Here is a 56,864-nt window from a genome sequence, read left to right as displayed (position 1 = left end):
TTGACCGTCAGGGGCTGCGAGGCGGGCCCCGCACCGCTGCTGGACTGTGCCGCCACGCTGCAGTTGTAGGCCACGCCGGGTGTCAGGCCGTTGACCGCCACCGTCGGAGTGCTGGACGTGCCCATCAGCACCGCGCCGCCACCTTGCGGGACACATTGCGCCACATAGCCCGTGACCGTCTGGCCGGGGATGGAGGCCACCGGATCGAAGGTCAGCTGCACGGCCGTGCCCTGCGCGAAAAAGCCCGTATCGGCAGGTGGCTGAAGTGCGCCCGGAACGCTGCCGGACCAGACGCTCATCGCATCCACGCCGAAGAACAGGCTTTGCCGGTTGTCCACCTCGGCAATGCGCAGGCGCACGGTCTGGCCCGCGTAGGCCGACAGGTCGAACTGCAGCGACTGGTAGCCGCTGCCGCTGTCCGAAGGACCGGGCGCCGTGGCCGGCGGCCACTGGAAGACATTGGCCAGCACACCGGCGCCCAGGCTGTCGGGCGCGGCGGCAGGGTTCATGACGTCGATGCGCACCTGCTGGTTGGGCGCAGCCACCGTGTAGTCAAGCGTGGCCGGCGCCGCAGCGACCTTGGCCGCATTCTGGACATGGACGCGGGCGCTCAGCGTGGCCGGGCTGCCCGCCGGAATGGCGACGTCCTGGTAGAGCACATGGCTGCCGGGGCCGGGCTGGTCGCTCATGAGGGCAAACGCCCCGTCGGGAGGTGCAGGCACGGCCACGGGCGTGATGGCGCCTTTGGTGCCTTGCTGGGCGGCGAAGCCGCCCTTGGAGCCGGCCTGGGACACGGATTGCCAGCCCGTGAAAACCAGGGAACCCGGACCGGAGTTCTGCTCGAAACTGCCGTTGGCCAGCAGTTCGGCGGCCTGCGCCGGGCCCAGGGCCGCAAACACCGCAAGCCCCAGACAGGACTTGCGGGCAACGCCTTTTACGCTGTGCATGATGCTGCCTTGCGCCGATCAGCGTTCGTAGACGGTGTCGGTGGGCGCGCTGTCCTGGGTGTTGCCCATGACCCGGTTGTTGTTGAACGAGGTGATCTTCCCGCCAGCCACAGCGTTGAACGCCTTGTCATTGCCGAACACCGTGGTGTTGGACAGGTAGACCTGGGCGGTCGTGCTCTGGACACTGATGGCGGCGCGTTCCGGCTCGCCCTGTGCTGGCACTGCATTGCCCAGCAATTGCGAGCGTTGCACCAGAACAGACACAGAAGTAGCGCTCGTCTCGACCTTGACCGCCGCCTGCGTGAAGCCCTGAATCCTGACGTTGTCCAGCACCACTTTGCCTGCCTGGAAGATTCTGACGCCGAACGTTCCTGTGCCGTTGCCGACGATGTCCAGATCCCGCAGCACCACGGTGTCAGAAACACCCGCGTTGATGGTGATGCCCGCGCTACCGGAGACCAGCACGCCGGCAAGCACGCCTGTGCCGTCCACCTGCATGGACTTGGTGATGGTGACTCCACCGACGCCCGCAGGATCCAGCACGTTGATCTCGCCGTTGGCGGCCGTCCTGGCGATGGCCCCCGCAAACGTCTTGCAGGGAGCCGTGCGGCTGCAGGGGTTGACGTCATCGCCCACGCCCGAGACCCAGGTGCGCGTGGCCTGTGCCCAGGCGCCGGACGATGCCAGCGTGGCCGATGCGCAAACGATGAGGGCAGCCCAGCCGCGGCTGGACAGGAAAGGGGCACGGGGCATGAACGACATCGAAGTCTCCGTAGGCGATGGGCTGCGGCCATGTTGCCGGAGCGGCATTTCATGCGCATTGTCAATAATTATCATGCAAACGAAAAACTTTTAGAAACACTATTTGCACAAAAAAAGCCCGCACGCATGGCTGCGGCGGGCTGCTTCGGTGGCGCACCACCGAGGGACCGATCCGGTCTTGGCTTCAGGCAAACAGCTTGGCCAGCGCCTCTCCCGGCTCCTTGGCGCGCATGAAGGCCTCGCCCACCAGGAAGCTGTGGATGCCGGCATCGCGCATGGCCTTGACGTCCTCGCGGCTGCCGATGCCCGACTCGGTGACCAGCAGGCGGTCGGCCGGCACGTTCTTTTGCAGGTCCAGCGTGGTCTGGATGCTGACCTCGAAGCTGCGCAGGTTGCGGTTGTTGATGCCCACCAGCGGCGTCTTGAGCCGCAGGGCGCGGTCCAACTCGGCGCCGTCGTGGACCTCGACCAGCACGGCCATGTCCAGGCTGTGGGCGATCTGTTCCATCTCGGCCATCTGCGCGTCGTCCAGGCAGGCGGCGATCAGCAGCACGCAGTCGGCACCCATGGCCCGCGATTCGTAGATCTGGTAGGGATCGACCATGAAGTCCTTGCGCAGCACGGGCAGGTGGCAGCTGGCGCGCGCCTGCTTGAGATAGTCCACGCTGCCCTGGAAGAACTGCTTGTCGGTCAGCACCGAGAGGCAGGCGGCGCTGACGCCCTTGCCGTCGCCATCGGCATAGCTTTGCGCGATGTCGGCGGGGATGAAGTCCTCGCGGATCACGCCCTTGCTGGGGCTGGCCTTCTTGATCTCGGCGATCACGCCGGCCTGGCCGGCGGCGATCTTGGCGCGCAGCGCGCCCACGAAGTCGCGCGTGAGCACGCGGCTTTCGGCGTCGCGGCGCATGTCCGCGAAGGGCATGCGCTTCTGGGCGGCGGCCACTTCCTGCACTTTCACGTCGCAGATTTGCTTGAGGATGTCGGACACGTTGCTTTCCTTGGTTTCTTGTATTCGGTGGTCGATGGGGGCTGCGCGGCTCAGGCCGTCAGCCGGGCCGTGTAGGCCACGAGTTCGTTGAGCTTGGCCAGGGCAGCGCCGCTGTCCAGCGCCGCCTGGGCGCGGGCCATGCCGTCCTCGATGCTGGAGGCCACGTTGGCCGCATACAGGGCGGCACCCGCGTTCAGGCAGACGATGTCGCGCGCGGCACTCTTTTCGCCATGGAGCACGCCCAGCAGCATGGCCTTGGATTCCTCGGGATTGTCCACCTTGAAGGCGCGCGTGCCCACCATGCGCAGGCCGAAGTCCTCGGGATGGATCTCGTACTCGCGCACCACGCCGTCCTTGAGCTCGCCCACCAGGGTGCCCGCGCCCAGGCTGATCTCGTCCAGGCCGTCGCGGCCATAGACCACGATGGCGTGCTCGGCGCCCAGGCGCTGCAGCGCGCGCACCTGGATGCCGACCAGGTCCTCGTGGAACACGCCCATGAGGATGTTGGGCGCGCTGGCCGGATTGGTCAGCGGGCCCAGGATGTTGAAGATGGTGCGCACGCCCAGCTCCTTGCGCACGGGCGCCACGTTCTTCATGGCCGGGTGGTGGTTGGGCGCGAACATGAAGCCGATGCCCACGTCGGCGATGCTGCGCGCGATCTGCTCGGGGCTGAGCTGGATGTTGACGCCCAGCGCCTCCATGGCGTCGGCGCTGCCGCTCTTGCTGCTGACGCTGCGCCCGCCGTGCTTACTGACCTTGCCGCCCGCCGCCGCGATCACGAAGATGGAGCAGGTGGAGATGTTGAAGGTGTTGGCGCCGTCGCCGCCCGTGCCCACGATGTCCACCAGGTGGCGCTTGTCCTCCACATGGACCTTGTTGGAGAACTCGCGCATGACCTCGGCCGCGGCCGTGATCTCGCCGATGGTCTCCTTCTTCACGCGCAGGCCGGTGACGATGGCGGCCGTCATCACGGGCGACAGCTCGCCGCGCATGATCAGGCGCATCAGGTGCAGCATCTCGTCGTGGAAGATTTCGCGGTGCTCGATGGTGCGCTGCAGCGCTTCCTGGGGGGTGATCTGGGTCATTGCGGTGTCTCGGTTGGGTGCCGGCCTGCTCAGGCCTTCTGTTCCAGGAAATTCTTGAGCATGGCGTGGCCATGCTCGGTGAGGATGCTCTCGGGGTGGAATTGCACGCCCTCGATGGCCAGGCTGGTGTGGCGCACGCCCTGGATCTCGCCGTCCTCGCTGGTGGCCGTGATCTCCAGGCATTCGGGCAGGCTGGAGCGCGCAATGGCCAGCGAGTGGTAGCGGTTGACCGTGAACTGCTCGGGCAGGTCGGCGAACACGCCCTTGCGGTCGGTGGTGATGACGCTGGTCTTGCCATGCATCTGCTGGCCCGCGCGCACGATGTCGCCGCCGAAGGCCGCGCCAATGCTCTGGTGGCCCAGGCACACGCCCAGGATGGGCAGGCGGCCTGCAAAGTGCTGGATGGCCGCCACGGAAATGCCGGCCTCGGCCGGCGAGCAGGGGCCGGGCGAGATCACCAGGCGGTCGATCTTCTCACGCTCGACCAGGGCGATCACCTCGTCCAGCGTGGCCTCGTCATTGCGCACCACGGTGACATCGGCACCCAGCTCGCCGAAGTACTGGACGATGTTGTAGGTGAAGCTGTCGTAGTTGTCGATCATCAGCAGTCTGGTCATACCGGCTCCTGGGTCTCAAAGGGAAAAACGGGTGGCGCGGGCATGCCGCAGCGAAGGCTGGCGCGGGAATGCGCGCGATGCTGCCTGGGTCTGGAAGGGGGAATCTGAGGGCATCTGGGCAATCTCCTGGGTTCTGGGAGCCGCCGTGCCGGGGAGCCATCTGCTGGGTGAGCCTTGCTGCCGTCACGGCGGCAAGGCGCGGTACGCAACCGCAACGACGTGCCGCTTCCTTATTGGAAGCGCCACCACTGTGCAACGATGATCGAAACGGGCGTACCGTTCATGGCTGTCTTGGATCGAGAGTTCAGGTGTCTGGAAGACGGGAATGCAGCAGGCTGCATGGCGGAGCATGCTAACACAGGGTCCGCGCAGCGTGGCGGGACGACCCTGCAGGCGCCTCACTTCAGGAAATCCGGCTGGTCGAACTTCTGCTTCAAAAAGCGCCCGTTGGCCAGCAGCGCCTGCGCATCGCTGGCCGCCACATGGGCCACCACCTGCTGCATCTGCCCGGCCAGCAGCGCCAGCTGCTCGGTCAGCAGTTGCCTGGCCGTCTTGCCGTCCTGCACGGGCTGGGTGACACGGAACAGCGGCGGCAGCGCCGCATAGTGCGACAGCGTGGCGGGCAGGTACTGCAGCACCGTCTCGCGCACGGTGAACAGGCCCTCGTTGAAGACCGGGCCGGCCTCGGCCAGCGAGGGCAGCACCTCGTGCACCGAGCCGCGCACGCTGTCCAGGTGCTTTTGCATCTCGGGCGTGAGCATCGGGCGGGCCCTTTGCACCAGCTCGTCGATGCGTTCGCGGATGTCCTCGGCGCTCCAGTGCTGCTGCAGCGCCCGCTCGAAGCTGGCGCCCGCGGGCTGCAGGGCCCAGCCCAGCAGCAGGCCCGCGACGTACAGCCCCAGCGTGATCCAGCCCCAGCCGCCGCCGATCACGCCCGCGAACAGCAGCACCGGCCCCAGCAGGGCCAGCGCCAGCCCGGCGAGGTTGCCGTTGCCGTAGAAGAAAAGCTGCAGGCGGCGCATCAGGCGGGTCCCATCGCTGGCGGCGCTGTCACTGGTAGCCCCGGATTTCCTTGAACACCAGCGGCAGCCCGCTCTTGCCGGTGTTGCGCGCATCGAAGGCGCGCCCGCCCGTCAGCGCGGCCAGGGCCTGCATTTCGCCGGACTGCGCCTCGCCAAAGATGATGGGAAAGACGCGCACCAGCGGCGCGCCGCCGTCGCGCGCCATGCGCTGCTCGCGCTCGAATGCGGCCCAGTCGCGGCCGGCCGTGTTGGCGCCATCGGTCAGCAGCACGATGCTGACGAAGCGCTCGGGATCGGCCCGCAGTTCCTGGCGTGCCTGCTGCTGGGCCAGCGTGAGCGCGTCGTAGATGGCCGTGCCGCCGTCGGCCACCAGGCTGTCGGCATAGGCCAGCACCTGGGCGCTTGCGGCCTGCAGGTCGCCCGCCGCGAACTGCACGCGCGCGGGCTGGCCGACCAGGCCCGAGAACGGAATCAGCAGCACGCGCTCGCGCGCCTGGAAGGCGGCATAGCGCTGGCTGGCGGCCGAGGCCTCGGCGCCGGACAGCAGCTTGAGCGCCTCCTTCATCTGCGCCAGCCGCGCACCCTTCATGGAGCCGCTCACGTCCAGCACGAAGATGCTGGTGGCCGGGCGGCGCAGATCGCTCTGGTAGGCCGAGAGCACGGCATCGATCACCTCCAGCCGGTTCGGAAAGCTCAACTCCACCACGGGCGCCATGGTCAGCACCGGGCTGGCCTGTGCCTCGGGGCTGGCGGGGCGCAGCTGGGCCTGGCGCAGCGGCTGGCCCTGGAAGGCGGGAGCCTTGAACTGGGCGACCAGCCGGTCATAGTCTGCGCGCCGCGCAGCGTTGAGCAGCATCAGCGGATAGTCGGCCGAGATCACGCCGTCGCGCGGGTAGACCAGGGTGAGCCGGTCGGCGGCGGGCAGCTTCTCGTTCAGGCGCAGGATCACGGCCTCGTAGTTGACCAGCGCATCGACGGCGCCAGGCTCGCGCTCAAAGGCCTCGGCCAGCCAGCCGGAGCTGCCGGCGGTGAGCTTGTGGCCCGACAGGAAGTCCTTGAGCACCTTGGCATTGACCTCCCTGGCGTCCAGGTCCTCGGTCTTGCCGGCCACGGCCGAGGCCACGGCGAACAGCGCGCTCATGCCGGTGTTGGAGCTGGCCGGATTGGTCATGCCGTAGCGCAGCCGGCCCTGGGCGGCAGCGCGTGCGATGTCGGCCCAGGTGGGCGGGGCCTTGTCCCAGCCCAGCTTTTGCAGCACGGGAGCCTTTACGCCCAGGGCCACGCGCGAGTAGAAAAGCTTTTCGCGCGCCAGCGGCTTGTTCGCCAGCGCCAGCGCGGGATAGGCGCCATTGGGCGGCAGGATGGCGTCGTACTGCTCGCCCGCATTGATGCGCTCGACCATCTCCAGCGTGCCCGCATAGCTGAGCTTGAGCGGCACGCCCGCCGCCGTGGCGGCCTGCTCCAGCGCGGGCGCCACGTCCTTGAGCTCGGAGCCGGCCAGCACGGTGAATGCACCCTGGGGACCGGCGGACGGATCGGACTTGGCGGCGGCCTGCGGCGCGGTTTCGGGCGACTTGCCGCAGCCGGCCAGGGCCAGCGCAAGGCCCAGCAGCCACCAGGCCGCCAGGCGCCGGAACATGCTCACAGCACCACCTCGCCGGCGGGCGCCTGCAGCGCCTCGCGCACGTCCTCGCGGCGGCTCTTTTCCAGATAGGCGCGGGACTTGTCCACCTCCTGCGACAGCGTGTCCACCGTGGTCTGCATGGAGGCCAGGGCCTTGACCTTGAAGTCGGCCATGGCGTCCATGGTCTGGTAGATGTTGCCGAAGGCCTGCTGCAGTTTGGCGATGTCGATGGTGCTTCTGGCCGCCTGCTCGTGGATCTTCCCGCTTTGCTCGCGCAGCAGCTCGCTGGTGCCGGCGATCAGGTTGCCCGTGGTGGTGTTCAGCGCCGTGATCTGGTCCAGCACCAGTTTCTGGTTGGCCAGCGCCTGCGCCACGATGACGGCCGTGCGCAGGGCAGAGACCGTGGTGGTGGTCGCGCGGTCCACGCCCTTGGCCAGTTCGAGGTTGTTCTTGCGCACCAGGTCCAGTGCCAGGTAGCCCTGCACGTTCACCGCCATCTGGGTGAGCAGGTCGGTGACCTTCTGGCGTGCGTAGAACAGCATGTCCTCGCGCACCACGCGCGCCTTTTCCGGGTCGCTGGCGTCCAGCTGCGCCGCCTTGGCCTCCAGCGCCGCGTCCAGCTTCTTGCCGATGTGGATGTATTTCTCCAGCCGCTCCATCAGGCCCCACAGGTTGGCCTTTTCCTGCTCGATGGCGGCGTTGTCGCGCAGCAGCTCGTCCTTGCCGCGCTTGAGGCTGTCGATGATGGCGTTCAGGTGGCTCTGGCTGGACTGGAATTTGTCGAAGTAGTCCACCAGCCTGTTGCCCATGGGGATCAAGCCCAGCAGCTTGCGCGGCTTGAACAGGTCGTCCTGGCGCGAGGGGTCCAGCGCCTCCACCTGGCGGCGCAGGTCGATCAGGCCCTGGCCGATCTGGCTGCCCTGGTCGAACAGGCCGTTGTTCAGCGTCTTGACGGGACGCTCCAGCATGCGGTTGGAGACGGCGGCAGCGGCCTGCACCTCCTTGTTGCCCATGCCGTGGATGCGCTCGACCGCGCCCTTGAAGGCGGGCGACTGGCTGTCGTTGGCGGTGATGTCGTCGATGAACTGCGCCACCTGCGCGTCCAGCTGCTGCACTTCCTCGGCCTTGAGGCGGACCTTGCCGCTGGCCGACTCGATGGGCACGGGCAGGGCGGGCGCAGGCGGCTCCAGCACGAAATCCTGCTCCTGTGCAGGCACGGCCACGGCGGCGCTGGCAGCGGTGGTCTGGGGGGTGTTGCTCATCGGTTGCTCCTGGAACGTTCGGTCATTTGAAGCGCTGCTCCATGTCCACGATCATTCGCTCCAGCCACTCCTGGCTGGGCGGATCGATCACCTCCACCAGCTGCGCGGGCGCCTGCACGCCCTGCCCGGCCCAGCGCTCGGGCCCGTGCGTGTCGCCGCCGGTGCGAAAGCCGTATTCCTGCGCCAATGCGCGCAGCTGCGGATCGGATTCGAGCAGCTGGCCCACGCGATCGCCCGCAGGCGTGTAGGGCACGAGCACATGCTTGGAATACAGCGTGGGCTGCGGGTAGAGCATCACCATCTCGCCGCTTCTGCGCTGCGGGTGGCGCAGCAGGAACTCCACCAGCTGCGATTCATAGGCCACCAGCAGCGGCGCCTTGCCCATGCCCAGGGCCAGGTAGTCCTCGAAGGGGCCGGCCGACGAGCTTTCCTGGAAGCCCTGGCGCAGAAACAGCGGCGCCACCTGGGGCATCACGCGCTCCAGGTCGGCCGGGCTTTGCACCACCTGCTGGCCGTTGAGCACATAGCTGGCCAGCGCCAGGTACATGGCCGCGCTGTTGGAGCTGCGCACATCGGTGCTGGCGGGCAGCACGGCCTTGCCGGTGGCAAAGGCGCCGGAGGCCTTCAGGTCACGCCAGCGCGTGCCCTTGCCGGCCATGGCCAGCAGGGCGGGAAGATCGGTCACGTAAAAGAAGTCGCCCTGCTTTTGCGCAACGCCGTTGGCGATCAGGATCTCGGCAATGGGCCGCCAGCTGGCGAACACGATGGGCGTGTAGAACGGCGTGTAGACCGTGCCGGCCCTGGCCGCCGCCTTGAGCTGGGCCGCAGCCGGCGCCCCCGAGGGAAAGCCGAAGTCGTACTGCTTGGGGTCGTAGCTGTTGGCAATGCTGCGCGAGCCGGCCTTTTGCACGGTCACCGTCACGCCGTGGCGCGCCAGCACGTCGCGCACACGCTCGTCCTGGAAGAAGGCTTCCTTCTCGGAGCCGATCAGGCCGCGCGCCGTAACGGACTGCTGCTGCGTCAGCTGCGCCTGGCGGTCCTGCACCAGGGCCGTGCGCGAGTACCAGACGCCGCCGCCCACGGCTGCCAGCAGCAGCGCCGCCAGCCCCGCCGCCAAAGCACGGCGGGCGTTCATTGAGAGGCTCCGCCCTGGATGACGGCAAGATGAAATTCGGTCATGAACGCGCGGGCCGTTGTCATGTTCTGTTCAAAAAAACTTCTTATACGGAAGTTTTGTGACACAACGACGACACGCGGCCCGGCCCGCGCCGCGACTACCTCAGCGCGACTACCTCAGCGCGAGTTGCTCAGTGAAGCTGCGCCCACCGGGCGTTTCGCGGTGCTGCTGGGTGCGGTGCTCCACCAGCTGGTCCCACGTCTGCATCTGGCGCTCTTGCGTCTTGCGCAGCGCGCCGGTGACCTGCTTGCCGGCTGTCTCGATCAGCGTGGTGATGGTGCGGCTGTCCTGCACCTTGGTCAGGTCATAGTTGCCCGTCTGCAAATCCAGCATGCTGCGGTTGCGCGCCTTTTTGGACTCGGCGTTCAGGGACTCGGTGACCACCTGGGCGATCGACTCGCCCTCCCTGCCGCGGGACTGCCGGGTGGTCTTCTGGCCCACCTGGTACTCGGCGCGGCCGATTTCGGTCACGGCGCCGAATTCGTTGGTGTTCTCGAAGTCACCGCTGAAGCTGGCCTGGAAATCGGCCAGGCCGCTTTGCAGGGACTGCACGGAACGCTCCAGCCCGGAGAGCGCGACGATGGCGCCCGGCGCGGCCGGCGCCTGCGCGTTGTGCAGCTGACTGAAGGCACTCTTGAACATGTCCACCAGCGCCGCATCCGCACGGCCGCGCTGCGCGGCGGCATCAAAGCGCTTCAGATGCTGGTCCAGCGCGGCCTGGCGCTGCGAAGCGCTGGCGCCCACGGGGGCATCGGACTCCAGGTTGACGGCCAGCTCGCCCGCCGCGCCCTTCATCGCCACCGATCGGCCATCGGCGCCCACATGCAGGCTGAACGAGGACAGGGGCTGCGAAGGCTTGGGGTTCTTGATGTCCAGGTCCAGGCCGGACAGCACGCTGCGGTCGAAGTCCATCAGCTTGCCCAGTTCCAGCTGGGGCTTGCCCGGCTTTCCCAGGCCTTCCAGCGCTTCGTCCAGCCCGTCGGCCAGCTGGGCAATGGCCGCGCTCTCGGCTTGGCTCAAGGTGCCGGAACTCTTGACCTCGACCCGCAGCCCGCTGCTGCTGCCCGCTTCGCTGCCGTCGTTCGTGGCAATCCGCAGCTCCACGGTCTGGCCCGATTGCGTGCGGATCTTCAGGCTCACGGTGGCAGCGCCCACGGACACATCGCTCAGTGCGGACTTGTCCAGGGCCTGCGCATCCGCGCTGCCTGCGACGGAGTCGGCCGCCGTGGGCGCCTGGTACTCCGCAACCGTCTGTTGGTAGTCTGACGGCGTGGCCGCAAAGCGCGACAGCAGGGCGCCGCCCAGGCCGCGCCAGCGGTCGGCCAGGCTGGCCGACGGGCCCAGGCCCAGGTTGCGCGCCATCAGGGTGCTGATGTCGTCCCTGTCTTGCGAGGCCCAGGCCCGGGTCAGCCTGAACTGCCCCAGTTCCACGGGCTGCGGTTTGGCATAGATGACGCTGGACCCTGTGGACTGGCCCAGCGTGACCTGCGTGCCCGGGTCGGCGGGTGCAGCAGCTGCCGTGGTCGCTGACGACCTCACGGACACCGTGGGCCGCATGCCCGCTGCGCTGGCGGCAAAGCTGGCGCCGGTGGATGAAATGCTGGTCATGGATTGATCGTCTTCCTTCGGTCTTGTCCTGACTGAATGTGGCGGCCCAGGCCTTTGCAGGCAGGGGATTTTCTCTGTTCATGGACCATCGGCAGATTTCCGATTTTCTTTACCCCCCGTGCACCAATATGGTGTGAAAACCTTGTATTCATTGAAATCCGGCCAATACAGGGAATGTTTGGCTGTTGGCGCAAAAATACGCCATTGCTCTACTGGACGCAGCGACCGGCGGCAAGCGACATTCTCTCAGTGACGCCGCCCTCTTTGACCTGAGTCAAGACTATGGAGTGAACTGCATCGATATAACGAAACGGCATCGCCAAAATCGGTCGCTGCAGTGCAACATAGATAGAATGAAAAAGACCAGGGGACGATATTGGCATGCAAACCTTTGATTTGCATGCATCAAAACAAGCTATCAAAAGCTTCGTAGTCACAGGAAATACAAACATTCGCCGTGGCGCATATGTCGGCAATGCCGCGCCATGCCCCGTGATTCCTGACGAAGCCGCCCCAAGGCGGCCTGTTTCCCGGCAGACCTTCTGATCTGGAGCATTCGAGATGACGCTATTGGCTGGCAAAAAAGGCCTGATCGTCGGCATCGCCAACCGCGACAGCATTGCCTGGGCCTGTGCCCGGGCCATGCATGCGGCGGGCGCCGAGATCGGCGCGACCTGGCAGAACGACAAGGCCCGTGTGCATGTGGAGCCCCTGCTCGACGAGATCGGTGCCGAGCTGCGCATGCCGCTGGACGTGGGCGACGACGAGCAGATGCGCGCACTGTTCGATGCCGCCGCCGTGCGCTGGGGCCGGCTGGACTTCGTGCTGCACGCCGTGGCCTACGCCCCGCGCAAGGACCTGCAGGGCCGCGTGGTGGACAGCTCCCGCGAGGGCTTTGCGCTGGCCATGGACATCTCCTGCCACTCCTTCATCCGCATGGCCCACCTGGCCGAGCCGCTGATGGCGGCCAGCGGCGGCAGCCTCATGACGCTGAGCTACCTGGGCGCCAGCGAGGTCATGCCGCACTACGGAATCATGGGCCCGGTCAAGGCCGCGCTGGAGTCCACCACGCGCTACCTGGCGGCCGAGCTGGGCCCCTCGCGCATCCGCGTCAATGCCGTCTCGCCCGGCCCCATCGCCACGCGCGCGGCCTCGGGCATTGCCGCGTTCGATGAACTCGTGGCCGACAGCGTGCGCCGCTCGCCCATTGCCGGCGAACTGAGGCCCGACGACGTGGGGCCGCTGTGCGCCTTCCTGGCCTCGGACGGGGCGCGCGCCATCACGGGCTGCACGCTGTATGTCGATGGCGGCCACCACATCCTCAACTAGCGGCTGCCGCACCGGCACCCCGCAGCACTGCAGATGACCCTCCCATTCCCCCGAACCGCCGCCGCCGCGCTGGCAGCCGCACTGGCCGCCGCCCTGGCAGGATGTGCCTCCCTGGCGCCGCCGCACGAGCCGCCGCCCCTGCCCACGCCCGAGGCCTGGCCTGCCCATCTGCAGGCGGGCGCCCAGGGTGTCGCCGCCGCCGGCCTGCCCTGGCGCGACTACTTCACCGACCCCGTGCTGCGCCAGCTCATCGCCACCGCGCTGGAGCACAACCGCGACCTGCGCGTGGCCGCGCTGCGCGCCGAAGAGGCGCGCGCGGCCTTCCAGATCCAGCGCTCCGAGCTGTTCCCGGCCATTGGCGTGGGCGGCCAGGCCGCGCGGGCGCGCGTGCCTGGCGACCTCAACCTTTCGGGCCGCTCCGTGGTCAGCGGCGAGTACCGCGCCGAGGTCGGCTTCAGCAGCTGGGAGCTGGACCTGTGGGGCCGCGTGCGCAGCCTCAAGGACGCGGCCCTGCAGACCTGGCTGGCCAGCGATGCGGGCCGCCACGCTGTGCAGACCGCGCTGATCGCCCAGGTGGCCGACGGCTACCTGGGCCTGCGCGAGCTGGACGAGCGCGTGGCCATTGCGCGTGAGACGCTGGCCACGCGCCAGGAATCCTTTCGCATCTTCACGCGCCGCGAGGCCGTGGGCGCCAGCTCGCGCCTGCAGCTGGCCCAGGTCCAGACCCTGCTGACCCAGGCCCAGGCCCTGCTGGCCCAGCTGGAGCTGGCACGCGCGCAGCAGCTGCACGCACTGGCGCAGCTGGTCGGCGCCCACCCGGGCCCGCTGCCCGCCGCCGCACCCTTTGACGACGCCCTGGTGCTGGCCGAGCTGCGGCCGGGCCTGCCCTCGGAACTGCTCACGGCGCGGCCCGACATTGCCGCCGCCGAGCACCAGCTGCGCGCGGCCCGGGCCCAGATCGGCGCGGCGCGCGCCGCCTTCTTCCCGCGCATTGCGCTCACGGCCCGCTGGGGCACGGCCAGCGCCGAACTCGACGGCCTGTTCGACGGCGGCAGCCGCGCCTGGGCCTTCGTGCCCACGGTGTCCCTGCCCATCTTCGACGGCGGCCGGCGCCGCGCCAACCTGGAGCTGGGCGAAATCCGCAGCGACCTGGCCGTGGCCCAGTACGAGAAAGCCATCCAGACCGCCTTCCGCGAGGTGGCCGATGGCCTGGCCGCACGCCGCTGGCTGTCCGAGCAGATCACCGTGCAGCGCACCGCCGTACAGGCCCAGGCCGAGCGCGCGCGGCTGGCGCAGCTGCGCTACGACAACGGCTCGGCCGCCTACCTGGAGGTGCTGGACGCCCAGCGCGACCTGCTGGCCGCACGCCAGCAGCTGGTGCAGGCGCGGCGCGCCTTGCTGTCCAGCCAGGTGGGCCTGTATGCCGCCCTGGGCGGCGGCAGCGGGGCCGAACCTGCCGCGCTGCCCGCCACCCTGCCGGCCACGCCTGCCGATCCCCCGAATTCCTGAAGCCTCCGGACCCGCCCATGGACAAGAACACCTCTCTGAAGAACAAGATCGTGCCGATCGCCGCCGTGGCGGTCCTGGCCCTCGTGGCCTGGTGGGCCTGGAAGACCTTCACGCCCAAGGGCCCGGGCGAGGGCTTCGTCGGCAGCAACGGCCGCGTCGAGGCCACCGAGATCGATATCTCCACCAAGCTGCCCGGCCGCGTGGAGGAAATCCTGGTGCGCGAGGGCGACTTCGTGCAGGCCGGCCAGCCCGTGGCGCGCATGCAGATCGACACCCTGCGTGCGCAACGCCAGGAAGCCGACGCCATGCGCCAGCAGGCCGAGCACAGCGTGGCCGCCGCCGAGGCCCAGGTCACCCTGCGCCGCAGCGACCTGGCCGCCGCCCAGGCCCTGATCGTGCAGCGCGAGACCGAGGTGGACGCCGCGCAGCGCCGCTTCAAGCGCTCGGAAACGCTGGCGCGCGAGGGCGCCTCCTCGGTGCAGGAGCTCGATGACGACCGCGCCCGCGTGCGCGGCAGCGAGGCGGCGCTGGCCGCCACGCGCGCACAGGCCGCCGCTGCCCAGGCCGCCGTGAAGGCGGCCGAGGCCCAGGTGGTCGGCGTGCGCTCCCAGGTGCAGGCGGCCACGGCCACGGTGGCGCGCGTGCAGGCCGACATCGACGACGGCGTGCTCAAGGCTCCGCGCGACGGCCGCGTACAGCTGCGCGTGGCCCAGCCCGGCGAGGTGCTGGGCGCAGGCGGGCGCGTGCTCAACCTGCTGGACCTGTCCGATGTCTATATGACCTTCTTCGTGCCCGAGACCGCCGCCGGGCGCATCGCCCTGGGCAGCGAGGTGCGCCTGGTGCTGGACGCCGCGCCCGAGTACGTGATCCCCGCCCGCGTCTCCTTCGTCGCCAGCCAGGCCCAGTTCACGCCCAAGACCGTGGAGACCGCCAGCGAGCGCCAGAAGCTGATGTTCCGCGTGCGCGCCCAGATCCCGCCAGAGCTGCTGCGCCGCCATCTGGAACAGGTCAAGACCGGCGTGCCCGGCATGGCCTGGCTGCGCACCGATGCCAGCCATGAGTGGCCCGCCAACCTGGCCATCAAGCTGCCAGCTCAGCCCGCGCAATGAGCGAGAGCACGACGCCCCATGCCAGCGGCTGGGTCGTGCGCCTGAAGGGCGTGCACCAGCGCTATGGCCAGGTCGAGGCGCTGGCGGGCATTGATCTGGACATTCCCGAAGGCCGCATGGTCGGCCTGATCGGGCCGGACGGCGTGGGCAAGTCCAGCCTCATGGCGCTGATCTCCGGGGCACGCAAGATTCAGGAAGGCAGCGTCGAGGTGCTGGGCGGCGACATGGCCCAGCGCCGGCACCGCGAGGCCGTCTGCCCGCGCGTGGCCTACATGCCGCAGGGCCTGGGGCGCAACCTCTATCCCACGCTGTCGGTGGAGGAGAACCTGCAGTTCTTCGCGCGCCTGTTCGGCCATGACGCGGCCGAGCGGCGCCGGCGCATCGACGATCTCACCCAGGCCACGGGCCTGCGCAAATTCCTGGAGCGGCCGGCCGGCAAGCTGTCGGGCGGCATGAAGCAGAAGCTGGGCCTGTGCTGCGCGCTGATCCACGACCCCGACCTGCTGATCCTGGACGAGCCCACCACGGGCGTCGACCCGCTGGCGCGCGCCCAGTTCTGGGACCTGATCGCGCGCATCCGCCGCCAGCGCCCCGGCATGAGCGTGCTGGTGGCCACGGCCTACATGGACGAGGCCCAGCGCTTCGACTGGCTGGTGGCCATGGACGAGGGCCGCGTGCTGGCCACGGGCACGCCGGCCGAGCTGCTGCAGCGCACGGACAGCCGCTCGCTGGAAGAGGCCTTCATCGCCCTGCTGCCCGAAGAGAAAAAGCGCGGCCATGCGCCCGTGACCATCGCCCCCCTGCCCGAGGGCGGCGAGGACGACATCGCCATCGAGGCCAGGGACCTGACCATGCGCTTTGGCGACTTCGTCGCCGTGGACCATGTGTCCTTCCGCATCCGCCGCGGCGAGATCTTCGGCTTCCTGGGCTCCAACGGCTGCGGCAAGAGCACCACCATGAAGATGCTGACCGGCCTGCTGCCGGCCAGCGAGGGCCAGGCCTGGCTGTTCGGCCAGCCCGTGGACCCGCGCGACATCGACACGCGCCGCCGCGTGGGCTACATGACCCAGGCGTTCTCGCTGTACGGCGAGCTGACCGTGCACCAGAACCTGGTGCTGCATGCGCGCCTGTTCGGCGTGCCCGAGGCGGACATTCCCGCGCGCGTGGCCGAGATGCTGCAGCGCTTCGACCTGCAGGCCGCACAGCACAGCCTGCCGGCCGCCCTGCCTCTGGGCATGCGCCAGCGCCTGTCGCTGGCCGTGGCCATGGTGCACAAGCCCGAGCTGCTCATCCTGGACGAGCCCACCTCGGGCGTGGACCCCGTGGCGCGCGACGGCTTCTGGCGCCTGCTGGTGGAGCTGTCGCGGCGCGACCGCGTGACCATCTTCATCTCCACCCACTTCATGAACGAGGCCGAGCGCTGCGACCGCATGTCCATGATGCATGCGGGCAAGGTGCTGGACAGCGACACGCCCGCGCGCCTGGTGGCCAAGCGCGGCGCGGCCACGCTGGAGGAAGCCTTCATCGGCTACCTGGTCGAGGCCGGTGGCGGCGAGGCCCCGGCCGAGGAACAGCAGGCCGCACCGGCCACCCCCGCTGCCGTGGAAACGCACACCGCGCGCCGCCGCCATTTCAGCGCCCAGCGCATGCTCAGCTATGTCTGGCGCGAAGCGCTGGAGCTGCAGCGCGACCCGGTGCGCGCCACGCTGGCCCTGGTGGGCTCGCTGATCCTGATGTTCGTGATGGGCTACGGCATCAGCCTGGACGTGGAGGACCTGCGCTTTGCCGTGCTGGACCGCGACCAGACCACCATCAGCCGCAGCTATGCGATGAGCCTGTCGGGCTCGCGCTACTTCATCGAGCAGCCGCCGCTGACCGACTACGACGCACTGGACCGCCGCATGCGCAGCGGCGAGCTGACCCTGGCCATCGAGATCCCCCCGGGCTTTGCGCGCGATGTGCTGCGCGGCGGCTCCGTGCAGGTGGGCGCCTGGTTCGACGGCGCCATGCCCACGCGCGCCGAGACCGTGCGCGGCTACCTGCAGGGCATCCACCAGCACTGGCTGACCGAGCAGGCGCGCGAGCGCCTGGGTGTGACGCCGGCCGGCCTCATCGACATCCAGACGCGCTTTCGCTACAACCCCGACGTGCGCAGCCTGCCGGCCATGGTGCCGGCCGTCATGCCCCTGCTGCTGCTGCTTTTGCCGGCCATGCTGACGGCGCTGGCCGTGGTGCGCGAGAAGGAAAGCGGCTCCATCACCAACCTCTACGTCACGCCGGTCACGCGCACCGAATTCCTGCTGGGCAAGCAACTGCCCTATGTGGTGCTGGCCATGCTGAACTTCCTGCTGATGTGCCTGATGGCCGTCACCCTGTTCGGCGTTCCCGTGACGGGCAGCTTTGCCACGCTGGCCCTGGCGGCGCTGATCTTCAGCGGCGCCTCCACGGGCTTCGGCCTGCTGGCCTCCACGCTGACGCGCAGCCAGATCGCCTCGATGTTCCTGGTGCTGATCGGCACGCTGATCCCCACCACGCAGTTCGCGGGCCTGGTCGATCCCGTGTCCTCGCTGGAGGGGGCGGGCCGCATCATCGGCGAGGTCTATCCGGCCAGCCACATGATCGCCATCAGCCGCGGCGTGTTCAGCAAGGCGCTGGGATTTCGGGAGCTGGCCGGCTCGTTCGGGCCGCTGCTGCTGTCCGTGCCGGTGATCCTGGGCCTGGCCATTGCACTGACCAGAAAGCAGGAGAGCTGACATGCGCACCCGCCTTTTCTCCAACATCTACCGGCTGGGCGTCAAGGAGCTGTGGAGCCTGTGGCGCGACCCCGTGCTGCTGGTGCTCATCGCCTATGTGTTCACGGTCTCCATCTACACAGCGGCCACGGCCATGCCCGAGAGCCTGCACAACGCGCCCATCGCCATCGTGGACGAGGACGGCTCGCCACTGTCGCAGCGCATCGCGGGCGCCTTCTATCCGCCGCAGTTCGCGCCGCCGGCCATGATCGACCGCACGCAGATGGACCCGGGCATGGACTCGGGCACCTACACCTTCGTGCTCAACATCCCGCCCAACTTCCAGCGCGACGTGCTGGCGGGCCGCGCGCCCGAGCTGCAGCTGAACGTGGATGCCACGCGCATGAGCCAGGCCTTCACGGGCAACAGCTATGTGCAGCAGATCGTCACGGCCGAGGTCAGCGAGTTCGTGCGGCGCTTTCGGGGCGCCACTGCCCTGCCGGTGGACCTGGTGGTGCGCGCGCGCTTCAATCCCGCGCTGGACAAGGTCTGGTTCGGCGGGCTGATGCAGATCATCAACAACGTGACCATGCTGTCCATCATCCTCACGGGCGCGGCCCTGATCCGCGAGCGCGAGCACGGCACGGTGGAGCACCTGCTGGTCATGCCGGTGACACCGACCGAGATCATGCTGGCCAAGATATGGTCCATGGGACTGGTCGTGCTGGTCACCGCCTTTGCCTCGCTCAACCTCGTGGTGCGCGGCGCCCTGGGCGTTCCCATCGAAGGCTCGCTGCCGCTGTTCCTGGCGGGGGCCGCGCTGTGCCTGTTCGCCACAACGTCGCTGGGGATCTTCCTTGCCACGCTGGCGCGCAACATGCCACAGTTCGGCATGCTGCTGGTGCTCGTGCTGCTGCCGCTGCAGCTGCTGTCGGGCGCCATGACGCCGCGCGAAAGCATGCCTGAGCTGGTGCAGAACATCATGCTGGCCGCGCCGACCACCCACTTTGTCGAGCTGTCGCAGGCCATCCTCTACCGCGGAGCGGGGCTGGACGTGGTCTGGAAGCCCTTCCTCGCGCTGGCCGCGATCGGCTCCGTGCTGTTCGCCCTCACGCTCACCCGTTTTCGCAAGACCATCAGCCAGATGGCCTGATTTCGTTCCCGCCGCCAAGGCATCTTTCCATCTCAACCAGCAAGGAGTTTCATATGAGCGCACAGACCATTCCCCTCCATCTGCTCAAGGCACAGCTTGAACTGCAGTTGCACCTGAGCCGGCTGCTGCAGGAAAGCGGCCAACAGTGGCTGGAGCATGCCGCACGCAACGGCCCCGAGCGCATCGCCGAGACCGGCAGCGAGATCGAGGGCGTGCAGCAGACCAGCAGCTGGCAGGAGCTGGCCACCCTGCCCGCCCAGGCCTTCTGGCGCCACGCCCATCTGCGCATGGGCCATGCCCAGGCCCTGGCCCAGACCGCCATGGCCAGCCAGATGACCCTGGCCCAGGGCGTGCAGCAGGCCGTGCACGACTGGCAGCAACAGGTGGCAGCCACGCTGGGCAACAGCACCCAGGGCGCAGCCGACACCGCCGTGCCGTGGAGCGACCTGCTCGCCCGCTGGACCTCGGCCGTGCAGTCCGTGGCCCAGCCCGCCCATGCGGCGCAGCAGCCCATTGCGGCAGCCGCCGCCGAAACGGCCCGCGACACCACAGCCCAGGGCTGACGGGCCCCAAGGAAGCCGCCACGCAGTCCCGCAGGTTCGGGGCCGCATGGGCGCGGGGCGGCCATCCGCACCCAGCCACAAGCAATCACACGCAATCTAAGAGCAGGGCATGACATGCCGGTAAAGGAGTGGGCCAGATGAACGAGAACCTGCAGAGCCACGGCACCGTGGACGTGGGAGGGATGTGGGGCGATCCGATGAAGCTGTCGCAGGCAGCCGCGCAGTACGCCACCGATGCCTGGCAGCGCTCGCTGCTGTATGCCGACATCCGGCGCCAGCGCGGCAACCAGTACCGCGAGCATCTGGCCGAGGAAGTGCCCAATGTGCTGAGCTTCCGGGCCGAGATCGTGATGTCGGGCCTGGACCTGCCGCGCCCCGTCAACTACGGCCTGGCACGCATCGCGCCCATGGAGGGCACGGTCATCGACCCGGCCAAGCGCCCCTTCATCGTCGTCGATCCGCGCGCGGGCCACGGCCCCGGCATTGGCGGCTTCAAGCCCGACAGCGAGATCGGCGCCGCGCTCAAGGCCGGCCATCCCTGCTACTTCGTGGGCTTCCTGCCCGACCCCGTGCCCGGCCAGACCGTCGAGGACGTGATGCGCGCCGAGGCCCAATTCGTGCGCAAGGTCGCCGAGCTGCACCCCGAGAGCCGGGGCAAGCCCGCCGTCATCGGCAACTGCCAGGCCGGCTGGCAGATCCTCATGACGGCCGCCGTCTGGCCCGAGCTGTTCGGCCCCATCATCGTGGCCGGTGCGCCGCTGTCGTACTGGGCCGGCGACAACCCCATGCGCTACGGCGGCGGCCTCATGGGCGGCAGCTGGATGACGGCGCTGACCAGCGACCTGGGCGCGGGCCGCTTCGACGGCGCATGGCTGGTGCAGAACTTCGAGAACCTCAACCCGGCCAACACGCTGTGGGAAAAGCAGTACCAGGTCTATGCCGACGTGGACACCGAGGGGCCGCGCTACCTGGGCTTCGAGAAGTACTGGGGCGGCTATGTCTTCCTGGAAGGCCGCGAGATGCAGTACATCGTGGACAACCTGTTCATCGGCAACCGGCTGGCCACGGCCGAGCTGACGACCTCGGACGGCGTGCGCATCGATCTGCGCAACATCCGCTCGCCCATCGTGGTGTTCTGCTCGCATGGCGACAACATCACGCCACCAGGCCAGGCCCTGGGCTGGATCACCGACCTGTACCGCGACGACGAGGACATTGCCGCCCACGACCAGACCATCGTCTTCGCCACGCATGACAGCATCGGCCACCTGGGCATCTTTGTCTCGGGCGCCGTGGGCCGCAAGGAGCACCGCGAGTTCGCGGCGCACATCGACATCATCGACCTGCTGCCCGCGGGCATCTACCGCGCCGAGATCGCCGACCGCCCGGCCGGTGTGCCGGCGCAGGATCTGACCGACGACGCCTACCTGATGAAGATCCGCCGCAGCGACCTGGCCGAAGTGCGCTCCATCGTCCGGCCCGACCCCGAAAGCGAGCGCCACTTTGCCGCTGCCGCGCGCGTCTCCGAAATCAACCTGGCCCTGTACCGCAACACCGTGCAGCCCTGGGTGCAGGCGCTGTCCACGCCGCTGTCTGCGCGCTGGCTGCAGGCCATGCACCCGCTGCGCGTGGGCTATGAATGCTGGTCGGACTCGCACCCGCTGGCACCCGTCGTGGCCCAGGCCGCCGAGCATGCGCGCGAGGACCGCCACCCCGTCGAGCCCGACAACCCCTTCCTGAAGGCGCAGCAGGCCATGTCGCAGGCCGTGGTGCATCTGCTCGACACCTACCGCGACCAGCGCGATGCCATGCAGGCGCGGCTGTTCCACGCCATCTATGGCTCGCCCCTGGTCCAGGCCCTGGCCGGCCAGAGCCGCCAGGACGACGGCCCGCCGCGCCCGCACCCCGGCGAATCGCCCGAGCACTGCCAGTACATGCGCCAGGAGCTGGCGCGGCTGCACGAAAGCGTGGCCCAGGGCGGGCTGTACGAGGCCGTCATCCGCGCCCTGTTCCACGTGCTGCGCGCACGCGGCGAGGCCGATGAGCGCCACTTCCGCCACGCCTGGCGGCTGCTGCAGGACCACCTGGGCGGCGTGCCGCCCGACATGGCGCAGTTCCGCCGCATCGTGCGCCGCCAGGCCCTGCTGATGCAGCGCGAGCCCGACGCCGCCATGGCCGCCATCCCCCGGTTGCTGGCCGCCTCGCCCGCCGCCGACATCCGCTGGGGCATGACCACGGTGGACGAGCTGGCCAACCAGGGCGGCAACCTCAGCGATGCCGAGCACCAGCGCCTGCTGCAGGCCATGGGGCATTTCGTGCAGGCGCTGGAGGCCGCCGAGTCCAGGCAGGCGAAAGAGCAGGCCGAGCGGCACCCGGCCATCGCGCCAGCCTCGGCGGCCGAGCCTGAACCCGCACCTGTGACGGCACCTTTGACGGCACCCGTGACAGCTCCTTCAGCAGCGCCTCTGACCGCTCCTGTTGCGGCTCCTGTGGCCGCTCCTGCTGCAGCTCCTGAACAGGCGCCCGAGCCCGCACCTGTTCCCGACTCCGCGCCTGCCGCCAAGCGCCCCGCACGCGCCCAGGCCAGCCGCGCACACCTCAGCCCCCGGAAAAAGCGATGAACCTCTCCCCCGGTTCCGATGCGGCCCTGCCGCCCGAAGACCTGGCCCTGCTGCGCAACCACAGCTTTGACGAACTGGACGTGGGCGACAGCGCCAGCCTGGAACGCACGCTGAGCACCCAGGACCTGCGCCTCTTTGCCGCCCTGTCGGGCGCGGCCGTGGCCGACGGCGCTGGTGCCGGTGCCGGTGCCGGCACGGTTGCCGGCGCCGACGATGACGACACGGCCCTGATCGCCCACGGCATGTGGGGCAGCATGCTGCTGGCCTCGGTGCTGGGCACGCGCCTGCCCGGCCCCGGCACCACCCTGGTCGGCCAGACGCTGCGCTTTCTGGCGCCGCTGGCCGCAGGCGACCGGCTGACCGTGCGCGTGGAGGTGCTGGCCAAGCAGGCCGAGCAGCGCCAGGTCACGCTGGCCGTGGCCTGCACCAACCAGCATGGCGCCGCCGTGATCGAGGGCCAGGCCACCGTGCATGCGCCTGCGCGCCACATCGAGCGCCAGCGCACCAGCCTGCCCGAGATCCGCCTGGAGGCCGGTGGACGCGACGGCCTGCAGCGCCTGCTGGCCCATGTGGCCGGCCTGCCACCCATCCGCGTGGCCGTGGTCCATCCCTGCGACGAGCCTAGCCTCTCGGCCGCGCTGGACGCGCGCCGCGAAGGCCTGATCGACCCCGTGCTCGTGGCCCCGCGCGCGCGGCTGGAGGCCGTGGCGGCCGAGCACGGGCTGGACCTGGGCGGCCTGCGCATCGAGGACGTGCCGCACAGCCATGCCGCCGCCACGCGCGGCGCCGAGCTGGCCGCCTGCGGCGAGGTCGAGGCCATCATGAAAGGCAGCCTGCACACGGACGAACTCATGGCCGAGGTGGTGGCCGCCGCCGCCGGCCTGCGCACCAAGCGCCGCGTCAGCCACTGCTTCGTGCTGCAGACGCCGCACTATCCGCGCCCCTTCATCGTCACCGATGCGGCCATCAACCTCGCGCCCGACCTGCAGCAAAAGGCCGACATCGTGCGCAACGCCATCGCCCTGGCCCATGCCATCGGCGTGCCCGAGCCCAAGGTCGCCATCCTGGCCGCCGTGGAGACCGTGAGCCCGCACATGCCGGCCACGCTGGACGCCGCCGCGCTGTGCAAGATGGCCGACCGGGGCCAGATCGAAGGCGGCGTGCTCGACGGGCCGCTGGCCTTCGACAACGCCGTGTCCATGGCCGCCGCGCGCACCAAGGGCATCGATTCGCCCGTGGCGGGCCAGGCCGACATCCTGGTCGTGCCCGACCTGGAAAGCGGCAACATGCTGGCCAAGCAGCTCATGTACATGGGCGAGGCGGCCAGCGCCGGCATCGTCATGGGCGCCAAGGTGCCCGTGATCCTGACCAGCCGCGCCGACAGCCGCGCCTCGCGCATTGCCTCCTGCGCCATCGCCCTGCTGCTGGCCCACCGCTACCGGAACTCCCCGCCATGATCCCTGCCCACACCGCCTCCCCTGCCGCCCGCGAACTGGTCGTGGTGCTCAACTGCGGCTCGTCCAGCATCAAGTTCGCCGTCTTCGACGGTGCCCAGCGCCCGCTGCCGCGCAAGCCGCTGTGGAACGGCAAGGTCCAGGGCATAGGCGGGCCCGCGCCCGACTTCGGCGAGAGCGGCGTGCCGCCCTTTGCCATTGCCCTGGATGCCGCCCACCCCTACCGCGCCGCGCTGCAGCTGATCCGCGAGCGCATCACCGCGCGCCTGGCGCAGCTGGACGGCGCCCGCGTGGCCGCCGTCGCCCACCGCGTGGTGCACGGCGGCAGCCGCTACTTCGAGCCCGTGCGCGTCGATGCCGGCGTGCTGGCCGATCTCAAGGCCTTCATCCCGCTGGCGCCGCTGCACCAGCCCTTTGCGCTGGAGGCCATGGACATCCTGCTGCGCGAGCGGCCCGAACTGGTGCAGGTGGCCTGCTTCGACACCGCCTTCCACCACACGCTGCCCAAGGTCGAGCAACTGCTGCCCCTGCCGCATGCGGCCTGGGAGCGCGGGCTGCGCCGCTACGGCTTCCACGGCCTGTCCTACGAATACATGGCCACCGCCCTGCCCGAGCGCCATGGCGACCTGGCACGCGGGCGCACCCTGGTGGCCCACCTGGGCAGCGGCGCCAGCCTGTGCGCCATGCAGGGCCTGCAAAGCGTGGCCACGACCATGGGCTTCTCTGCGCTGGACGGCCTGATGATGGGCACGCGCACCGGCGCGCTGGACCCCGGCGCCGTGATCTACCTGATGGAAATCGAAAAGCTCAGCCTGCAGGAAGTGGGCCGCATCCTGTACCACGAGTCCGGCCTGCTGGGCGTCTCGGGCACCTCGTCCGAGCCGCGCGTGCTGCTGCCGCTGGAGTCAGGCGGCGATGCCCAGGCCGAGCGTGCGCGCGATGCGCTGGCCCTGTACGTGCGGCGCATCGTGCGCGAGATCGGCGCCCTGGTCGCCGTGCTGGGCGGCCTGGACCTGCTGGTGTTCACCGCAGGCGTGGGCGAGCACAGCGCCGAGATACGGCGGCGCGTGTGCGAGGGCCTGGGTTTTCTGGGCCTGCGGCTGGACGCCGAGGCCAATGCGCGCGATGCGACCGTGATCTCGGCCACCGGCAGCGCCGTCACCGTGGGCGTGGAGCCCACGAACGAGGAATGGGTGGCAGCGCGCCATGCGCTGCGCTGGCTGCCGGGCAACGCGATCCCCGCATGAGTGTGAACAGGCCCTAGGAACGATCGTCCTGCGCACCGCCTTCGCGCAGCCGCGCGAACTCGCGGTGCTCGTAGGCAATGCATTCCTCCATGAGGTGGCGGTACACCGCCTCCATCATGTCGGGCTGGCCGCCCTCGGCGGCCGTGCGCTCGCGCACGCGGCGCACGATGGCCTCGATGCGGCCCTCGTCGCGCACCTGGGCCGCATCGGCCTTGATGCGCGCGGCCTGCTGCATGTAGCCCATGCGCGTGACCAGCAGCGGCACCAGCACATCGTCCAGCGCATCCACATTGCGGCGCACATCCAGCATGTCGGTGCAGTGCTGCACCAGGTCGATGGCCTGCTTGGCGCGGTCCGTGCTCATTCCAGTCCTTCCTCCACCAGCTCGGCCGCGCGCATCAGTGCGCGCGCCTTGTGCTCGGTCTCTTTCCATTCCATCTCGGGCACGGAATCGGCCACCACGCCGGCGGCGGCCTGCACGTAGAGCGTGCCATCCTTGATCACGCCCGTGCGGATGGCAATGGCCAGGTCCATATCGCCCGCAAAGCTCAGGTAGCCGCAGGCGCCGCCGTAGATGCCGCGCTTGGTGGGCTCAAGCTGGTCGATGACCTCCATGGCATGCACCTTGGGTGCGCCCGTCAGCGTGCCGGCCGGGAAGGTGGCCTTGAACACGTCCATGTTGTCCATGCCGTCGCGCAGAATGCCCTCCACGTTGCTGACGATGTGCATCACGTGGCTGTAGCGCTCCACGGCAAAGGCCTCGGTCACCTTCACGCTGCCCGTCTTGGCGATGCGGCCGATGTCGTTGCGCGCCAGGTCGATCAGCATCACGTGCTCGGCGCGTTCCTTGGGGTCGGCCACCAGCTCCTTTTCGGTGGCCTTGTCGGCCTCGGGCGTGGCGCCGCGCGGGCGCGTGCCGGCCAGCGGGCGGATGGTGACCTTCTGGCCTTCGTCCGTGTTCTCCTGGCGCACCAGGATCTCGGGGCTGGCGCCCACCACATGGAAATCGCCCAGGTGGTAGTAGTACATGTAGGGGCTGGGATTGAGCGATCGCAGCGCGCGGTACAGGCTCAAGGGGCTGGCCGTGAAGCGCTTGTGGATGCGCTGGCCCACCTGCACCTGCATGAAGTCGCCCGCGGCGATCAGCTCCTTGGCCCTCTCCACGGCCGCCAGGTAGTCCTCCTTGGCAAAGCTGCGCTGGGCCGGGTGGCTCTCGCCGGCCTTGATCTGCGGCGCGCTGACCGAGTAGCGCAGCAGATCCTTCAACTGCCGCAGCCGCTTCTTGGCGCGCGTATAGGCCTCGCTCTCGCCGGGGTTGGCATAGACGATCAGGTACAGCTTGCCCGACAGGTTGTCGATCACCGCCACTTCCTCGCACTGCAGCAGCAGGATGTCGGGGCAGTTGAGCGTATCGGGCGGGCAGGAATCTTCCAGCTTCTTCTCGATATAGCGCACGGCGTCATAGCCGAAGTAGCCGGCCAGCCCGCCGCAAAAACGCGGCAGCCCCGGGCGCAGTGCCACCTTGAAGCGCTTTTGGTAGGCAGCGATGAAGTCCAGCGGATTGCCTTTGGCCGTCTCCACCACCTGGCCATCGGTCACCACCTCGGTGCATGCCGCATCGCCGAAGCCGCTGGCGCGCAGCAGCGTGCGTGCAGGCAGGCCGATGAAGCTGTAGCGCCCGAAGCGCTCGCCGCCCACCACGGACTCCAGCAAAAAGCTGTGCTTGCCGTCACCGCCCGCATGGGCCAGCTTGAGGTAGAGGGACAGGGGGGTTTCGAGATCCGCAAACGCCTCGACCATCAGAGGGATGCGGTTGTAGCCCTGCGCAGCAAGGCTCTTGAATTCGAGTTCGGTGATCACGGGGGAAGGCTCCGGATTGCGTGGCGCTGGCAGACCTGGTGTGGGTGCGGGCTGCGTATGGATTGCGCCGATTCATTCGATTGGCCCGTAGGGCCTCGGGTGCACGCCGGGTCGCGCCCCGGGTGCTTCAGCTGTTCAGTTGGACAGGCTTGCGCCAGGGCCAGGCTCCCCGGTCTCCACAACCTGCAATGAACATGCGATGAATGAACATAGCGGGCAAGTGTAGCGCAGACGCGGCTGGGTACAAGTGCGGACCGGCGCCTGGCGGGGGCGCCGCAGGGGCCTGCCATGGCCACAATTGACACCCTGGTCAGCCTGACCAACAATGGCAGCACAACCTGACCAGAAAGGTCGACCATGCCGTCCCATTTCTCCGCCCGCACCGACGCTGCCTTGCCCGAGGGCGAACGCGACCCGCTGAACCGCGCCCTGCGGGACCTGAGCCATCAGGTCGGATCGGCCATGCCGCGCAACACCACGCCCATGCCGATCTCGGTCTTCAAGGCGCAGTACGGCGCGGTGCTCAAACAGGCCGACCACGACGGGGTGGCCCTCATCTCCCAGGGCCGCAAGCGCTACGTGATCGTCAGCGAGGAGCACATGGTGGCCCTGTCCGCCAACGAGCGCGCCCCCCGCACGGTGGCCGACATCTGCCGGTCCCTGCCGCTGCCGCGCCAGGCCGTGGATCTGTCCGCTGCGCAGATGTCCGGGGCGCGCGGCGATATCGACGTACCCGCCCGGCGCGCGCCATGAGCCGCTACCTGCTGGGCCCCCGCTGCCTGCTGTGGATGGCGAACCAGGAGTCCGCGACCCTGCAATGGTTCTCCACCATCCGGCCGCTGGACTGCATCGTCAGCGACCTGTCCATGGCCATCGCCAAGGCGGCCGTGGCCGAGGCATTCCACGACCTGCGCGACCGCAACGAATGGTTCTCCCTGCTCGACGCGCTGTATGCCAACCTGCGCGCCGAAGGCGCCTCCATGCTGACCAGCGTGGACAACAAGGTGCTGGAGCGCTTCATCGAATGGCGCAACTTCGCGCCGCTGGACAGCCAGGGCCCGCAGGGCACGGCGCCCCTGGCGCAGGACCTGCGGCTGCTCATCGCCACGGCCGACCTGCTCAAGGTCTGCTACACCGAGCCCGCCAACCTCTACCTGACGCAGGCCGCCGCCCGGGGCGTTGCCGTGCACGCGCTGTGATGGACTTCGACGTACCGCCCCTGTCCAGCGCGGTGCGCCAGGGCCTGCGCCGGCGCCGGGTCGTCCTGAGCCTGTCGGGCGGCGGCTATCGCGGCCTGTTCAGCGCCCATGTGCTGGAGCGCATCCACCGCGAATTCGGCAACGGCGACCTGCTGGAGAAAGTGGACCTGTTCGCCGGCACCTCCATCGGCGCCATCATCGCCACCGCCCTGGCCAGCGGCTGCCAGCCCGCGCGCATCAAGCAACTGCTGCTGGACCATGGCCCCGCCATCTTTCCCTCCAAATGGCTGCCCGGCCTGCGCCAGGCCATGGGCAAGGCGCTCTATGACAGCGCCCCGCTGCGCGCAGCGATCAAGGAGGCCATGCCGCAAGCGGAGCAGTCCGCCCTGGGGCAACTGCAGGTGCCGCTGCTGCTGCCCGCCGTGAACTGGAATTCATCGCAGCTGCACGTGCTGGCCAGCGGCGCCCTGCCCGACAGGGACCGGCTGGGCCTGACGCTGATGGACGCCATGCTGGCCTCATCGGCCGCCCCCACCTACTTTCCCGCTCACGCCGCAGCAGGCCATGTCTTCGTGGACGGCGGACTCGCCGCCAACGCGCCCGACCTGCTGGCCCTGCAGGCCGCCCGCCAGCTGTGGGGGCCGGCCGCCGACATCGTGATGATCAGCCTAGGCACCGCCAACCCCCAGCAGGGCCAGGACCCCGTGGCCATGCCCCGGCGCGGGCTGACCCTGGTCAAGCCCCTGCTGGACCTGGTCATGGCCGCCCAGGAGGTCCAGGCCGTCAAGGCGGCCCGCCAGGAACTGGGCACCAGCAGCTACCTGCGCCTGAACTTCACGCAGCCCCCAGCCCAGCAAAAGCGCCTGGGCCTGGACATCGCCAACGCCGACAGCACCCGTCTGCTGCAGGCCCTGGGCGACGAATGCATCGCCGCCCTCACGGACCAGGAAAAGACGCTGCTGAAGAACGTCCTGGGCTGAAACGCCAGGCCAAGCGAAGCGAAGGCCCGACAGGGCTTGCAAAGAGAATCAGCGCTCAAACGCCGCCGAAGCCGCAGCCATCCGCCGCAGATACGCCGGATCCTCCTGCAGGCAATGCACGTAGCTCACCTCGTCCTCCACCAGCTCCTCCATCCGCTGCGCAGCCCCGCAAATGGCCTGCAGCGCATTGGCCACCACCTCCAGATTGCGATGGCCCTCAGGCCGCTCCAGCCAGGCCAGCGCCAGCTGGCCCAGCGAGTACACCTCGCTGCTGCCTTGCAGCGTCAGCCGGCCGATTTCGGTCACGGCATGGCTCAACTGCTGCGGCGTGGGCTGGGTCAGGGTTGTGGAAGCGGTACTCATGGCGCAACCCCTCCCACGGCAGACGCGCCAGCGTGGGGCGCTTGATGGGTGGAGGGGAAGGCAGAAAAAGAAGTGCCGTACATGACGTACATGATTTACTCCTCAGCGAGACGGGAACCACCCGTCTGTGTTCTTACGCACATACAGGTGGACGGGATGTTAAGAACACGTGCTGAGCCGTGCGGACGCCCTTGCGGGTAGCCCCATCCCGCCCGTAACCGCAGGGACGTGGGCATGCACCCACGATCCGACAATTCAGACGTGACAAGGCCTCCTTAACGGCGAGGCCGCACCGCTCAACAGTCAAGTGTTCTTACGCACCAGCCCCTGAACAGGGGGCCGCCGCAATGATAGAGGCTTTCAATAAGGCAAGCGCCCCGAAGCCCCAGGCCGAGCGCAGCGAAGGCCCGGGCAAACTCCCCGTATGTCAGCGCCTGCGCCGTGGTGGTTGCGGGGTTGCAGTCCTGCCGAAGGACAGGACTGCTTCGTCATCTGACTCGCCGTGATTGTTTGAACGTAGCGCGCAGCGCGAAGTGAGTTTCACGGCGAACCCCGCAACCGCCACGGCGCAGGTTGCCCCGCAGCGAAGCGAAGGGGTCGCGGACATTCGGGCGCTTTTCTTTGCTCACTTTCTTGTAGCGAGACAAGAAAGTGAGTCGGCCGCCGGGCCGAAACCCGGCCTCGAAAAGAAACGCCCCGACAGGGGCTTGCAAACAGAATCAGCGGTGCAACGCACAGACAGGTGGACGGGATGTTAAGAACACGCATTGCGACGTGCGGACGCCCTTGCGGGTAGCCCCATCCCGCCCATAACCGCAGAGCCGTGGGCATACACCCACGACAAGAACAGCGGACCGAGCAGGATGATAGCCACCCTCCATCGGCCCGCGAAAACCCTGTTGCCACCCCCACCCGATCCCCACAACATGTCGCCCGGACGTAACAAACCGCAACCGGGCCACAGGCCCCGCGCAGGAGACACCATGACCGCCTTGCCCCGCTGGATGAAGACAGCCGCCCTGGCCATGGCGCTGGCGATGCCGCTGGCCGCCACTGCCCAGGAGCCTGCGCGCACCGTCGCGGGCGTGGCCTATGCCGCCCAGGCGGGGGTGGGCGGCCAGACGCTGCAGCTCAATGGCGCGGGCATTCGCTACAAGGCCATCTTCAAGGTCTACACGGCGGGCCTGTACCTGGAAAAGCCGGCCGCCAGCCTGCAGGAGATCGCGGCCCTGCCTGGCCCCAAGCGCGTGAGCGTGACCATGCTGCGCGAGATCGATTCGGCCGAGCTGGGCAAGCTGTTCGCGCGCGGCATCGAGGACAACATGGAGCGCGCCCGCTTCTCGCGCCTGGTGCCCGGCGTGCTGCGCATGAGCGACATCTTCACGCAGCACAAGAAGCTGCTGCCGGGCGAGAACTTCTCGGTGGACTGGGTGCCGGGCCAGGGTGCCCAGGTCTTCGTCAAGGGCCAGGCCCAGGGCGCGCCCTTCCAGGAGCCCGAGTTCTTCCAGGCGCTGCTGGGCATCTGGCTGGGCCCGCACCCGGCCGACGATCAGCTCAAGAAGGCATTGCTGGGCGGTTGAACGGCTGCGCGGGCTCCTGAACCGGCCCGGCAAAGCGCGCCTGGATCTCCAGCCCCGTGGCACCGGGCAGGGCCGTGAGCGTCCAGCCATGGGCGCGCGCAATCTCCAGGCAGATGGGCAGGCCCAGGCCCGCGCCCAGGTCGCGCCGCTCGCTGCTGCGCCAAAAGCGCTCGAAGATGCGCGGCAGGTCCTCGGGCGGCACGCCACGGCCCTGGTCCAGCACCGAAAAGCCCAGGCCGCAGGCCTTCACGGTGACGGTGGCGCCCTGCGGGCTGTGCTGCACCGCGTTCTCGATCAGGTTCTTGAGCAGCACGAACAGCGCGCCCCGGTCGGCACGCCAGGCAGGCGAGCCGTCCTTGACCTCGCAGTGGATGTGCACGCCGCATTTTTCGGAGGCGCGGGCCATGAAGTCGCAGACCTCGCCAATGATGTCGGCCGGCGCAATGTCTTCCATGCGGTAGCGCTGGTGTTCGCAGACCTCGGCCAGGTGCAGCAGCTGCTGGACCTGGCGGGCCATGTGGTCCACGTCCTTGAGCAGCTCGGGGCTGCGCCGGTCCTCGGGCTCCAGTTCGATCTGCACGCGCATCAGGGCCAGCGGCGTCTTGAGCTCATGCGCGGCCATGGACAGGAATTCCTGCTGGTTCCTGAAGCCGGCCTGCAGCCGGTCCAGCACGTGGTTGAAGGCCTCGACCAGGGGCGCGAACTCGCGCGGCAGATCCTTGGGCTGCAGCCGCGTGCCCAGCGTCTGCGGGGTGATGCGCTGGGCATCCTGCGCGGCCACGCCCAGCGGCCTGAGCATGCGCTGCAGCGTGCGGTGCGTGGAGAACAGGAACACGACCAGGAAGACCACGCCGATGGCCACCATGCCGCGCCACAGCGCGGGCAGGCCCACCGATTCGCGCAGCCAGTCCACCATGCGGTCGCTGACGGCTATCTGCACGTGCCACGTCGTGCCGTCGTGGACCAGCGTGGCCGTGCCCGCGCGCATGACCACGCCGCCGCGCTCGTAGGCAAAGGCCTTGAGCTCGGGGTCGAAGCCCTGACCGGTCTGCGTCAGCGGCTGCATTTCGCCATTGGGGGCGAAGACCACGCGGCCGCGGGCGTCGGTGATGCGCAGCTGCATTTCCTCGCCCAGGCTGGTCAGCATCCAGGCCTTGAGTTCACGCTCGCTGAACCCCTGGGGCACGCCCCGGGCATCGAAGCTCACCCACTCGGCCAGCTTTTCGGCCGCATGCCCCATGCCGCGCTGCAGCGCGTAGCTGTCGAAGGGCTTGGCGACGAGGATCACCAGCGCGCCCACCAGCAGCGCGCTGAACACCATGCTCAACCCATAGACGGCCAGCAGCCGCGAACGCAGGCTACCGGGCCAGCAAAGGTTCGCGAAGCGCATAGCCCTGACCCCGGATGTTGACGATTTCCATGCACGAGCCGGCCGCGGCCAGCTTGCGGCGCAGCCGGTGCAGGGCCACATCGAGGGCGTTGGGCGTGACCACGCTGCTCATGCCCCAGGCCGCCGCCTCCAGCGTGGAGCGGCGCACCGTGGCGCCGGCCTTGCGCACCAGGCTGAGCATGATCTGCAGCTCCGCCGGCGGCAGCGCGATGGCCGAGCCCGCGCAGTGCATGCAGGCCTGCTGCGGGCTGATGCTGATGTCGCCCAGCTGCGGCGCCAGCTCCTGCACCAGGGCCGGACGGCGCAGCAGGGCGCGTACGCGGGCGATCAGTTCTTCCATGGGAAAGGGCTTGGTCAGGTAGTCGTCGGCACCGGCTTCCAGGCCGCCCACGCGGTCGCTGAGCGCGTCACGGGCCGTGAGCATCAGGCAGGGGGTGGAGCGGCCTGCGGCGCGCAGGCGCTGCACCAGTTGCAGGCCGTCGCCATCGGGCAGGCCGCGGTCGATGACGATGACGCCGTAGTCGATGTCCTGCAGGGCCAGCCAGGCCGTGGAGATCTGGTGGAAGACGTCGGTCTCTATGCCGGAGTTGGCCAGCGAGCGGCTGACCAGCGTGGCCAGCCTGGCATGGTCCTCAATTAATGCGATGCGATTCATGGTTTCCGTCGTTGCCGCACAGGGACAGCAAATGCTCCCTGATCCCGGTGATGCGCTGCGGCGCCATGGGCTCGACCAGCACATGGATGACCCACAGGTCCTCGACCATGGCGCGGCATTGCAGGGCAATGTCCTCGGACACCAGATCGTCGGCGCATGCCGCGTCCACGAAATCAAACCATATGTTCTGGAATCTTGCGCGGGTCAGCAACTGTGCGGCCGTCTTCTGGCCGCGCTGGCGGGACAGGGCATGCTCGCAGACGCAGCGCACGTAGGCGCGCAGGTGGCGTGCGGGGCCTGGCGGCTCCTCGGCCAGCGCCTGCAGCAGGTCCTCGCGGAACTTGAGGATGACCAGCTCGAAGATCGTCTCCAGCCGCACGGCACGGTGCTGGCTGCATTCTTGGAAGCGCGAACCCAGGGAATACGCCTGGCCCGCCGCCTGGATACCTATCACGTCCTGGTAGATGGAGGCTTGCATTGCGATGGCACGTTCTGTCGTTTCAGGCTCCGTCGGTCCGCCGCGAGAGCGGCAAACCTGCGGGGAAAACGGCCATGCTCCCCGATTGCGTCTTACTGGCGACTTACCGGCCCCTGAATCTGCCCCATTACACCGGGAATATGCAGGCGGCCGGCTTGATCAATATTGGCTCAAATATCTTCCTGCCAGCCAGCAACATACCTGACCAGCGCCCACTGTGCCAGCCACAGTGCCATATAGCCAAAGGTCTCCACCAGCTCCTCCAGCACAATCACCTGATAATCAAACCATTGCTGCAGGACAATGAAGCCATGACCTTCCGCATTGGTGGATATCACCATGGCCGCGACAAATATCGCCAGGCTGAATATCGGCAGCGCATTCTCGCGCACCAGGCGCTTGATGACCTTGTTCCAGACACCGTGGCGCACAAACCAATAGCAGCACAGCAGCAGCATGGCACCCACCACCCATTTGACGGCGGGCCGGTACCACAGCACCTGGGAGCTGATCACCGGCCCCCACTTGCCAGCCTCCAGGCTGGGCAGGAAAGCCGCGCCCCAGGCCAGCTCACGCCCCAGAAAGGCCAGCCAGAACAGGGAGGCGATCCACCACAGTGGCGCTGCAAAGGAGCCCTTTTGCCGCCGCGCCGCAACCAGGGCCGCCACCATGCCCAGCAGCAGGGTCACGGCCTGGATATTCTCCAGGAATCCATTTTCCCAGCTCAGGCTTTGCGGCAATACAAAGCTCAGGGGAAAACTCAATACCAGTCCCGCCAACAAAGCCCAATTCCAAAGCCGCAGCAAGGAATCATCATGGTATTTGGACGCGGATATTCTTGTTTTTGAAAGGGAAGCAGTCATTTTGATACAGGGCGTCTGGCGCTTTATCTGTTGATATGGTTTTTGCAAGCACGCAATATCCCGGAAATACTTACCAGGAAGCCGGAAAAATGGCGGGCGCACGGGCCTTCCCACCGTTTTTCATTACAGCAGACTTGCCACCAGATTGCAGCACTGTGTCAAATTTGCCCTGCCGGGCGCGCAGTTGCCACCGCAGCCCGGCCAGGGCGGGCCGGGCTCGGCCCGTTGCCAGAACGGGCTGGGCTCAGGCGACGCGGACCGCGCGCGGGGGCAGCGCCGCCAGGGGCGCGGGCTGCACCAGGTCGCGGTAATAGTTGGGCAGCGCGAACAGTGCGGGGTGCACTTCGGCGTTGTAGTAGCGCAGGTCGGGCAGGCGGCGCTCGGCCAGGCGCTGGCGCAGCTGGGCGGGGGGCAGCGCCGCCGCATCCAGCGTGTCGGAGGCCACGGCCAGGCCCCAGTAGGCGCCGTACAGGGGGATGTAGAGGCCGTAGCAGCGCACGATGGCAAAGCGCTCGCGCAGGCTGGCCACCAGCCGCGCCACCTGCCCGCCATGGAAGACGGGGCTGCCCAGGTGCAGCACCAGGGCGCCGCCCGGCGCCAGCACGCGCTTCATGCGCGCCAGGGCCTGGTCGGAGTACAGCGCGCTGGCAGGCGTGTCGGGGTCGGTGAGGTCCATGAGCGCGAGGTCGAAACGCTCCTCGGTGTGCTCCACCATGGCCATGCCGTCGCCTATGCGCAGCTGCAGGCGCGGGTCATCGAACACGCCCCGGTGCACCTGCTGCAGGTGCGTGCGCGCAGCCTGGACCACGGCCTCGTCCAGCTCGGCCACCACCACCTGCTCCATGGACGGGTGCTTGAGCAGCTCCTCGGCCGCGCCGCCATCGCCGCCGCCCAGGATCAGCGCCTTGCGCGGCGCCGGGTGGGCCAGGGCCGCGGGGTGGACCAGGGCCTCGTGGTAGAAGAATTCCTCGCCTTCGGAGGTCATGAAGCGCCCGTCCAGGCGCAGCACCTTGCCGAACTGCGGCGTGTGCAGCAGCTCCAGTTCCTGATGGGGCGTCTGCACGGTTTCGCGGCGCGTGGCGCGCCAGCCAAAGCGCGCATGGGGCGTGAGCGCCTCCAGCGCCCAATCGCCCTCATCGGCCGCCGCCTCGTCCTTGGCGCCGGGGCCGATGTCGCCGCGCATGAGCTGCTGGCGCACGACGCGGCCCGGCGCGTAGGCGGCGATCACGCCCTCCATCAGCGCGCGGGCCTTGCCCGAGTTGTCGGCGGAGAAATTGCAGACGTAGACATCGACGGTGACGCAGCCGGTCTCGGGCCAGGTGTGGATGGCCAGGTGCGATTCGGCCAGCAGCACGGTGCCGGTGACGCCGCCGGGCTGGCCCTGGTAGTCCGGGAACTTGACCCAGCGGTCCTCCACCAGGGTCAGGCCGGCCTGCGCGGTCTGTGCGCGGCACAGGGCGGCGATGGCATCGGCGTCGAGCATTTGGCGCGCGTCGCCCTGGCATTGGTAGAGATCGGCGGTCAGGTGCAGTCCGTGCATGTCGCGTGCTTCCTCCTTGTCTGTGGCCGGATCGCGACCAGGATGGCAAAGCAGACGACTCTAGCAAAAACATAAATCGCACCGTCAAAGTGCGTTAACCATCGCCAAATCCCATTCTTTTTCCAAAAAAACTGGAACTGTGCGAATCAGGCCAGCTCGGTCAGCGCATCGACAAAGCCGTCGGCATCGACCTGGCGCACGGGCTGGCCGTGGTTGTAGCCGTAGCTGACCAGCACCACGGGGCAGCCCGCGGCGCGCGCGGCCTGGGCGTCGTTGCTGGAGTCACCCAGCATCAGCGTGCGCGCGGGGGAGGTGCCCAGGGCCTCGCAGGTCTTGAGCAGGGGCAGAGGGTCGGGCTTCTTGCGCTCGAAGGAGTCCCCGCCGAAGACCTGCTCGAACAGCGGCGCCAGGCCTTTTTGTGCCAGCAGCGGCTGTGCGAAGGACAGCGGCTTGTTGGTCAGGCAGGCCAGCCGCAGGCCGCGCGCGCGCAGGGCCTGCAGGCCTTCGAGCACGCCCGGATAGACCTCGGCGAACTGGCCGTTGAGCTGCAGGTAGTGGTGCTCGTAGCGCTGCCAAGCCTGGCCATAGATGGCATCCACATCGGCCGCGCCCACATGGGCCAGCACCGAGCGGATCAGGTGCTCCGAGCCCTTGCCCACCATGTTCTCGATGGCCTGCGGGGCGATGGCCGGCAGTTGCAGGTCCGCCAGCATGCGGTTGAGGGCTTCGGCGAAGTCGCCCAGGGTGTTGACCATGGTGCCGTCGAGATCAACGATGGCAGCGTCCAGTTGCTGTGGGTTCAACGGAATGAAGTTTGAAATCATGAAATGGGGGTGTCGAAAGCCGGGGGCTGCCTGCGCAGGAACAGCGTTGAAAATATCAGAACTTGCGCGGGCCCTGGGACTAGGGCCTTGCGTCCCCTGGCAGACCCCGCATGGCCGTGGCCACGTATCCCGGTGTACCGCGATGCGGTCTGACGAGCGCCAGGGCGGCACGCAAGGGGGAGGTTGATCAGAACGACACCCAGTCGTCCTGCTCCTGCGCTTGCTTGTGCACGGTCTGCACGGGCTGCACGGCGCGGGCAGCCTGGCGTGCGGGGAGTGCCGCTGTCGCGGGTGCCGGCTTGCGCGCCCGCACCGTCGGTTGCGGGAGCGGCGGGGTCGGGGAAAGCTGCGCCGCATGGCCTCCCAGCTGGAAGATCGACACGGCCTGCACCAGCTGCTGTGCCTGCGTTCTGAGGCTGGCCGCTGCCGCCGCACTTTCCTCCACCAGGGCCGCATTTTGCTGCGTTACCTGGTCCATCTGGCTGACGGCCTTGCCGACCTGCGCTACCCCCGCGCTTTGCTCATCACTGGCGCTGCTGATCTCACCCATGAGATCTGTCACGCGCTGGATGGAATGCAGCACTTCCGCCATGGTGGCTCCGGCTTGGTCAGCCAGCTCGGTACCCTGTTTGACGCGTGTGGCACTGGTGGCGATGAGCTGCTTGATTTCCCGGGCGGCCTGCGCGCTGCGCTGCGCCAGGTTGCGCACCTCACCGGCCACCACGGCAAAGCCTTTTCCCTGCTCGCCCGCGCGGGCCGCCTCGACCGCGGCGTTGAGCGCCAGGATGTTGGTCTGGAACGCGATGCCGTCGATCACGCCCACGATTTCGCCGATCTGGCGCGAGCTTTCGCTGATGTCCTGCATCGCATTGACGACCTCCTGCACGGAGCCGCCGCCCTTGGTGGCCACCTGGCTTGCTCCCAAGGCGAGTTGATTGACCTGCCTGGCGTTGTCCGCGTTTTGCTTGACGGTGGTCGACAGCTGCTCCATCGACGCTGCAGTCTCCTGCAAGGCACTGGCCTGCTGTTCGGTGCGCTGGCTCAAGTCGGCATTGCCATTGGCGATTTCCGTGCTGCCGCCGGCGACCCCGTCGGCATTGTTGCGAACTTCGTGGACGACAGAGACCAGACTCTTGAGCATGGCATTGAGCGATGCCTGGACGCTGCCTTCAGGGGCTTGGTGGCGAAGCAATTCAGGGCTGAGATTGCCCTGGGCAATCTGTTGCGCGACGTCGCCCAGTTGTGCCGGCTCCGCACCCAGGGCGCGCGTCAGGCCGCGTGCTATCAGTTGCCCCATCAGCACAGCCAGGACAAAGGCCATGACGCTGGCGGCGATCAGTATGTTTCTGCGGTGCGCGTAGGCCTGCGCGGCCTCCTCGATCATCTGCTGTGAACGCAGGCGGGTCAGTTCACTGTACTGGCGGGTGGCCTCGATCAGCTGCGCCAACAAGGGCCGGCACTCTTCGTTCATCTTGCGGATCGCTGCCTCCTTCTGGTTTTGCAGAGCCAGGGACACGATGTCGGTAGCGACCGGTCCATAGCGTTGCTCCACGCCCGCAATTTTGGCAACCAGATCACGTGCATCGGCCGCAACATCCTTCGAAGCCATTTTGGCCTGGAGCTCGGCCAGCGAGGTGTTGACGTCGGTGTGCGCGGAGGTCACGGCATCCTTCTCCGCCGCCAGGTCTGCAGGCGAGGTCACCAGCACCAGGTTGCGCGCCGCGATCGCCCGGCGGTCCACGGCTGTGCGAACCCTCTCTGCCAGGTGTGCACGGGCGTTGACGCCTTCGACGAAGCGCACAAGATTCTGATTTGCCTCGCTCAACGCCTGAAGGGCCAGCAGGGACACCACCATGGTGACAAGCGCCAGGCAAGTGAAGGCCGCGGAAAGTTTGGTCTTGACAGTCCAGAAGCGAGGATTCATGACGCGTCTCCAGTGGGATGGGCAAATTGCGGTGTACGGGCGGGGAAAAGGGGCGTGCCGGAGCACATGGCTCAGCTCGCAGCGCAGTCCGGCAGGGCTGCCGTGGCCGTCGCCAGGAGCTTGTCGGCATCGATCAGCAGCAGCGAGCGCTCATTGAGCACGCCCATGGCCAGCAGGCAGTCATTGACCAGGCCCCCGCCCATGGCGGGCACGGCGCGCAGGTCCTGCGGCATGAGCGTCACCACGTCGGTGACCCCCTCCACCACCATGCCCGTCACTCCGCCAGGCAGGCGCAGCATGATGGTCACGGTGCAGGTGTCATATGGCTTGGGCGCAAGCCCCAGCCTGAGCCGCAGATCGATGACGGGAATGACCTCTCCGCGCAGTTCCAGCACGCCGTTGAAGTAGGCAGGGCCGTTGGCAATGCGCATGGGCGACTCGTAGGACCGGATCTCCTGCACTTGCAGCAGGTCGATGCCGAACTCCTCATCGTCCACGCGGAAGGAGAGCCATTGCTTGGTGGTGTCGGTCTTCAGTGCATGCGGCATCTTTATCACTCCAATCAAATTTATTTGATGAATTTGATAGAAATTTAACAGAGAGCAAAGAGCAGCACAACCGGTTGTTACATTTCTGGTGGGGCTGGTGCCTCGCCGCGCGGCCAGCCGGAACGCGTCGCCAAGCGCTGCTGGACTGTGGTGACGGCTCATCCAGAGAGGTAGAGGACTGCGTGATGGCTCGGGCGCAGCGCATCCCGGAGCAATGGCCCAGTGGAAAAAAATTGATAAATTCAATCGCTCAAGATGGGAGCAAGCTTGGTAAATTATCAAATAAATCATATTGATCAAAAATTACCAACCGCATCCCAGGAGCCCCCCACCATGTTCCTCCGCCTTCTGTCCATCCGCACACGGCTCATCGTTGCCTTCACCCTGCTCCTGCTGCTGCTGAGCACGGTGGCGGCCATCGGCTCCCTGCAGATCGCCCGGGTCCAGTTCAATGCCAACGACCTGGGCACCAACTGGCTGCCTTCCACCAATGTGCTGGCCTCGATCCGGGCCACGGCCAATGAAGCCCGCCGCGCCACCCTTCGCCATGTGATTGAGGAGTCTGTACTGGGCAAGCAGGCTCAGGAGGAGGCACTGGCGAAGGCCGAGAAAGCCCTTGAGTCGGAGTTCTCCACCTACGAAAAGCTCATTTCCTCCCCAGAGGAAAAGAAGCTGTACGACAAGATGCGCGTAATTTGGGCCGCCGTCGTACTGGAGGATAGGAAGGTGCTGGAGCTGTCCAAGGCCGGGCCGGAGCAGTCGGCCCAGGCGCGTGGCCAAGCCACGGGATCTGCGACCCAGGTCTTCACCGAGTTCATGGACATCGTGGGCCAGGACATCGCGCTGAACCAGGAAGGCGGACGCAAGGCCACCGAGCAGGCGGAGAAGGACTACCACCTGGCGCTGTACCTGCTCGGCGGCCTTGCCGCCCTGGCAGTGGTCTTGGGCACCGTGCTGGCCTGGGCGATCACGCGCTCGATCACCGAGCCCCTGCGCATGGCGGTCTCAGTGGTGGACACCGTGGCGCACGGCGACCTCACGGCCAACATCGTGGTGCAGGGCAGGGACGAGCCAGCCCAGTTGCTCTCCGCCATGAGCAGCATGAACGACAAGCTGCGCGAAATCATGGGCCGTGTACGCCAGAGCAGCGACTCCATTGCCACGGGATCGAGCGAGATCGCCTCTGGCAGCCTGGACCTGAGCCAGCGCACCGAGCAGCAGGCCAGCAACCTTGAGGAAACGGCTGCCTCGATGGAGGAACTCACGGCCACGGTGCGCACGAATGCAGACACGGCCCAGCAGGCCAACAAGGTGGCCTCGGCCGCCTCGGCCTCCGCTATCGAGGGGGGCAAGTCCGTGGCCCTGGTGGTGCATACCATGCAGGACATCTCGGAGGCCTCGCGCAAGATTGCCGAGATCACGAACGTCATCGACGCCATTGCCTTCCAGACCAATATCCTGGCGCTCAACGCGGCCGTGGAGGCCGCGCGGGCCGGCGAGCAGGGCCGGGGCTTCGCGGTGGTCGCCAGCGAGGTGCGCGCGCTGGCCCAGCGCTCGGGCACGGCGGCCAAGGAGATCAAGGAGCTGATCGGCGCCAACCTGCAAAAGGTCGAGCAGGGCACCGAGGTGGCGACCCGGGCCGGCGAGCAGATGGGCCGCATCGTGGAGCAGGTGCGCAGCGTGGACACCATGATCAGCGAGATCTCCAGCGCATCGGCCGAGCAGGCGGTGGGCATCCGTCAGGTCGGCGAGGCGGTGAGCCAGCTCGACCAGATGACGCAGCAAAACGCGGCGCTGGTCGAGCAAAGCTCGGCCGCTGCAGGCAGCCTGGAGCAGCAGGCCGCCGCCCTGGCGCAGATCGTCTCCACCTTCAAGATGCATCCCGAGCATGGCGCAAGCCAGCCTGGCGGGCCGCGCGCCGCGACCGCCCAGGCCATGGCCCCCAGGCAAGCGCAGCCCTCCAGGCCGCCACGCCTGTCGCCCGCCCGAGCGCAGCCGCAGGTCAAGGATGAGGAATGGGCGGCCTTCTGACCTGGATTCGTACCGAAGCAGGCAAAAGGCGGCAAGATGGTGCATCCATGTGAACCGTTGCGGGGTCCGAGTTCATGATCAAGCGCATCAGCGTGCGCCAGTTGCGGCTGGGCATGTTTCTGGAAAGCCTCTGCGGCAGCTGGATGGAACACCCGTTCTGGCGCAGCCGCTTCAAGCTGGAAGACCCTGCCGACCTGGCGAGGATCCTGCAGTCCCCCATTCAGGAAGTGTGGATCGATACCGCCAAGGGCCTGGATGTTGCGCAAGGCGGGCCGTCTTTCACCCGCGAGCAGGTGGACACCGTGATCGACGCCCAACTGTCCGAGATCTCTCAACTGGCCGAGCTGGAGTGCGAGCTGCGGCCCGTTGCCTTCGAGGAGGAGGTGAAGCGGGCCGCCCGCATCTGCCACCAGTCCAGGCAGGCGATCACCGCCATGTTCCGCGAGGTGCGCATGGGCAGGGAGATCAACCAGGACGAGGCCCGCTACGTGGTCGCCGAGGTGTCCGATTCGATCATCCGCAATCCCAGCGCCATGATCAGCATCGCCAGGCTCAAGACCAGCGACGACTACACCTACATGCACTCGGTGGCGGTCTGCGCCCTGATGATCGTGCTGGCACGCCAACTCGACCTGCCACCGCAGCAGGTGCGCGAGGCGGGCTATGCGGGCCTGCTGCACGATATCGGAAAGATGGCGATCCCCGCCCCCATCCTGAACAAGCCGGGGCGCCTGACCGACAGGGAGTTTGCCGAGGTCCGTGAGCATCCGGCGCGAGGCCTGGAGTTGCTCAAGGCCGGTGGCGTCGATGACCCGGTCGTGCTGGACGTCTGCCTTCACCACCACGAGAAGGTGGATGGCACGGGCTACCCCCACAGGCTGCGCGGCGAGGACATCAGCCTGTTCGCGAAGATGGGCGCCGTCTGCGATGTCTACGACGCCATCACCTCGGACCGCCCCTACAAGCGCGGCTGGGATCCTGCGGAGGCGGTGCACAAGATGGCCGAATGGAGTGCCGGCCACTTCGACAAGACCGTTTTCCAGGCCTTCGTCAAAAGCATAGGCATCTATCCGGTGGGCTCCCTGGTGCGGCTGACCACGGGCAGGCTGGGGGTGGTCATCGACCCTGGCCGCCAGTCCCTGACCTGTCCGCAGGTCAAGGTGTTCTATTCCACGGCCAGCGGCATGCGGATGGCACCGGAGACCGTTGACTTGGCCCGGCCTGGGTGCACGGAGAAGATCGTCAGCCGGGAAGACCCTGCGAAATGGGGCTTCACCGACCTCGATGCACTGTGGAAGGACGAGGCCTAGGAACGGGCCCTGCGCACAGGCGCAGCGGCAGGTCTGCGACGAACCTGCCCCAGGGCTGCCACCTGCCCGGCTGGAGGCTCAGTTGCGCCTTCTGTCCCCCCAAAGCGTTTTGCCTGCCTGCGACTTGTCGCGATCGTGCAGGGATCGCGCCCACCGGAGCACCTTGCCTGGCACGGAACTGATAGAAAAATTCAATAAAATTTGATGAAATTGATATTTATGATTCACATGTCGGATCAAATTTCCGTTTCGGCATGAAAGATCTCCCCATGCAAAAAATACTCATCGTCGAAGACCATGCAGACATCCGCAAGCTGCTGCGCATGACGCTGGAATTCCGTGACTTCGAAGTCGTAGAGGCTTGTGACGGCGATGAAGCCTGGACGATGGCCCAGAGGCTCAGGCCCGACATCGTCCTGCTCGACATCATGATGCCGGGCACCATCAATGGCCTGGAGGTTTGCAGCCGCATCAAGAGCTCCTACGAGCTGCTGCATACGCTGGTGATCCTGCTGACGGCCCGGGGCGGCGCCGAAGACCGCAAGGCGGGCATCCTCGCCGGAGCCGACGAATACCTGGTCAAGCCCTTCAGCACATTGAAGCTGCTGGAGACGATCGAAAGCCTGCAGAGGATCGCCTGATGGCCCAGTACCAGACCAGCACCCCGAGGGAGCCATCGCGACGTTTCGATCCTGCGGCCGTGGAGCAGATGGAGCTGCTCATCCAGGACTTCGGCCGCATGTACCGCGAGCGCAACGATCTTCTCAAGGAAGTGACACGTGCCCACCACGAGACCCTGCTGCGCCTGGCCATGGCCGCAGAGCTCAAGGATGACGATACCGGCTCGCACATCGTCCGCATCGGCTACCTGTCGGAGGCCCTGGCCCTGCGCCTGGGCTGCCGCATCGAATTCGCCAGCCTGCTGCGCAAGGCGGCCCCGATGCATGACATAGGCAAGGTCGGCATCCCGGACACCATCCTCAAGAAGGAGGGCCCGCTGGGTCCGGAGGAGCGCCTCGTCATGAACCGGCATGCCGAGATCGGCGCACGCCTGCTGGGCCAGTCACGCATCCCCGTGTTCCAGATGGCCGCCGAGATCGCCGCAAGCCACCATGAACGCTTCGACGGCAAGGGCTATCCGCAGGGATTGGCAGGCGAAGAAATCCCGCTGTCGGCTCGTATCACGTCCATCGTCGATATCTTCGACGCGCTCACCATGGACCGGGTGTACCGGCCGGCGTTCGGGCTGGAGCAGGCCCTGGAGATGATCGCGGCGGAACGGGGCAAGGCCCTGGATCCCGGAATCGTCGACGCTTTCATGGACAACATCGAAGAGCTCGATGCGCTGCGCCTGGCGCTGACCCGGCAGGCTCCGTCCTTCACCGAACTGATCGACACACCCTGAAAGCCCGCCATGCGCCCCTCATCGACCTGTTTCGGCGCACCGCCTCAGCGGCGCGTGCTGGCCCGTCTGGCAGCCGCTGCCGGATTGCTGCTGTGTCTGGTGCCATGGTCCGGCTCTGCCGCAGCTGGCGAGGTGCTGGAGCGGATTGCATCCACGGGCGCCCTGCGTGTGTGCATATGGCCAGACTACTACGGCATCACGTTCCGTGACGCGCGCACAGGCAGGCTGACGGGCATCGATGCGGAGCTCTCGGTGGAGCTGGCCAAGGACCTGGGCGTGCGAGTGCAGTATGTGGACTCCTCCTTTCCCAGGCTGATACCTGACCTGCTGGAGTTGCGCTGCGATGTCGCCATGTTCGCCGTGGGCATCTTTGCCCAGCGCCAAAAGCAGTTGCGCTTCACGCAGCCGTATCTGAGCAGCGACATATACGGTGTGACCACCAAGAGCAATCAGACCGTGCAATCCTGGGCGGACATCGACCAGCCTGGCGTGCAGGTCGCCGTGCAGCGCGGCACCTTCATGGAGCCGGTCATGCGCGAGTCGCTCAGGCATGCGCGCCTCGTGCCCACCGAGCCACCCCAGAGCCGGGAAAAAGAACTCATGGCGGGGCGCGTGGACGTGTTCATGACCGACTACCCCTACAGCCGCAGGCTGCTCGACAGCTCCGACTGGGCCCGGCTGATCGCGCCGCCCAAGCCGTTTCATGTAATTCCATACGGCTACGCGACCAGTCCGGCCGACACCCAGTGGCTCGCTCGCCTGGACCAGTTCGTCTCCGACATCCGGCGCGACGGCCGGCTGGCCCGGGCGGCGCGCAACAACGGCCTGACCGCGATCGTTGCCCCCTGACCCTCCTTGCGCAGGAGCCCATCACCATGCCGCACAGAGCCGCCATGCATCGCTTCCTGGGGGCCAGGCGCAGCGCCCACATCAAAGCCTGGATCCTGAGCTTTGCGCTGTGCGTGCTGGCGGGGCTTGTGCTCTTCATCTGGGGCCAACTGCACACCAAGGCCGAGCAAAGCAGATCCCAGGCCGCACTGCTCAGCCGTGTACTGGAAGATCAGACCGGCAAGACCTTCGAGACCGGCGATGTCGCCCTGGCCAGCCTGGCCCACAATCCGGTCATCCTGTCCGCCGACAGCCCGCGCGCCGCGCGCGAGGCGGCCATGGCGCAAGTGGTCGCCCAACTGCCGGTTCTGCGCAGCATGGCGCTGCTCGATGGCCAGGGCCACATCCTGGCGAGCACGCAGGCGGGCGAAGCCGGCCTGCAGATCGAGGTGCAGCAGTTGCTGCCGGACAATGCATCGGCTCCGGTCCTGGGCAAGGTGCAACTGGGACGCCTTGTCAGCGGCCGCAGCCTCTCTTCCCTGACATTGGCCCCACATGCAATACCGCGGGGCGTCCACTACCTGCCCCAGATCCTGGCCTTCGAAAACGACAGCGGCGCACCCGCCTTGCTGGTGGGCCTGATCAATCCCGATGCCGTGGCCAACTTCTACCAGGCCACGCTGGAAACCCTCAGCTACGAGGCGGTGCTGCTGAGCTACGACGGCCAACCGCTGGCCAGCACGAACGCAGGCGGGGGCGTACAAACGGCCTCTGCACGCAAGACCCCCATCTTCCAGAAATGGCTGCCAGGCAGCGAATTCGGCTCCTACATTGGCGCCGGCCTGCTAGGCCCCCATGAGATCGTGTCCTTTCGCACGGTCCGCAACTGGCCCCTGCTGCTGGTGGTGGAGGAGCCCTACGCGGCGGTGATCGCGCGCTGGCGTGACGATGCCTTCGCCTTCTTCGTTGCCGGACTTGCGCTTCTTGCCCTGGTGCTGGGCCTGAGCGCGTCGGTGCTCAAGACCCGCAGGGTGCAGAAGTCGGCACAGCAGGCCATGGAAAAGGCCCAGGCGCGCATAGCCCGCAGCGAGCATGAGATGGCCGTGCTCATGCGCAGCGTGCAGGAGCTGATCTTCCGCACCGACAGCCACGGCCGGCTGACCTTCGTGAACGCCCGCTGGGAGCAGTGGACCGGGCAGCCCAGCGCCGAGGCGGTAGGGCAGCCGCTGGAGGGCATCGTGCATGAAGCCTGCAGGCCCCAGATCCAGGCACTGCTCGACCCCCAGGCCAAGCTGGCCCTGCGCAACTGCCAGGCGCGCTTTCGACTTCCCGACGAAAGGGAAATACTCTGCGACATCGCCGTGGTTCCCCTGCTGCGCGAGGGCCGGCTGGCGGGCTTTGCCGGCAGCGCCGTGGACGTGACCGCCCGCTGGAAGGCCCAGCAGGAGCTGCAGACCCAGTTGGCCTTCCAGCACCTGCTGTTCGAGACCACGCCCCTGCCCATGCTGGTCACGAACGCGGGCCAGCGCGTGGCCCTGGTGAACAAGGCCTGGGAAGACTTCTTTGGCAGGTGCCGCTACGCCGTGCTTGGCCATGAGGTCGAGGGCCTGCACTCTGGCGACCATGACCTGCTGCAGATGCACGGCAATGAGGATGTGATGCGTTCAGGCCAGCCCATGGTGCTGGAGGCCCGGCTGCCCCATGTGGACGGCAGCTACCGCGACGTGCAGATCTCCAAGGCGGCAGTCAAGGATGCCCAGGGCCGGATCACCGGCGTGCTCAGCATTTTTGTGGACGTGAGCGAATTCCGCGCGGCCGAGCATGCCATCCACGAAGCCCGCGACGCGGCCGAAGAGGCTTTCCGCGTGAAATCGGAATTCGTGGCCAACATGAGCCACGAGCTGCGCACCCCGCTGCAGTCCATCATGGGCTTTGCCGAGCTGGGCGGCCTGCGCTCTCACGGCAATGCCGCGATGGCAGACATGTTCAACGACATCCATGGAGCCGGCCAGCGCATGCTGGCCCTGGTCAACGACCTGCTGGACGTGGCCAAGCTGGAAAGCGCCGTGGGAACCATCCACCTGGAACGCACCGACCTCAGGAGCCTGATACGGCCCGTGGTGCGCGAGCTCGAGCCGCAGCAGCAGCACAAGCTCATCGACCTGCGGCTGGAGCTCGACGACACGCCGCTGATCGCCAAGGCCGACCCCGTGCGCTTTCAGCAGGTGGTGCGCAATGTGCTGGCCAATGCCATCAAGTTCTCGCCCATCGGCGGGCGCATCGATGTGCAGGGCCGCATCGACGGACAGGGCGACATCTGCATCGCCGTCTCCGACCAGGGACCGGGCATTCCGCCGCAGGAACTGGACAAGATCTTCCAGCCCTTCGTGCAGTCCAGCAAGACCAAGGACGGCTCGGGCGGCACGGGCCTGGGCCTGGCCATCTGCCGCAAGATCATCGACACCATGGACGGCACCGTCGTCGCCAGCAACGGCCCCGCGGGAGGCGCCATGTTCTGCATCACCTTGCCCACCCGCAATGCCATGGAAACCCGTCCAGCCGAGTTGACATAGCCGGCACCGGCACCGGCACTGGCACCGGGACGCGAAGCTCAGGCCTCGGACGGCATATGCCGCCCATGCGCCAGCCAGTTGTCCCCGGCCTGCCAGCGCGCGGCCCAGGCGGGCAGCTGGTCGGCGGGCATGGGCCGGGCGATGCCGTAGCCCTGGGCCACGTGGCAGCCCATGTCGCGCAGGCGGCGCGCATGCTTGGGCGTTTCCACGCCTTCGGCCACCGATTCGAGCTGGAAGGTGCTGGCCAGCTGGATGACGCCTTCGACGATGCCCAGGTCGTCCGGGTCGGCCAGCATGTCGCGCACGAAGCTCTGGTCGATCTTGAGCGACTGCACGGGCAGCTTGCGCAGGTAGGTGAGCGAAGAGTAGCCGGTGCCGAAGTCGTCCAGCGCAAAGCGTATGCCCAGCTGCCGGCACTGGCCCATCACCTGGATGGCCTGCTCCATGTCGGCAATGGCGGCGCTTTCCAGGATTTCCAGCTCGATCAGGTGCGGCGGCAGGTCCGGGTGGCGGGCCAGCACCTGGGCCATCTTGGCGTGGAAACCGCCGTCCAGCAGCTGGTTGGCGCTGACGTTGATGCTCACGCACAGGTCCAGGCCCTGGCCGAACCAGCGCGCCGCCTGGGCCACGGCCTCGCCGATGACCCAGTCGCCCAGCGGCCGCTCCAGGTCGCTGCCCGCGATGAATGGAAGGAATTCGCCCGGCGCGCGCAGGCCCTGGCGCGGGTCGTGCCAGCGCAGCAGGGCCTCGGCACCCACCAGCTTGCCGCCGCCCAGCTCCACCTTGGGCTGGTAGTGCAGCAGGAATTCACCCTTCTCCAGCGCCTGGCGCAGCCAGCCCAGCTGCAGGCGGCGCGCATGGGCCTTGCGGTCGTTTTCCGGATCGAACAGCTGGTAGCGGTTGCGCCCGGCCTGCTTGGCCACGCACATGGCCTGGTCGGCATGGCGCAGCAGCAGGTCGGGGTCGGCCTGGTCGTCGGGGTAGAGGCTGACACCCACGCTGGCGGTCACGGACAGCACCCGGTCCTGCACGGGCACGGGACGGCTGGCCGCCTCCAGCACCCGGTCGAGGATGGTGGAGCAGTGCTCGGCCGAGCCGATGTGCGACAGCAGCAGCACGAACTCGTCGCCGCCGAGCCGGGCCAGCGTGTCCTCGGAGCGCAGCACGCTCTTGAGGTGGGCGGCCACGCCCACCAGCAGCGCATCGCCTGCGGCCGCGCCGTGCAGGTCGTTGATTTCCTTGAAGCCGTCCAGGTCCAGGAAGCACACGGCCAGGGAGCGGCCCTCGCGCGCGGTGCGCAGCATGGCCTGGTTGAGCCGGTCGATCAGCAGGCGGCGGTTGGGCAGGCCGGTGAGCAGGTCGTAGTGGGTGACGCGCTCGAGCTCGGCCTCGTGGGCCTTGATGTGGCTGATGTCGGTGAAGACGCCGATGTAGTGCTCGATCTCGCCACCGGCGCCCTGCGCGGCGGAGATGGACAGCATCTCGGCGAAGATCTCGCCCGTCTTGCGGCGGTTCCAGATCTCGCCGTGCCAGAAGCCGTCGCGCGCGATGCAGGCCCAGATCTGCCGGTAGAACTCCGGGCCGTGCAGGCCCGAGGACAGCACGCGCGGCGTCTTGCCGATCACGTCCTCGGGCGCATAGCCGGTGATGCGGGTGAAGGCCGGATTGACGCGCGTGATGCGCCGCCCCGGATCGACCACCATGATGCCCTGGTGGCTGCTGTCGAACACCACGGCGGCCTGGGCCAGCTCGCGCTCGAAGCGCTTGCGCTCGGTGATGTCCCGGGAGATGCCGAACAGGCCCGCGATGTGGCCTGCGGTGTTGCGCACCGGGCCCTTGGTGACCAGGAGGTCCAGCGTCCTGCCCGGCTCCACCGTCAGCTGCTCCTCATGCGTGGCCACCTCCTGGCGCAGCACCGCCTGGTCCTTCCTGCGGATGGCGCTGGCGATGCCGAAGGGAAAGAGCGCGAAGTCATCCTTGCCCACGATGTCCTCGGCCTGGCGACCCACCAGGCTGGCGGCGGCCCGGTTGACCAGCAGGTAGCGCCCGCGCAGGTCCTTGACGAACACCGCGTCCGAGGTGCCCGAGATCACCGAGTCGAGCAGCTGCCGCTGCATGTTGGCCTTGCGCAGCGAGCGCTGCAGCGTCTCGGCCAGCACGCTCACGGCCAGGCCGTTGACGGCCACCACGCCCCACTGCGCCCAGTCGCGCACCGCGACGCCGTCCGTCTGGTCCAGGCTGTAGGCGGCAAAGGCCGTGGCCAGCAGGCCCGGCCCCAGGCCGCCGATCAGCGCACTGACCAGCACGGGCAGCATGAACAGCAGCAGCAGCGAGCGTTCACCGAAATGGCTGGCCAGCGTGCTGCTGGCGGCCAGCACGGCCAGGCTCATGGCCAGGGCAAACAGATAGGAGGCCCAGACCGGAAAACGGCGCGGCCCCATTTCCTGGGTGATGGCGGAGGCGCCGCCGCTGTGCGCGGCCGGCACCGAGCACAGCGCGAAGAACAGCAGGAAGTCCGTGGCCAGCACAAAGAACAGCCCTTTGACGACGGAAAGCCAGCCGATATCCGCACTCCCTGCCAATGCGAACAACAGCTTGTCGGACAGAAGGATCCAGCCGAATGCGAACAATCCGTAGCTCACCGTGATCAGTCCGATAAATCGGCGTCTTGCTGATTTGGCCATTTCAGCGTGGCACTCCCTGTGTGTATGGCTGTCCCGAATTATTGCCAATCCCTGCTGGCAATCACGTCGTCATTCACCGAAAACAGGGGCAATAAAACCATTTGCCGCACACTGGCTCATTCATAGAGAAATTGCATCGCAGGTTTTTCGCAATGGATGCATGAATATCCGTTCTGCCCTTTTTCAGGGCTGGCGGCCAACTCATTCCGGGCTTTGGCGGCAGGGCTGCTGCTCGGTGCGGGCCGCCTCGGCATGCAGCCAGGCCAGGAAGGCCGCCACGGCGGGCCGCCGGGCGTTGCGCGCGGGGTAGACGGCAAAGTGGGCCTTGACGCGCAGGGCCCGGTCCACGCCGAAGGGGGCCACCAGCCGGCCGTCGGCAATGTGGCCGCCCGCATTCATGGCGCTTTCCAGCGCCACGCCCAGGCCCTGCGTGGCCGCGTCCAGCGACATCTGGGCGCGGTCGAAACGCACGGCAAAGCGCTCTGGCGCGCGCAGCTGCGAGAACGACTGGAACCAGTCCGACCACTGGACGATGCTGACGTTGCTCTGGATCAGCGGCACATGCAGCAACTGCTGCACGCGCTGCAGCCCATGCTCGGCCACGAAGGCGGGGCTGGCCAGCGGCAGGATGTGCTCCTCGAACAGGGGCTCCACCTCCAGCTCCGGCCACTGCGCAATGCCGTAGCGGATATCGATATCGGCCTGGCCGAGAGCGAAGTCGCTGTGCGAATGCGCAGCCGACAGGTTCAGCGCAATGTGCGGGCAGGCCCGCGCAAAGTCCCGCAGCCGGGGCATGAGCCAGAGGCTGGCGATGCTGGGCGCGCAGTGCACGTAGAGGCTGTTGCTCATGCTGTGGCGCAGGTCCTCGGTGGCCGAGACGATGGCCGCCAGCGCGCCGCCCACGCGCTCCAGGTAGGCCTGCCCCGGGCGGCTCAGGCGCACGCCATGCGCGCTGCGCTCGAACAGGCGCACGCCCAGCTGCGCCTCCAGCTTGGCCACCTGGTGGCTGACGGCCGAGGCCGTCAGGTGCAGCTCGGAGGCGGCCAGCGCGAAGCTGCGCCGGCGCGCCACGGCCTCGAAGGCCTGCAGGTGGGCACTGCTGGGAATGGACGCCATGGCAAGTTCCTCGAGGACGCGGGCAGCTCACGGGCGGACACCGGGGGACACCGGAAGACCCCGGGAGACCCCGTACTTGAGCTGAAGAACCGTCATCTTAGGCTGATGAAACATCGTTTGTCTTCATGCTCGTGACAGCCCAAGATGGCTGCATCCACCACAACCACAGCGGAGACAGGCACATGCTGCTCAAGGACAGGGTCGCCATCATCACCGGCGGCGCAGGGATCAACGGACTCGGTTTTGCCACGGCGCGCCAGATGGCCGCCCAGGGGGCCCGCGTGGCCATCCTCGACCTGGAGCGGGCCGATCCGGCCGGCGCGGCCGCGCGGCTGGGCGACGGGCACCTGGGGCTGGTGGCCGACGTGACGGACAAGCCCTCGTGCGAGGCGGCGGCCGCCGCCGTGCTGCGCGCCTTTGGCCGCATCGACGCGCTGGTCAACAACGCGGGCATCACGCAGGCCGTGGGCACGCTGGAGATCGGCGGGGCCGACTACGACCGCGTGCTCGACGTGAGCCTGCGCGGCACGCTGTACATGTCCCAGGCCGTGCTGCCGGCCATGCGCAGGCAGCAAGCGGGCGCCATCGTCTGCATTTCTTCCGTCTCGGCCCAGCGCGGCGGCGGCATCTTCGGCGGTCCGCACTACTCGGCCGCCAAGGCCGGGGTGCTGGGCCTGGCCCGCGCCATGGCGCGCGAGTTCGGCGGCGATGGCATACGCATCAACTGCGTCACGCCTGGCCTGATCGAGACGGACATCACCCAGGGCAAGCTCGGCCCCGAGCGCAAGCGCGAGATCTCCGCCACGATTCCGCTGGCACGCCTGGGCCGCGCCGACGATGTGGCAGGCGCCTGCGTGTTCCTGGCCAGCGACCTGGCCGGCTATTGCACGGGCATCACGCTCGATGTGAACGGCGGGATGCTCATCCACTGACTGCATCACCCGCACCCCACCGGCCTGGCCATGGCGCGCATGGCCCCCCAAAAAGCAAAGGAGACAAGACCATGCAGAACAAGCATTTCCAACGCGCTGCCCTGGCCGCAAGGGCCTTGACAGCCTGCGCCCTGCTGCTGCCGGCACTGGCCGGCGCCCAGGCCGTGAAGCTCACGCTGGGCCACGGCGCGGCGCCCGACAATCCGCGCCACCTGGCCTCGCTGAAGTTCGCCGAACTCGTGAAGGCGCGCAGCGCGGGCCGTATCGAGGTGCAGGTCGCGCCCTCGGCCCAGCTGGGCGACGACGCGGCCATGGTGACGGCCCTGCGCACGGGCGCGCTGGACCTGTCGGCCAATTCCCAGGGCGCGGTGGCAGCGGCCGTGCCCGAGTACGCGGCCTATGGCATGCCGTTTCTCTTCGCCACGCCGGCCCGTGCCTTCCAGGTGCTGGACGGGCCGCTGGGCCGGGAGCTGGCCGACAAATCGGCCGCCAAGGGCATGGTGGTGCTGGGCTACTGGGACAACGGCATACGCCACATGACCAACAGCAAGCGGCCCCTGCGCAGCGTGGACGATCTCAAGGGCCTGAAGATGCGCACGCCGCCCGACGCGGTGCTGGTGGACATCATCCAGGCCCTGGGCGCCGAGGCCCAGCAGATCAAGTTCGCCGAGCTGTACGTGGCCCTGCAGCAGGGCGTGGTCGATGGCCAGGAGAACCCGCTGGCCAACTTCCACGCCAGCAAGCTGTACGAGGTGCAAAAGCACCTGACGCTGACGGGCCACATGTTCCAGATGACGCCGCTGATCATGGGCAAGCGCAGCTGGGACCGGCTGCCGGCCGCCGACCGCACGCTGCTGACCGAGGCCGCGCAGGAGGCCACGGCCTACCAGCGCCAGCTGGCGCGCGAGGCCGACGACAAGCTGCTGGACGACATCCGCGCCAAGGGCGTGGAGGTCAGCACCATCGACGCGCGGGCCTTCGCCCAGGCCACAGCCAAGGTGCAGGACAAGTGGCTGGCCAGCCCTGCGGGCCCCTATATCGCCAAGGTCGTCAAGGCCGCAGGCGCGCAGTGAAGTGCAGGGAGGCATCCATGAACCTCATCGAACGCCTGGTCACGGGCCTGTGCCGCGCCGTGCTGTGGACCAGCACCCTGGTGATCTTCGTGATCCTGGTGTGCAACACCGCCCTGCGCTATGCCAGCGGCGCCAGCCTGCAATGGGCCAACGAAGTGCCCGAGCTGCTGTTTCCCTGGCTGGTGATGTCGGGCGTGGTGCTGGCCGCCGCCCATGGTGCCCACATCACCACGAGCTTTCTGGTCGAGGCGCTGCCTGCCCGCGTGCAGCGCGCCACGGCCGTGCTGGGCTGGCTGGCCGTGGCCGCCCTGTACGCCACGCTGGCCTGGTCCACGCTGAACATGCTGGAGATCGTGCATGACGAGCGCAGCCAGATCCTGGGCATTCCCGGCTCGCTGACCTATGGCTGCGTGATGGTGGGCATGGTGCTGCTGTCCTTGCTGGCCCTGCAGTCGGCCTGGCGCGCCTGCGTGGCGGGTGGGGGCCGGGCATCCGCAAGGGCTGCAGATGCGGCCGATGCCCCAAGTGCCGATGCCGAACCCGCGCGGCCCGTGGCCGCCGTGCACTGGTGAAGGGGGCATGTCCATGTCCTTCATCATGCTTTTCGTCTTCATGGCGGGCGCCGTGATCGCCATGCCCATTGCCCACGCGCTGCTCATGGGCGCCATGGCGGCGGCGGCCACCTCGGACCGCGTGCCGCTGGACCTGCTGGTGCAGCAGATGGTGGCCCAGGTGCAGAGCTTTCCGCTGATCGCCATTCCGTTCTTCATGCTCACCGGCTCGCTGATGATGGGCGGGCGCCTGGGCGAGGCCCTGGTGGGCGTGCTGTCGGCGCTGATAGGGCGCTTTCACGGCGGGCCGGCCCAGGTGGGGGTGATGTCGTCCACGCTGTTCGGCGGGGTGTCGGGCTCGGCCGTGGCCGATGCCTCGGCCATCGGCTCGCTGATGATCCCGTGGCACAGGCGGCTGGGCTACCCGCCCGCGTTCTCGGCGGCCACGCTGGCGGCGGCGGCCACCATCGACATCCTGATCCCGCCGTCGATTCCCATGATCCTGTTCGCGCTCAGCGCCAATGCATCGATTGCGGCGCTGTTCGTGGCGGGCATCGTGCCGGGGCTGCTGATGTGCGCGGGCTTCATGGGCGTGTGCTGGTGGGTGGGCCGCAGGCGCGGCTTTCCGCGCGACACCACGCCCTTTGCCTGGCCCGCCTTCCGGCGCCACCTGCTGTACGCCAGCCCGGCCCTGCTGCTGCCGGTGCTGATCATCGTGTTCCTGCGCTTCGGCATCGCCACGCCCACCGAGGTGGCCGTGCTGTCCACGCTGTATGCGGGCCTGGTGTCGGCCGCCATCTACCGCGACCTGGGCTGGCGCCGGCTCAACGATGCGGTGGTGCATGCGGGCCTGGCCACGGGCGTGGTGCTGCTGGTGATCATGGCCTCGTCGGCCATCGGCTGGCTGCTGACCTTCGACCGCATGCCCGACGGCATCGTGCAGTGGGTGCAGTCGCATGTGCATTCGGCCTGGCTGGTGATCGTGCTGATGAACCTGCTGATGCTCTTCATCGGCATGTTCATCGACCTGCCGGCCGCCGTGCTGCTGCTCACGCCGGTGTTCGTGCCGCTGGCCCAGAGCATCGGCATGGACATGACCCAGCTGGGAATCATGATGGTCGTGAACCTGGCCCTGGGGCTGTACACGCCGCCCGTGGGCACGACGCTGTTCATCACGAGCTCGCTGGCCCGGGTCAAGGTGGGCCAGACCGTGCGCGAGCTGATTCCCTTCTATCTGGTGGCGCTGGCCGTGCTGGCGCTGGTGTCCTATGTGCCGGCCAGCATCCTGCGCTGAGCTGCGCGCCCTTCCATCCCGAGGAGACGATGCATGAACCAAGAACTGCAACAGCGCCTGGACCGGCTCGCGGCCTGTGCCTGGCGCATACGCCGCCGCGCCCTGCAAATGGGCGAGGTGCAGGGCCAGGGCTACATAGGCCAGGCCCTGGGCTGGGCCGATGTGCTGGCCGTGGCCTATGGCGACGCGCTGCGGCTGCGGCCCGATGAGCCCGGGTGGGAGGGCCGCGACCGCTTCCTGCTCTCGCACGGCCACTACGCCATCGCCTTCTACGCGGCCCTGGCCGAGGCGGGCATCCTGTCCGACGAGGAACTCCAGACCTATGGCAGCGATGACAGCCGCCTGCCCATGTCGGGCATGGCCAGCTATACGCCGGGCATGGAGATTTCGGGCGGCTCGCTGGGCCAGGGCCTGCCGATCGCCGTGGGCATGGCGCTGGCGCTGCGCCACAAGGGCAGCGATGCCTTTGTCTACAACTCCATGTCCGACGGCGAGCTGGACGAGGGCTCGACCTGGGAGGCCGCGCTGTCCGCAGCCCACCACGGCCTGGACCGGCTGATCTGCCTGGTGGACGTGAACAACCAGCAGGCCGATGGCCCGTCCACGCGCATGCTGGGCTTCGAGCCGCTGGCCGACAAATGGGCCGCCTTCGGCTGGCATGTGCAGCGCGTGGACGGCAACGACCTGGCCCAGGTGGTGCAGGCCTTCGACGCGGCTCGGGCGCTGGCCGAGGACCGGCCCCGCGTCATCCTCTGCGACACGCTGATGGGCAAGGGCGTGCCCTTCCTGGAGCAGCGCGAGAAGAACCATTTCATCCGCGTCGATCCGCCCGAGTGGCAGCAGGCCATCGCCATCCTGGACGCATCGCAACCCCTGGAGCCCGCCCTGCCATGAACATGCCTCTTGCCACCCCCAAGCCCCGGCCGACCACCTCGGCCATGATCGCCTCCATCGCCGCCGAGGGCCAGCGCGTGCAGGCCGCGCCCTTCGGCAAGGCCCTGGTGGAGCTGGCCGCCAGCCGGCCCGATGTGGTGGGCATGACGGCCGACCTGGCCAAGTACACCGACCTGCACCTGTTCGCCCAGGCCCACCCCGGGCGCTTCTTCCAGATGGGCATGGCCGAGCAGTTGCTCATGGCCGCCGCCGGCGGCATGGCCAAGGAGGGGCTGACGCCCTTTGCCACCACCTATGCCGTCTTCGGCACGCGCCGGGCCTATGACTTCATCCATCAGGTGATTGCCGAGGAAAACCTGGACGTCAAGATCTGCTGCGCCCTGCCCGGCCTGACCACGGGCTACGGCCCCAGCCACCAGGCCACGGACGACCTGGCCATGATGCGGGCCGTGCCGGGGCTGACCATCGTCGATCCCTGCGATGCGCTGGACATCACCCAGGCCGTGCCCCAGATCGCGGCGCACCGCGGCCCCGTCTACATGCGGCTGCTGCGCGGCAACGTGCCGCTGGTGCTGGACGAGTACGACTACCGTTTCGAACTGGGCAAGGCAAAGATGCTGCGCCAGGGCCGCGAGGTGCTCATCATCTCCAGCGGCTTCATGACCATGCGCGCGCTGGAGGCCGCCCAGCTGCTGGCCGCCGACAACGTGGGCGCCGCCGTGCTGCACTGCGCCACCATCAAGCCGCTGGATGTGCAGGCCATCGTGCAGGCCGTGGCCAGCGGGCCGCGCCTGGTGGTGGTGGCGGAGAACCATTCGGTGGTGGGCGGCCTGGGCGAGGCCGTGGCCGGCGCCCTGCTGGAGCGCGATGTGCGGCCCGCGCGCTTTCGGCTGGCGGGCCTGCCGGACGCCTTCCTCGATGCGGGCGCCCTGCCCACGCTGCATGAGCGCTACGGTATCAGCGCCCAGGCGCTGGCGGGACGCATCCGCCAATGGCTGGGCTGAACGCCCGGCGTTGTGGCAGCGGGCGCACCAGGGCGTACCAGAGCAGAGCAGGGCAGATCAGGGCTGCTTGGCCGGATCCCCGTCGCGCAACGCCAGCAAGTAGCCCATGCCGCGCACCGTGTGCAGCAGCTTGACCGCATAGGGATCATCGAGCTT

Annotated in this window: 50 protein-coding genes (2 of these 50 only partly in view); 26 read left to right on the top strand and 24 right to left on the bottom strand. The window is 68.0% G+C overall.

All coding sequences use genetic code 11. From position 1 onward, the window contains the following. From BW39_RS04575 to BW39_RS04530, 10 genes are all read right to left on the bottom strand, one after another. Nucleotides 1–947, bottom strand: partial view of a fibronectin type III domain-containing protein gene (locus tag BW39_RS04575; RefSeq protein WP_081816123.1) — the 5' portion only. 547 nt of this gene lie to the left of the window's left edge; only the first 947 of its 1,494 coding nucleotides appear in the window; the start codon lies at nt 945–947; the stop codon falls past the left edge of the window. A gap of 18 nt (nt 948–965) precedes the next feature. Beyond that, complete coding sequence (locus BW39_RS04570; RefSeq protein WP_052155277.1) at nt 966–1,709, bottom strand: right-handed parallel beta-helix repeat-containing protein; 744 nt, start codon at nt 1,707–1,709, stop codon at nt 966–968. A 184-nt stretch (nt 1,710–1,893) separates the two neighbouring features. Then, nucleotides 1,894–2,697 carry an indole-3-glycerol phosphate synthase TrpC gene (gene trpC, locus BW39_RS04565; RefSeq protein WP_012202702.1) on the bottom strand — a complete coding sequence of 268 codons (804 nt, stop codon included), beginning with the start codon at nt 2,695–2,697 and terminating at the stop codon, nt 1,894–1,896. Between the two features lie 50 nt (nt 2,698–2,747). After that, complete coding sequence (gene trpD, locus BW39_RS04560) at nt 2,748–3,782, bottom strand: anthranilate phosphoribosyltransferase (RefSeq protein WP_013804671.1); 1,035 nt, start codon at nt 3,780–3,782, stop codon at nt 2,748–2,750. Between the two features lie 29 nt (nt 3,783–3,811). Continuing rightward, entirely contained in the window at nt 3,812–4,399 is a 588-nt protein-coding gene (locus BW39_RS04555) for an anthranilate synthase component II (protein WP_012202700.1), read from the bottom strand. 398 nt (nt 4,400–4,797) lie between these two features. Further along, on the bottom strand, nt 4,798–5,421 hold the full coding sequence (locus tag BW39_RS04550) for a hypothetical protein (protein WP_043820153.1): 624 nt from the start codon (nt 5,419–5,421) through the stop codon (nt 4,798–4,800). Nucleotides 5,422–5,449: 28 nt separating this feature from the next. After that, nucleotides 5,450–7,060, bottom strand: a complete 1,611-nt coding sequence (locus tag BW39_RS04545; RefSeq protein WP_043820150.1) for a vWA domain-containing protein — start codon at nt 7,058–7,060, stop codon at nt 5,450–5,452. 2 nt (nt 7,061–7,062) lie between these two features. Continuing rightward, the gene (locus BW39_RS04540; RefSeq protein ID WP_043820149.1) at nt 7,063–8,307 is read right to left on the bottom strand and encodes a toxic anion resistance protein; all 1,245 of its coding nucleotides are present in this window, start codon (nt 8,305–8,307) and stop codon (nt 7,063–7,065) included. Nucleotides 8,308–8,329: 22 nt separating this feature from the next. After that, entirely contained in the window at nt 8,330–9,442 is a 1,113-nt protein-coding gene (locus BW39_RS04535) for a hypothetical protein (protein WP_043820148.1), read from the bottom strand. Between the two features lie 153 nt (nt 9,443–9,595). Continuing rightward, nucleotides 9,596–11,092 carry a hypothetical protein gene (locus BW39_RS04530; RefSeq protein ID WP_043820146.1) on the bottom strand — a complete coding sequence of 499 codons (1,497 nt, stop codon included), beginning with the start codon at nt 11,090–11,092 and terminating at the stop codon, nt 9,596–9,598. Nucleotides 11,093–11,473: 381 nt separating this feature from the next. On the opposite strand from BW39_RS04530, the gene BW39_RS31475 reads away from it, so the two are divergent. From BW39_RS31475 to BW39_RS04485, 10 genes are all read left to right on the top strand, one after another. Further along, the gene (locus tag BW39_RS31475; RefSeq protein ID WP_155294163.1) at nt 11,474–11,638 is read left to right on the top strand and encodes a hypothetical protein; all 165 of its coding nucleotides are present in this window, start codon (nt 11,474–11,476) and stop codon (nt 11,636–11,638) included. A gap of 15 nt (nt 11,639–11,653) precedes the next feature. Next, nucleotides 11,654–12,421: an enoyl-ACP reductase FabI gene (gene fabI / locus BW39_RS04525; protein WP_012202694.1), complete on the top strand. Its 768-nt coding sequence runs from the start codon at nt 11,654–11,656 to the stop codon at nt 12,419–12,421. A gap of 33 nt (nt 12,422–12,454) precedes the next feature. Then, on the top strand, nt 12,455–13,930 hold the full coding sequence (locus BW39_RS04520; protein ID WP_043820143.1) for an efflux transporter outer membrane subunit: 1,476 nt from the start codon (nt 12,455–12,457) through the stop codon (nt 13,928–13,930). Nucleotides 13,931–13,947: 17 nt separating this feature from the next. After that, nucleotides 13,948–15,039, top strand: coding sequence for an HlyD family secretion protein (locus tag BW39_RS04515; RefSeq protein WP_012202692.1), 1,092 nt, complete (start codon nt 13,948–13,950; stop codon nt 15,037–15,039). Continuing rightward, nucleotides 15,036–17,792, top strand: a complete 2,757-nt coding sequence (gene rbbA / locus BW39_RS04510) for a ribosome-associated ATPase/putative transporter RbbA (protein ID WP_043820141.1) — start codon at nt 15,036–15,038, stop codon at nt 17,790–17,792. Before BW39_RS04515 ends, rbbA begins: the two co-directional genes overlap by 4 nt. A 1-nt stretch (nt 17,793) precedes the next feature. Beyond that, nucleotides 17,794–18,924, top strand: a complete 1,131-nt coding sequence (locus tag BW39_RS04505; protein WP_012202690.1) for an ABC transporter permease — start codon at nt 17,794–17,796, stop codon at nt 18,922–18,924. Nucleotides 18,925–18,977: 53 nt separating this feature from the next. Next, nucleotides 18,978–19,487 carry a hypothetical protein gene (locus BW39_RS04500; protein WP_034389636.1) on the top strand — a complete coding sequence of 170 codons (510 nt, stop codon included), beginning with the start codon at nt 18,978–18,980 and terminating at the stop codon, nt 19,485–19,487. A 137-nt stretch (nt 19,488–19,624) separates the two neighbouring features. Then, nucleotides 19,625–22,108: a DUF3141 domain-containing protein gene (locus tag BW39_RS04495; protein ID WP_043820174.1), complete on the top strand. Its 2,484-nt coding sequence runs from the start codon at nt 19,625–19,627 to the stop codon at nt 22,106–22,108. Next, nucleotides 22,105–23,565: a bifunctional enoyl-CoA hydratase/phosphate acetyltransferase gene (locus BW39_RS04490; protein ID WP_052155276.1), complete on the top strand. Its 1,461-nt coding sequence runs from the start codon at nt 22,105–22,107 to the stop codon at nt 23,563–23,565. The genes BW39_RS04495 and BW39_RS04490 overlap by 4 nt, the downstream gene beginning before the upstream one ends. Next, on the top strand, nt 23,562–24,809 hold the full coding sequence (locus BW39_RS04485; protein ID WP_043820138.1) for an acetate/propionate family kinase: 1,248 nt from the start codon (nt 23,562–23,564) through the stop codon (nt 24,807–24,809). Before BW39_RS04490 ends, BW39_RS04485 begins: the two co-directional genes overlap by 4 nt. 13 nt (nt 24,810–24,822) lie before the next feature. On the opposite strand, the gene BW39_RS04480 is transcribed toward BW39_RS04485, so the two are convergent. Continuing rightward, nucleotides 24,823–25,173 carry a chorismate mutase gene (locus BW39_RS04480; RefSeq protein WP_016449526.1) on the bottom strand — a complete coding sequence of 117 codons (351 nt, stop codon included), beginning with the start codon at nt 25,171–25,173 and terminating at the stop codon, nt 24,823–24,825. Further along, complete coding sequence (gene trpE, locus BW39_RS04475; RefSeq protein WP_043820136.1) at nt 25,170–26,669, bottom strand: anthranilate synthase component I; 1,500 nt, start codon at nt 26,667–26,669, stop codon at nt 25,170–25,172. The genes BW39_RS04480 and trpE overlap by 4 nt, the downstream gene beginning before the upstream one ends. Before the next feature lie 357 nt (nt 26,670–27,026). Between trpE and BW39_RS04470 the strand changes: the two genes are divergently transcribed. From BW39_RS04470 to BW39_RS04460, 3 genes are read left to right on the top strand one after another with little or no spacing between them, the layout of a single operon-like run. Beyond that, nucleotides 27,027–27,422 (top strand): hypothetical protein, encoded by a 396-nt coding sequence (locus BW39_RS04470; protein WP_013804688.1) that lies wholly within the window; start codon nt 27,027–27,029, stop codon nt 27,420–27,422. After that, nucleotides 27,419–27,868, top strand: coding sequence for a hypothetical protein (locus BW39_RS04465; protein ID WP_043820133.1), 450 nt, complete (start codon nt 27,419–27,421; stop codon nt 27,866–27,868). The genes BW39_RS04470 and BW39_RS04465 overlap by 4 nt, the downstream gene beginning before the upstream one ends. Continuing rightward, nucleotides 27,868–28,848 carry a CBASS cGAMP-activated phospholipase gene (locus BW39_RS04460; RefSeq protein ID WP_043820132.1) on the top strand — a complete coding sequence of 327 codons (981 nt, stop codon included), beginning with the start codon at nt 27,868–27,870 and terminating at the stop codon, nt 28,846–28,848. Before BW39_RS04465 ends, BW39_RS04460 begins: the two co-directional genes overlap by 1 nt. A 48-nt stretch (nt 28,849–28,896) precedes the next feature. Here the strand turns inward: BW39_RS04460 and BW39_RS04455 are convergent, their stop codons facing one another. Next, nucleotides 28,897–29,211 carry a hypothetical protein gene (locus BW39_RS04455; protein ID WP_034389625.1) on the bottom strand — a complete coding sequence of 105 codons (315 nt, stop codon included), beginning with the start codon at nt 29,209–29,211 and terminating at the stop codon, nt 28,897–28,899. A gap of 983 nt (nt 29,212–30,194) precedes the next feature. On the opposite strand from BW39_RS04455, the gene BW39_RS04450 reads away from it, so the two are divergent. Continuing rightward, nucleotides 30,195–30,791 carry a chalcone isomerase family protein gene (locus BW39_RS04450; RefSeq protein WP_043820129.1) on the top strand — a complete coding sequence of 199 codons (597 nt, stop codon included), beginning with the start codon at nt 30,195–30,197 and terminating at the stop codon, nt 30,789–30,791. Here the strand turns inward: BW39_RS04450 and BW39_RS04445 are convergent. From BW39_RS04445 to BW39_RS04410, 8 genes are all read right to left on the bottom strand, one after another. After that, the gene (locus tag BW39_RS04445) at nt 30,766–32,181 is read right to left on the bottom strand and encodes a sensor histidine kinase (protein WP_043820127.1); all 1,416 of its coding nucleotides are present in this window, start codon (nt 32,179–32,181) and stop codon (nt 30,766–30,768) included. The genes BW39_RS04450 and BW39_RS04445 overlap by 26 nt on opposite strands. Beyond that, nucleotides 32,150–32,836, bottom strand: a complete 687-nt coding sequence (locus tag BW39_RS04440) for a response regulator transcription factor (protein ID WP_013804692.1) — start codon at nt 32,834–32,836, stop codon at nt 32,150–32,152. Before BW39_RS04440 ends, BW39_RS04445 begins: the two co-directional genes overlap by 32 nt. Continuing rightward, on the bottom strand, nt 32,814–33,314 hold the full coding sequence (locus tag BW39_RS04435) for a hypothetical protein (protein ID WP_043820125.1): 501 nt from the start codon (nt 33,312–33,314) through the stop codon (nt 32,814–32,816). Before BW39_RS04435 ends, BW39_RS04440 begins: the two co-directional genes overlap by 23 nt. Before the next feature lie 170 nt (nt 33,315–33,484). Continuing rightward, nucleotides 33,485–34,177, bottom strand: coding sequence for a hypothetical protein (locus tag BW39_RS04430; protein ID WP_043820122.1), 693 nt, complete (start codon nt 34,175–34,177; stop codon nt 33,485–33,487). A 244-nt stretch (nt 34,178–34,421) separates the two neighbouring features. Beyond that, complete coding sequence (speE, locus tag BW39_RS04425) at nt 34,422–35,717, bottom strand: polyamine aminopropyltransferase (protein WP_043820120.1); 1,296 nt, start codon at nt 35,715–35,717, stop codon at nt 34,422–34,424. A 146-nt stretch (nt 35,718–35,863) separates the two neighbouring features. Beyond that, nucleotides 35,864–36,541 (bottom strand): phosphoglycolate phosphatase, encoded by a 678-nt coding sequence (locus BW39_RS04420; RefSeq protein ID WP_043820118.1) that lies wholly within the window; start codon nt 36,539–36,541, stop codon nt 35,864–35,866. A gap of 187 nt (nt 36,542–36,728) precedes the next feature. Continuing rightward, nucleotides 36,729–38,465 carry a methyl-accepting chemotaxis protein gene (locus tag BW39_RS04415; RefSeq protein ID WP_043820115.1) on the bottom strand — a complete coding sequence of 579 codons (1,737 nt, stop codon included), beginning with the start codon at nt 38,463–38,465 and terminating at the stop codon, nt 36,729–36,731. Between the two features lie 71 nt (nt 38,466–38,536). Next, complete coding sequence (locus BW39_RS04410; RefSeq protein ID WP_043820113.1) at nt 38,537–39,013, bottom strand: chemotaxis protein CheW; 477 nt, start codon at nt 39,011–39,013, stop codon at nt 38,537–38,539. 333 nt (nt 39,014–39,346) lie between these two features. On the opposite strand from BW39_RS04410, the gene BW39_RS04405 reads away from it, so the two are divergent. From BW39_RS04405 to BW39_RS04380, 6 genes are all read left to right on the top strand, one after another. Further along, nucleotides 39,347–41,044, top strand: coding sequence for a methyl-accepting chemotaxis protein (locus BW39_RS04405; RefSeq protein ID WP_043820111.1), 1,698 nt, complete (start codon nt 39,347–39,349; stop codon nt 41,042–41,044). Nucleotides 41,045–41,118: 74 nt separating this feature from the next. Continuing rightward, a complete protein-coding gene (locus BW39_RS04400; protein WP_043820109.1) occupies nt 41,119–42,354 on the top strand; it encodes an HD-GYP domain-containing protein in 1,236 nt (411 codons plus the stop codon). Nucleotides 42,355–42,623: 269 nt separating this feature from the next. Further along, on the top strand, nt 42,624–42,995 hold the full coding sequence (locus BW39_RS04395) for a response regulator transcription factor (RefSeq protein ID WP_043820108.1): 372 nt from the start codon (nt 42,624–42,626) through the stop codon (nt 42,993–42,995). Next, a complete protein-coding gene (locus BW39_RS04390) occupies nt 42,995–43,759 on the top strand; it encodes an HD-GYP domain-containing protein (protein WP_043820105.1) in 765 nt (254 codons plus the stop codon). The genes BW39_RS04395 and BW39_RS04390 overlap by 1 nt, the downstream gene beginning before the upstream one ends. 9 nt (nt 43,760–43,768) lie before the next feature. Beyond that, entirely contained in the window at nt 43,769–44,608 is an 840-nt protein-coding gene (locus BW39_RS04385) for a substrate-binding periplasmic protein (protein WP_043820104.1), read from the top strand. 26 nt (nt 44,609–44,634) lie between these two features. Then, nucleotides 44,635–47,160: a sensor histidine kinase gene (locus BW39_RS04380; protein ID WP_043820101.1), complete on the top strand. Its 2,526-nt coding sequence runs from the start codon at nt 44,635–44,637 to the stop codon at nt 47,158–47,160. 38 nt (nt 47,161–47,198) lie between these two features. Here BW39_RS04380 and BW39_RS04375 read toward each other — a convergent pair whose 3' ends face one another. Next, nucleotides 47,199–49,802 carry a putative bifunctional diguanylate cyclase/phosphodiesterase gene (locus BW39_RS04375; RefSeq protein WP_043820100.1) on the bottom strand — a complete coding sequence of 868 codons (2,604 nt, stop codon included), beginning with the start codon at nt 49,800–49,802 and terminating at the stop codon, nt 47,199–47,201. A gap of 243 nt (nt 49,803–50,045) precedes the next feature. After that, the gene (locus tag BW39_RS04370; RefSeq protein WP_043820098.1) at nt 50,046–50,960 is read right to left on the bottom strand and encodes a LysR substrate-binding domain-containing protein; all 915 of its coding nucleotides are present in this window, start codon (nt 50,958–50,960) and stop codon (nt 50,046–50,048) included. Nucleotides 50,961–51,142: 182 nt separating this feature from the next. Between BW39_RS04370 and BW39_RS04365 the strand changes: the two genes are divergently transcribed. The 6 genes from BW39_RS04365 to BW39_RS04340 all read left to right on the top strand — a co-directional run bounded on the left by BW39_RS04365 (nt 51,143) and on the right by BW39_RS04340 (nt 56,708). Beyond that, nucleotides 51,143–51,892, top strand: coding sequence for an SDR family NAD(P)-dependent oxidoreductase (locus tag BW39_RS04365; RefSeq protein WP_013804706.1), 750 nt, complete (start codon nt 51,143–51,145; stop codon nt 51,890–51,892). Between the two features lie 71 nt (nt 51,893–51,963). Next, the gene (locus tag BW39_RS04360; RefSeq protein WP_043820095.1) at nt 51,964–52,965 is read left to right on the top strand and encodes a TRAP transporter substrate-binding protein; all 1,002 of its coding nucleotides are present in this window, start codon (nt 51,964–51,966) and stop codon (nt 52,963–52,965) included. A 17-nt stretch (nt 52,966–52,982) separates the two neighbouring features. Then, nucleotides 52,983–53,537, top strand: a complete 555-nt coding sequence (locus BW39_RS04355) for a TRAP transporter small permease (protein ID WP_043820094.1) — start codon at nt 52,983–52,985, stop codon at nt 53,535–53,537. Nucleotides 53,538–53,550: 13 nt separating this feature from the next. Further along, entirely contained in the window at nt 53,551–54,810 is a 1,260-nt protein-coding gene (locus BW39_RS04350; protein WP_017406354.1) for a TRAP transporter large permease, read from the top strand. Nucleotides 54,811–54,843: 33 nt separating this feature from the next. Next, the gene (locus BW39_RS04345) at nt 54,844–55,704 is read left to right on the top strand and encodes a transketolase (RefSeq protein WP_043820091.1); all 861 of its coding nucleotides are present in this window, start codon (nt 54,844–54,846) and stop codon (nt 55,702–55,704) included. Next, entirely contained in the window at nt 55,701–56,708 is a 1,008-nt protein-coding gene (locus BW39_RS04340; protein ID WP_043820089.1) for a transketolase family protein, read from the top strand. Before BW39_RS04345 ends, BW39_RS04340 begins: the two co-directional genes overlap by 4 nt. Nucleotides 56,709–56,765: 57 nt before the next feature. Here BW39_RS04340 and BW39_RS04335 read toward each other — a convergent pair whose 3' ends face one another. After that, nucleotides 56,766–56,864 carry the end of a winged helix-turn-helix domain-containing protein gene (locus BW39_RS04335; protein ID WP_043820088.1) on the bottom strand. It continues 594 nt past the right edge of the window, so 99 of the gene's 693 nt are visible here — the last part of the coding sequence; its start codon lies beyond the right edge, outside the window — the gene reads right to left on this strand; its stop codon occupies nt 56,766–56,768.

It is taken from the genome of Delftia sp. RIT313, assembly GCF_000632165.1.
Taxonomy (GTDB): Bacteria; Pseudomonadota; Gammaproteobacteria; order Burkholderiales; family Burkholderiaceae_C; genus Comamonas; species Comamonas acidovorans.
The sequence above is the reverse complement of the archived record's forward strand: the minus strand, read 5'-3'. Positions and strand labels throughout refer to the sequence as shown.

Excerpts from the sequence above, each read along its gene's own strand:
- BW39_RS04570 (WP_052155277.1), bottom strand. The coding sequence starts at position 1,709 with ATGTCGTTCATGCCCCGTGCCCCTTTCCTGTCCAGCCGCGGCTGGGCT.
- trpD (WP_013804671.1), bottom strand. The coding sequence starts at position 3,782 with ATGACCCAGATCACCCCCCAGGAAGCGCTGCAGCGCACCATCGAGCAC.
- BW39_RS04555 (WP_012202700.1), bottom strand. The coding sequence starts at position 4,399 with ATGACCAGACTGCTGATGATCGACAACTACGACAGCTTCACCTACAAC.
- BW39_RS04550 (WP_043820153.1), bottom strand. The coding sequence starts at position 5,421 with ATGCGCCGCCTGCAGCTTTTCTTCTACGGCAACGGCAACCTCGCCGGG.
- BW39_RS04545 (WP_043820150.1), bottom strand. The coding sequence starts at position 7,060 with ATGTTCCGGCGCCTGGCGGCCTGGTGGCTGCTGGGCCTTGCGCTGGCC.
- BW39_RS04540 (WP_043820149.1), bottom strand. The coding sequence starts at position 8,307 with ATGAGCAACACCCCCCAGACCACCGCTGCCAGCGCCGCCGTGGCCGTG.
- BW39_RS04535 (WP_043820148.1), bottom strand. The coding sequence starts at position 9,442 with ATGAACGCCCGCCGTGCTTTGGCGGCGGGGCTGGCGGCGCTGCTGCTG.
- BW39_RS04530 (WP_043820146.1), bottom strand. The coding sequence starts at position 11,092 with ATGACCAGCATTTCATCCACCGGCGCCAGCTTTGCCGCCAGCGCAGCG.
- BW39_RS31475 (WP_155294163.1), top strand. The coding sequence starts at position 11,474 with ATGCAAACCTTTGATTTGCATGCATCAAAACAAGCTATCAAAAGCTTC.
- fabI (WP_012202694.1), top strand. The coding sequence starts at position 11,654 with ATGACGCTATTGGCTGGCAAAAAAGGCCTGATCGTCGGCATCGCCAAC.
- BW39_RS04520 (WP_043820143.1), top strand. The coding sequence starts at position 12,455 with ATGACCCTCCCATTCCCCCGAACCGCCGCCGCCGCGCTGGCAGCCGCA.
- BW39_RS04515 (WP_012202692.1), top strand. The coding sequence starts at position 13,948 with ATGGACAAGAACACCTCTCTGAAGAACAAGATCGTGCCGATCGCCGCC.
- rbbA (WP_043820141.1), top strand. The coding sequence starts at position 15,036 with ATGAGCGAGAGCACGACGCCCCATGCCAGCGGCTGGGTCGTGCGCCTG.
- BW39_RS04505 (WP_012202690.1), top strand. The coding sequence starts at position 17,794 with ATGCGCACCCGCCTTTTCTCCAACATCTACCGGCTGGGCGTCAAGGAG.
- BW39_RS04500 (WP_034389636.1), top strand. The coding sequence starts at position 18,978 with ATGAGCGCACAGACCATTCCCCTCCATCTGCTCAAGGCACAGCTTGAA.
- BW39_RS04495 (WP_043820174.1), top strand. The coding sequence starts at position 19,625 with ATGAACGAGAACCTGCAGAGCCACGGCACCGTGGACGTGGGAGGGATG.
- BW39_RS04490 (WP_052155276.1), top strand. The coding sequence starts at position 22,105 with ATGAACCTCTCCCCCGGTTCCGATGCGGCCCTGCCGCCCGAAGACCTG.
- BW39_RS04485 (WP_043820138.1), top strand. The coding sequence starts at position 23,562 with ATGATCCCTGCCCACACCGCCTCCCCTGCCGCCCGCGAACTGGTCGTG.
- BW39_RS04480 (WP_016449526.1), bottom strand. The coding sequence starts at position 25,173 with ATGAGCACGGACCGCGCCAAGCAGGCCATCGACCTGGTGCAGCACTGC.
- BW39_RS04470 (WP_013804688.1), top strand. The coding sequence starts at position 27,027 with ATGCCGTCCCATTTCTCCGCCCGCACCGACGCTGCCTTGCCCGAGGGC.
- BW39_RS04465 (WP_043820133.1), top strand. The coding sequence starts at position 27,419 with ATGAGCCGCTACCTGCTGGGCCCCCGCTGCCTGCTGTGGATGGCGAAC.
- BW39_RS04460 (WP_043820132.1), top strand. The coding sequence starts at position 27,868 with ATGGACTTCGACGTACCGCCCCTGTCCAGCGCGGTGCGCCAGGGCCTG.
- BW39_RS04455 (WP_034389625.1), bottom strand. The coding sequence starts at position 29,211 with ATGAGTACCGCTTCCACAACCCTGACCCAGCCCACGCCGCAGCAGTTG.
- BW39_RS04450 (WP_043820129.1), top strand. The coding sequence starts at position 30,195 with ATGACCGCCTTGCCCCGCTGGATGAAGACAGCCGCCCTGGCCATGGCG.
- BW39_RS04445 (WP_043820127.1), bottom strand. The coding sequence starts at position 32,181 with ATGCGCTTCGCGAACCTTTGCTGGCCCGGTAGCCTGCGTTCGCGGCTG.
- BW39_RS04440 (WP_013804692.1), bottom strand. The coding sequence starts at position 32,836 with ATGAATCGCATCGCATTAATTGAGGACCATGCCAGGCTGGCCACGCTG.
- BW39_RS04435 (WP_043820125.1), bottom strand. The coding sequence starts at position 33,314 with ATGCAAGCCTCCATCTACCAGGACGTGATAGGTATCCAGGCGGCGGGC.
- BW39_RS04430 (WP_043820122.1), bottom strand. The coding sequence starts at position 34,177 with ATGACTGCTTCCCTTTCAAAAACAAGAATATCCGCGTCCAAATACCAT.
- speE (WP_043820120.1), bottom strand. The coding sequence starts at position 35,717 with ATGCACGGACTGCACCTGACCGCCGATCTCTACCAATGCCAGGGCGAC.
- BW39_RS04420 (WP_043820118.1), bottom strand. The coding sequence starts at position 36,541 with ATGATTTCAAACTTCATTCCGTTGAACCCACAGCAACTGGACGCTGCC.
- BW39_RS04415 (WP_043820115.1), bottom strand. The coding sequence starts at position 38,465 with ATGAATCCTCGCTTCTGGACTGTCAAGACCAAACTTTCCGCGGCCTTC.
- BW39_RS04410 (WP_043820113.1), bottom strand. The coding sequence starts at position 39,013 with ATGCCGCATGCACTGAAGACCGACACCACCAAGCAATGGCTCTCCTTC.
- BW39_RS04405 (WP_043820111.1), top strand. The coding sequence starts at position 39,347 with ATGTTCCTCCGCCTTCTGTCCATCCGCACACGGCTCATCGTTGCCTTC.
- BW39_RS04400 (WP_043820109.1), top strand. The coding sequence starts at position 41,119 with ATGATCAAGCGCATCAGCGTGCGCCAGTTGCGGCTGGGCATGTTTCTG.
- BW39_RS04395 (WP_043820108.1), top strand. The coding sequence starts at position 42,624 with ATGCAAAAAATACTCATCGTCGAAGACCATGCAGACATCCGCAAGCTG.
- BW39_RS04390 (WP_043820105.1), top strand. The coding sequence starts at position 42,995 with ATGGCCCAGTACCAGACCAGCACCCCGAGGGAGCCATCGCGACGTTTC.
- BW39_RS04385 (WP_043820104.1), top strand. The coding sequence starts at position 43,769 with ATGCGCCCCTCATCGACCTGTTTCGGCGCACCGCCTCAGCGGCGCGTG.
- BW39_RS04380 (WP_043820101.1), top strand. The coding sequence starts at position 44,635 with ATGCCGCACAGAGCCGCCATGCATCGCTTCCTGGGGGCCAGGCGCAGC.
- BW39_RS04370 (WP_043820098.1), bottom strand. The coding sequence starts at position 50,960 with ATGGCGTCCATTCCCAGCAGTGCCCACCTGCAGGCCTTCGAGGCCGTG.
- BW39_RS04365 (WP_013804706.1), top strand. The coding sequence starts at position 51,143 with ATGCTGCTCAAGGACAGGGTCGCCATCATCACCGGCGGCGCAGGGATC.
- BW39_RS04360 (WP_043820095.1), top strand. The coding sequence starts at position 51,964 with ATGCAGAACAAGCATTTCCAACGCGCTGCCCTGGCCGCAAGGGCCTTG.
- BW39_RS04355 (WP_043820094.1), top strand. The coding sequence starts at position 52,983 with ATGAACCTCATCGAACGCCTGGTCACGGGCCTGTGCCGCGCCGTGCTG.
- BW39_RS04350 (WP_017406354.1), top strand. The coding sequence starts at position 53,551 with ATGTCCTTCATCATGCTTTTCGTCTTCATGGCGGGCGCCGTGATCGCC.
- BW39_RS04345 (WP_043820091.1), top strand. The coding sequence starts at position 54,844 with ATGAACCAAGAACTGCAACAGCGCCTGGACCGGCTCGCGGCCTGTGCC.
- BW39_RS04340 (WP_043820089.1), top strand. The coding sequence starts at position 55,701 with ATGAACATGCCTCTTGCCACCCCCAAGCCCCGGCCGACCACCTCGGCC.